This window comes from Pseudopedobacter beijingensis (assembly GCF_042678145.1).
GTDB classification, from domain to species: Bacteria; Bacteroidota; Bacteroidia; order Sphingobacteriales; family Sphingobacteriaceae; genus Pseudopedobacter; species Pseudopedobacter beijingensis.
Map to the genome: position 1 here is coordinate 57,672 of NZ_JBHUDG010000002.1, position 57,671 is coordinate 115,342.

43 protein-coding genes (2 of these 43 cut by a window edge) are annotated in these 57,671 nt (G+C 37.7%); 30 read left to right on the forward strand and 13 right to left on the reverse strand.

The genetic code is table 11. The annotated features are described in order from the left end of the window. From ACFSAH_RS01235 to ACFSAH_RS01250, 4 genes are all read right to left on the reverse strand, one after another. On the reverse strand, nt 1-16 hold the 5' portion of the coding sequence (locus ACFSAH_RS01235) for a cysteine-rich CWC family protein (protein ID WP_379660863.1). It extends 200 nt beyond the left edge of the window; only the first 16 of its 216 coding nucleotides appear in the window; it begins with the start codon at nt 14-16; the stop codon falls past the left edge of the window. Between the two features lie 48 nt (nt 17-64). Further along, nucleotides 65-730 (reverse strand): MCP four helix bundle domain-containing protein, encoded by a 666-nt coding sequence (locus tag ACFSAH_RS01240; protein ID WP_379660864.1) that lies wholly within the window; start codon nt 728-730, stop codon nt 65-67. Between the two features lie 268 nt (nt 731-998). Next, on the reverse strand, nt 999-3,374 hold the full coding sequence (locus ACFSAH_RS01245; RefSeq protein ID WP_379660865.1) for a ribonucleoside-diphosphate reductase subunit alpha: 2,376 nt from the start codon (nt 3,372-3,374) through the stop codon (nt 999-1,001). Between the two features lie 45 nt (nt 3,375-3,419). After that, complete coding sequence (locus ACFSAH_RS01250) at nt 3,420-4,391, reverse strand: ribonucleoside-diphosphate reductase small subunit (RefSeq protein ID WP_379660866.1); 972 nt, start codon at nt 4,389-4,391, stop codon at nt 3,420-3,422. A gap of 486 nt (nt 4,392-4,877) precedes the next feature. On the opposite strand from ACFSAH_RS01250, the gene ACFSAH_RS01255 reads away from it, so the two are divergent. Continuing rightward, on the forward strand, nt 4,878-5,477 hold the full coding sequence (locus ACFSAH_RS01255) for an RNA polymerase sigma factor (protein ID WP_379660867.1): 600 nt from the start codon (nt 4,878-4,880) through the stop codon (nt 5,475-5,477). A 5-nt stretch (nt 5,478-5,482) separates the two neighbouring features. Continuing rightward, nucleotides 5,483-6,616, forward strand: coding sequence for a FecR family protein (locus tag ACFSAH_RS01260; protein ID WP_379660868.1), 1,134 nt, complete (start codon nt 5,483-5,485; stop codon nt 6,614-6,616). Between the two features lie 16 nt (nt 6,617-6,632). On the opposite strand, the gene ACFSAH_RS01265 is transcribed toward ACFSAH_RS01260, so the two are convergent. Next, a complete protein-coding gene (locus ACFSAH_RS01265) occupies nt 6,633-7,544 on the reverse strand; it encodes a hypothetical protein (RefSeq protein WP_379660869.1) in 912 nt (303 codons plus the stop codon). Between the two features lie 483 nt (nt 7,545-8,027). On the opposite strand from ACFSAH_RS01265, the gene ACFSAH_RS01270 reads away from it, so the two are divergent. From ACFSAH_RS01270 to ACFSAH_RS01320, 11 genes are all read left to right on the forward strand, one after another. Beyond that, the gene (locus ACFSAH_RS01270; protein WP_379660870.1) at nt 8,028-8,786 is read left to right on the forward strand and encodes a hypothetical protein; all 759 of its coding nucleotides are present in this window, start codon (nt 8,028-8,030) and stop codon (nt 8,784-8,786) included. 180 nt (nt 8,787-8,966) lie between these two features. Beyond that, nucleotides 8,967-10,322, forward strand: coding sequence for a T9SS type A sorting domain-containing protein (locus tag ACFSAH_RS01275; protein ID WP_379660871.1), 1,356 nt, complete (start codon nt 8,967-8,969; stop codon nt 10,320-10,322). Nucleotides 10,323-10,339: 17 nt separating this feature from the next. Next, nucleotides 10,340-12,760: a sialidase family protein gene (locus ACFSAH_RS01280; protein WP_379660872.1), complete on the forward strand. Its 2,421-nt coding sequence runs from the start codon at nt 10,340-10,342 to the stop codon at nt 12,758-12,760. Between the two features lie 80 nt (nt 12,761-12,840). Further along, the gene (locus ACFSAH_RS01285; protein WP_379660873.1) at nt 12,841-14,154 is read left to right on the forward strand and encodes a sialidase family protein; all 1,314 of its coding nucleotides are present in this window, start codon (nt 12,841-12,843) and stop codon (nt 14,152-14,154) included. A gap of 326 nt (nt 14,155-14,480) precedes the next feature. Then, nucleotides 14,481-17,972: a TonB-dependent receptor gene (locus ACFSAH_RS01290; protein ID WP_379660874.1), complete on the forward strand. Its 3,492-nt coding sequence runs from the start codon at nt 14,481-14,483 to the stop codon at nt 17,970-17,972. A gap of 9 nt (nt 17,973-17,981) precedes the next feature. After that, the gene (locus tag ACFSAH_RS01295) at nt 17,982-19,820 is read left to right on the forward strand and encodes a RagB/SusD family nutrient uptake outer membrane protein (RefSeq protein ID WP_379660875.1); all 1,839 of its coding nucleotides are present in this window, start codon (nt 17,982-17,984) and stop codon (nt 19,818-19,820) included. Between the two features lie 10 nt (nt 19,821-19,830). Then, complete coding sequence (locus tag ACFSAH_RS01300) at nt 19,831-20,772, forward strand: DUF5017 domain-containing protein (protein WP_379660876.1); 942 nt, start codon at nt 19,831-19,833, stop codon at nt 20,770-20,772. Nucleotides 20,773-20,815: 43 nt separating this feature from the next. Beyond that, nucleotides 20,816-22,033: a sialidase family protein gene (locus ACFSAH_RS01305; protein WP_379660877.1), complete on the forward strand. Its 1,218-nt coding sequence runs from the start codon at nt 20,816-20,818 to the stop codon at nt 22,031-22,033. Nucleotides 22,034-22,057: 24 nt separating this feature from the next. Further along, complete coding sequence (locus tag ACFSAH_RS01310; RefSeq protein ID WP_379660878.1) at nt 22,058-24,121, forward strand: beta-N-acetylhexosaminidase; 2,064 nt, start codon at nt 22,058-22,060, stop codon at nt 24,119-24,121. A 75-nt stretch (nt 24,122-24,196) separates the two neighbouring features. Then, on the forward strand, nt 24,197-25,354 hold the full coding sequence (locus ACFSAH_RS01315) for a sialidase family protein (RefSeq protein ID WP_379660879.1): 1,158 nt from the start codon (nt 24,197-24,199) through the stop codon (nt 25,352-25,354). Nucleotide 25,355: 1 nt separating this feature from the next. Next, nucleotides 25,356-27,749 (forward strand): glycoside hydrolase family 32 protein, encoded by a 2,394-nt coding sequence (locus ACFSAH_RS01320; protein WP_379660880.1) that lies wholly within the window; start codon nt 25,356-25,358, stop codon nt 27,747-27,749. A gap of 59 nt (nt 27,750-27,808) precedes the next feature. On the opposite strand, the gene ACFSAH_RS01325 is transcribed toward ACFSAH_RS01320, so the two are convergent. Continuing rightward, complete coding sequence (locus ACFSAH_RS01325) at nt 27,809-28,411, reverse strand: RNA polymerase sigma factor (protein ID WP_379660881.1); 603 nt, start codon at nt 28,409-28,411, stop codon at nt 27,809-27,811. Between the two features lie 255 nt (nt 28,412-28,666). On the opposite strand from ACFSAH_RS01325, the gene ACFSAH_RS01330 reads away from it, so the two are divergent. The 13 genes from ACFSAH_RS01330 (at nt 28,667) to ACFSAH_RS01390 (ending at nt 47,497) form a co-directional block, all read left to right on the forward strand. Next, complete coding sequence (locus tag ACFSAH_RS01330; protein ID WP_379660882.1) at nt 28,667-28,957, forward strand: hypothetical protein; 291 nt, start codon at nt 28,667-28,669, stop codon at nt 28,955-28,957. Next, on the forward strand, nt 28,954-29,334 hold the full coding sequence (locus tag ACFSAH_RS01335) for a type II toxin-antitoxin system VapC family toxin (RefSeq protein WP_379660883.1): 381 nt from the start codon (nt 28,954-28,956) through the stop codon (nt 29,332-29,334). Before ACFSAH_RS01330 ends, ACFSAH_RS01335 begins: the two co-directional genes overlap by 4 nt. A gap of 295 nt (nt 29,335-29,629) precedes the next feature. Next, nucleotides 29,630-30,814 (forward strand): FecR family protein, encoded by a 1,185-nt coding sequence (locus ACFSAH_RS01340; protein WP_379660884.1) that lies wholly within the window; start codon nt 29,630-29,632, stop codon nt 30,812-30,814. 140 nt (nt 30,815-30,954) lie between these two features. After that, complete coding sequence (locus tag ACFSAH_RS01345; RefSeq protein ID WP_379660885.1) at nt 30,955-34,386, forward strand: TonB-dependent receptor; 3,432 nt, start codon at nt 30,955-30,957, stop codon at nt 34,384-34,386. Nucleotides 34,387-34,404: 18 nt separating this feature from the next. Continuing rightward, the gene (locus tag ACFSAH_RS01350) at nt 34,405-36,000 is read left to right on the forward strand and encodes a RagB/SusD family nutrient uptake outer membrane protein (protein ID WP_379660886.1); all 1,596 of its coding nucleotides are present in this window, start codon (nt 34,405-34,407) and stop codon (nt 35,998-36,000) included. Nucleotides 36,001-36,039: 39 nt separating this feature from the next. Further along, a complete protein-coding gene (locus ACFSAH_RS01355; RefSeq protein WP_379660887.1) occupies nt 36,040-37,029 on the forward strand; it encodes a DUF5017 domain-containing protein in 990 nt (329 codons plus the stop codon). A gap of 22 nt (nt 37,030-37,051) precedes the next feature. Further along, a complete protein-coding gene (locus ACFSAH_RS01360) occupies nt 37,052-39,052 on the forward strand; it encodes an FG-GAP repeat domain-containing protein (RefSeq protein ID WP_379660888.1) in 2,001 nt (666 codons plus the stop codon). Between the two features lie 44 nt (nt 39,053-39,096). Then, nucleotides 39,097-40,431 (forward strand): hypothetical protein, encoded by a 1,335-nt coding sequence (locus ACFSAH_RS01365; protein ID WP_379660889.1) that lies wholly within the window; start codon nt 39,097-39,099, stop codon nt 40,429-40,431. 23 nt (nt 40,432-40,454) lie between these two features. Further along, nucleotides 40,455-42,944, forward strand: coding sequence for a hypothetical protein (locus tag ACFSAH_RS01370; RefSeq protein WP_379660890.1), 2,490 nt, complete (start codon nt 40,455-40,457; stop codon nt 42,942-42,944). A 39-nt stretch (nt 42,945-42,983) separates the two neighbouring features. Then, entirely contained in the window at nt 42,984-43,844 is an 861-nt protein-coding gene (locus ACFSAH_RS01375; RefSeq protein ID WP_379660891.1) for a sugar phosphate isomerase/epimerase family protein, read from the forward strand. Nucleotides 43,845-43,879: 35 nt separating this feature from the next. Beyond that, nucleotides 43,880-45,292 carry a sialate O-acetylesterase gene (locus ACFSAH_RS01380; RefSeq protein WP_379660892.1) on the forward strand — a complete coding sequence of 471 codons (1,413 nt, stop codon included), beginning with the start codon at nt 43,880-43,882 and terminating at the stop codon, nt 45,290-45,292. A gap of 3 nt (nt 45,293-45,295) precedes the next feature. Then, on the forward strand, nt 45,296-45,802 hold the full coding sequence (locus ACFSAH_RS01385; RefSeq protein ID WP_379660893.1) for a gluconate 2-dehydrogenase subunit 3 family protein: 507 nt from the start codon (nt 45,296-45,298) through the stop codon (nt 45,800-45,802). Nucleotides 45,803-45,805: 3 nt separating this feature from the next. After that, entirely contained in the window at nt 45,806-47,497 is a 1,692-nt protein-coding gene (locus ACFSAH_RS01390; protein WP_379660894.1) for a GMC oxidoreductase, read from the forward strand. Between the two features lie 55 nt (nt 47,498-47,552). Here ACFSAH_RS01390 and ACFSAH_RS01395 read toward each other — a convergent pair whose 3' ends face one another. The 4 genes from ACFSAH_RS01395 to ACFSAH_RS01410 form a co-directional block, all read right to left on the reverse strand. After that, nucleotides 47,553-48,818, reverse strand: coding sequence for a NupC/NupG family nucleoside CNT transporter (locus ACFSAH_RS01395; RefSeq protein ID WP_379660895.1), 1,266 nt, complete (start codon nt 48,816-48,818; stop codon nt 47,553-47,555). A gap of 120 nt (nt 48,819-48,938) precedes the next feature. Further along, on the reverse strand, nt 48,939-49,556 hold the full coding sequence (locus tag ACFSAH_RS01400) for a bifunctional nuclease family protein (RefSeq protein ID WP_379660896.1): 618 nt from the start codon (nt 49,554-49,556) through the stop codon (nt 48,939-48,941). Nucleotides 49,557-49,581: 25 nt separating this feature from the next. Further along, nucleotides 49,582-50,559, reverse strand: coding sequence for an electron transfer flavoprotein subunit alpha/FixB family protein (locus tag ACFSAH_RS01405; protein WP_379660897.1), 978 nt, complete (start codon nt 50,557-50,559; stop codon nt 49,582-49,584). A gap of 29 nt (nt 50,560-50,588) precedes the next feature. Next, nucleotides 50,589-51,326 (reverse strand): electron transfer flavoprotein subunit beta/FixA family protein, encoded by a 738-nt coding sequence (locus ACFSAH_RS01410; protein ID WP_379660898.1) that lies wholly within the window; start codon nt 51,324-51,326, stop codon nt 50,589-50,591. Between the two features lie 49 nt (nt 51,327-51,375). Here ACFSAH_RS01410 and ACFSAH_RS01415 point away from each other — a divergent pair, with 49 nt between their 5' ends. Both ACFSAH_RS01415 and chrA read left to right on the forward strand, forming a co-directional pair. Further along, complete coding sequence (locus ACFSAH_RS01415) at nt 51,376-51,705, forward strand: tetratricopeptide repeat protein (RefSeq protein WP_379660899.1); 330 nt, start codon at nt 51,376-51,378, stop codon at nt 51,703-51,705. A 5-nt stretch (nt 51,706-51,710) separates the two neighbouring features. Then, nucleotides 51,711-52,916, forward strand: coding sequence for a chromate efflux transporter (gene chrA, locus ACFSAH_RS01420; protein WP_379660900.1), 1,206 nt, complete (start codon nt 51,711-51,713; stop codon nt 52,914-52,916). A 31-nt stretch (nt 52,917-52,947) separates the two neighbouring features. Here chrA and dnaB read toward each other — a convergent pair whose 3' ends face one another. Continuing rightward, nucleotides 52,948-54,510 (reverse strand): replicative DNA helicase, encoded by a 1,563-nt coding sequence (dnaB, locus tag ACFSAH_RS01425; RefSeq protein ID WP_379661036.1) that lies wholly within the window; start codon nt 54,508-54,510, stop codon nt 52,948-52,950. A gap of 263 nt (nt 54,511-54,773) precedes the next feature. Here dnaB and rlmB point away from each other — a divergent pair, with 263 nt between their 5' ends. Together rlmB and ACFSAH_RS01435 are read left to right on the forward strand one after the other, a co-directional pair. Further along, nucleotides 54,774-55,544, forward strand: a complete 771-nt coding sequence (rlmB, locus tag ACFSAH_RS01430; RefSeq protein ID WP_379660901.1) for a 23S rRNA (guanosine(2251)-2'-O)-methyltransferase RlmB — start codon at nt 54,774-54,776, stop codon at nt 55,542-55,544. Nucleotides 55,545-55,690: 146 nt separating this feature from the next. Further along, nucleotides 55,691-55,987, forward strand: coding sequence for a hypothetical protein (locus ACFSAH_RS01435; RefSeq protein ID WP_379660902.1), 297 nt, complete (start codon nt 55,691-55,693; stop codon nt 55,985-55,987). Nucleotides 55,988-56,021: 34 nt separating this feature from the next. Here the strand turns inward: ACFSAH_RS01435 and ACFSAH_RS01440 are convergent, their stop codons facing one another. Continuing rightward, on the reverse strand, nt 56,022-56,429 hold the full coding sequence (locus tag ACFSAH_RS01440) for a hypothetical protein (RefSeq protein WP_379660903.1): 408 nt from the start codon (nt 56,427-56,429) through the stop codon (nt 56,022-56,024). A gap of 174 nt (nt 56,430-56,603) precedes the next feature. Then, nucleotides 56,604-57,671 carry the final stretch of a type I DNA topoisomerase gene (topA, locus tag ACFSAH_RS01445; RefSeq protein ID WP_379660904.1) on the reverse strand. The gene runs 1,473 nt beyond the window's last position, so the window shows 1,068 of its 2,541 coding nt (coding positions 1,474-2,541); its start codon lies beyond the right edge, outside the window; it ends in the stop codon at nt 56,604-56,606.

A 57,671-nucleotide genomic window follows, 5' to 3' on the forward strand; every position in this document is an offset into this window, starting at 1 on the left:
GTACTCCCTTTTCCATCCTTCTGCAAATTTAGCTAAAAAGAGAGGAAGAAATTATTCTAAAAACTCAATTAAGGTGATGATCCTCAATTTTAGAGAGTGTAATCCGTCTGTTTGACAGCATCATGACAATGATAATACCAATGGCTATAGCCAACACAATTTGTACCGAATTGATCATGTTGCTTATCGAAAGATCTCTCATATATTGCGCAAGAATCTCCTGTCCTATTTTACCCTGCATCTTACTCAATTGATACAAATCCTGGTTAATAGCCTCCGCATTTTTATGTACCTCTTGTAATCTTTGGAGAATAATTTGCTTATCATGTACAGCTAAATCATTTGTTAGGCTATTCAGTTTGTCGATATCATCTTTTAATGTAGAAAGAAATTGCTCTTCCTCCGGCACCAGATAGGTTTTTTCGTAATCAGACATTAATTGGTTAAACTCTGTATCTATGTTATGCAGGTCAGATTTTAGTATATCCTGAGAATAAAGCTCGTCAGTAGCGTAACGCTCTAACAGAAAAATACGGTTGGCCATCATTTGGCGCATTTCAAATATAGAAGTAGCTGGTTTTAACCGATCTTCATAAATAGATTCTATTGCTTGTTTATTACTTTTAAGAATTTTGCGTTCAAAAAAGTTGCTGATGATAATACCGGTCATAAGAATGGCCAGAACTATTGCCGCTTTTATTCTGTTAGAAAAAATATGTTGCCAATTCATGCTATAAAGAAGCTGAGTTTATACTGTAATGTTTTCTATAACCAGCATCTTGCCAGATTTTGATAATTAGCTTAAGATAATGAAAAAAACATAAATAAAGAGCCGCTGTACGGATAAAATAAAAGGGGCTGTCCTAAACATTGTTTTGTCATTTAAACCAAGGGGAGGAATCTATGGCAGAATATATTACCATGAAATTCCTCCTATCGGCGAAATGATAAAATGTGAAAGTTCAGCCCCTTCCTTGTATGTTTAAAACTGTTGTTTATTAACCGCTACAAGATAAACAGCCGTCTTCCATGCTACAAACAGCTCCCTGAATTTCTTCTGTTTCCGGAATAGCATTTTTTATAACAACAGGCTCAACTTCTTTACCTGCCTGACTTTCTACCGTGAATTTGACAGCCTGCGCCGCAGCCTGTGTACGTAAATAGTATAGGCCTGTTTTAAGCCCTTTTTTCCAGGCGTAAAAATGCATGGAAGTAAGCTTAGAAGCAGTAGGAGCACTAACAAACAGGTTTAACGATTGAGATTGACAGATATAGGCCCCTCTATCCGCTGCCATGTCTATAATATCACGCATCTTAATTTCCCAAACAGTTTTGTAAAGATCCTTAACACTTTGAGGAATACCCTCAATGTTCTGGATAGAACCGTTTGCCAGAATAATGGCATCCTTCATCTTACCATTCCATAAGTTAAGCTCTACCAAATCTCTTAATAGGTGTTTGTTTACTACAATAAACTCACCACTCAATACCCTTCTGGTGTATATATTGGAAGTGTAAGGTTCAAAACATTCGTTGTTACCCAATATTTGAGAAGTAGAAGCCGTTGGCATAGGAGCCAGTAAAAGAGAGTTTCTTACCCCGTTTTTAATAACCCTTTTCCTAAGTTTATCCCAATCCCATCTTCCACTATCTGGTTTTACATTCCATAAATCAAACTGGAATTTCCCCTGAGACAGGGGAGAGCCCTGGAATGTGTCGTAAGCCCCTTCTTTCAAAGCCAGATCCGCAGAAGCAGTCATTGCCGCAAAGTACAATGTTTCAAAAATATCTGCATTCAGTTTTTTCGCTTCAGCACTATCAAAAGGATGCTTCAGTAAGATAAAAGCATCAGCCAGCCCCTGAACCCCCAAACCTATAGGTCTGTGGCGCATATTGGAATACCGGGCCTCCGGTACCGGATAATAATTGTTATCTATAATCTTGTTCAGGTTTAAAGTAACCTGATAGGTTACATCATACAACTTTTGATGGTCAAATTTGCCGTCAATAACAAAGCGTGGTAAAGATAGTGATGCCAGGTTACATACTGCTACTTCATCAGGTGAAGTGTACTCTATAATCTCGGTACATAAATTAGAGCTTTTTATAGTCCCTAAATTCTGTTGATTAGATTTGGAGTTAGCCGCATCTTTATAGAGTAAATAAGGGTTTCCCGTTTCAATCTGGGCATCTAGAATGGCAAACCAAAGATCCTGTGCCTTTACCGTTTTGCGGGCTCTGCCTTCCTGCTCGTATTTTTCGTATAAAGCCTCAAATTCAGCACCAAAACAGTCCGCTAAGCCTGGTGCCTCATGCGGGCAGAATAAGCTCCAGTTACCGTCAGCCTCTACACGCTTCATAAACAAATCCGAAATCCATAAGGCATAAAACAAATCTCTGGCTCTTAACTCTTCCTTACCGTGATTTTTTCTCAAATCAAGAAATTCGTAAACATCAGCATGCCAAGGTTCCAGATAGATAGCAAAAGCCCCCTTTCTTTTGCCACCACCCTGGTCTACGTACCGGGCAGTATCGTTAAAAACCCTTAACATAGGTACAATACCGTTACTGGTGCCGTTGGTGCCACTGATGTACGAACCTGTTGCTCTCACATCGTGAATGCTTAAACCAATACCACCCGCAGACTGCGATATTTTTGCCGTTTGTCCCAAAGTTTCGTAAATCCCTTCAATGCTGTCGTCCTTCATAGCTACCAGAAAACAACTGGACATCTGAGGTTTAGGAGTAGCCGCATTAAATAGGGTAGGAGTAGCATGTATAAACCATCTTTCGCTCATCAATTCATAAGTTTTGATGGCACTATCAATATCATTTTTATGAATACCAACAGCCACCCTCATAAATAGATGTTGCGGCCTTTCAACTATTTTACCATTTACTCTTAACAGATAAGAACGTTCTAAGGTTTTGAACCCAAAATAGTCAAAACTAAAATCACGGTCGTAAATAATGGTACTGTCCAGAATTTCAGCATTATTTTTAATCACCTCATACACATCATCAGCAATCAAAGACGCATTTTTACCCGTTTTAGGATCAATATACTCATATAAAATACGCATCGTCTCCGAAAACGATTTTACCGTATTCTTGTGCAGGTTAGATACCGCTATCCGGGAAGCTAAAATAGCATAATCAGGATGTCTGGTGGTTAACGAAGCTGCGGTTTCAGCGGCCAGGCTGTCAAGTTCAGAGGTTGTTACGCCATCGTACAAACCATCAATTACCTTTTTAGCAACCTCTACAGCATCAATAAAGTGCGGATTTAAGCTATAGCTTAGTTTCTCTATCCTTGACGTAATTTTGTCAAACTTTACCGACTCTGTTCTTCCATCTCTTTTTATTACAAACATGTTTTAAGGTTTTAGAAGTTATATTTTTGTGAGTGTGTTCCTGTATTAAAAATCTTCATCTAAAGAGAAAGATTGCGAATCTTTATCGCCTATTACCCCGCTCTTTTGATAATCGCCCACTCTTTTTTCAAAGAAGTTGGTTTTACCCTGTAGCGAGATAAGTTCCATAAAGTCAAACGGATTACTGGCATTATAAACTTTAGGATTTCCCAGTTCTACCAGCCACCTGTCAGCAACATACTCAATGTACTGTTGCATTAATCTGGAGTTCATTCCTATCAGATCTACTGGCAGGGCGTCTGTTACAAATTCTTTTTCAATCTCAACAGCCTCTGTAATAATAGCCTGTACTTCTGCTTTAGGCAATTTGTTTTTAAGCATACCATATAATAGGCAGGCAAATTCGCAATGCATCCCCTCATCTCTGGAGATCAGCTCATTAGAAAAAGTTAAGCCCGGCATTAAGCCTCTTTTCTTTAGCCAGAAGATAGAACAAAAACTGCCACTAAAAAATATGCCCTCTACAGCGGCAAAAGCAACCAGTCGTTGAGCAAAAGTGCCTTTTTCAATCCATTTCAAAGCCCATTCCGCTTTTTTCTGAACACATGGAATAGTATCTATAGCTCTAAGCAGATAATCTTTTTCTTTGGCATCTTTAATATAAGTATCAATAAGCAGGGCGTAGGTTTCTGAATGGATGTTTTCCATCATGATCTGAAAACCGTAATAGCAACGGGCCTCAGGCAGCTGCACTTCTCTCATGAAGTTTACGGCCAGATTTTCATTAACAATACCATCGCTTGCAGCAAAAAAAGCCAGTACATGACTGATAAAATGTCTTTCCCCGTCGTTTAGCGAATCCCAGTCTTTTTGATCAGAAGAAAGGTCAATTTCTTCAGCGGTCCAGAAACTGGCTTCGTGTCGCTTGTACATTTCCCAGATATCAGGATAATTGATAGGTAAAATAACAAACCGGTCCTTGTTTTCTCTCAGTAATACTTCTTCTTGCTCTTGCATGGTAGTTAATTAAAAAAATTATTGTTAAACGTCAGTGTATTACATCTGTCAGATGCGTTGTTGATTGCTTTTATTAAATGATAGTAGTTTCTTTATAACCAGGTCCGTGTTTTTATAGATGATGTAATATTAACGCTACTGAATATCGGCTGAATTTGGCTGGTTTTAAAGAACTCATATAAAAGTAAGGGTTATTTAATACACCCAAAAAAGTAGTTTTACACAAACATAAAAGTTATAAACAATGTGCCTTTTATGTTATTTTTGGTACGGAAGTAGATGGATTTAACCACTTTATTTGGTTTGTCTGCGAAAATACCTTCCTGCTAATTATAAAGATAATATATTGGAGTGTTTTGTAAACAATGGTCAGTCTAGTTGTAAAAAAAAAGCAGATATTGTCCTGACTAATTTGCACCTAATTTTTGAATTTTATTCATAAAGAGAGTTGTTTGCTTTTTTAGGTATTCAAGTAATCTGATTGTTATGATCCTAAACTCAGACATAAACCTTTTGGCGCAGTTAAAGCAGGGAGAATCTGCCGCTTTCGATGCCATGTTTAAGAAATACTATAAAGTACTCTGTGTGAATGCCCTTTTTTATCTGAAAAGTGAAGAGGATGCAGAAGACCTGGTACAAACCTTTTTTATAGAGTTTGCAGAAAAACGACTGTATCTGAAATTGGAAGGTGAAATTAAAGGATATTTATTCAGGTCTATACAAAATAGATGTCTAAACCATATCAGGGCAAGCAATAATCTAAAGAGAAAGCAGGAAAGTATTGAGCTGAAGGAAGAAATTGCAGATGATAATGATGCAATGGAGTTAAGGGAAAATATGTATGTGCTGATGGAACAGGCCTTATGCGATATGCCTGCACAGCGCAGACAGGCGTTAACCATGGTTTATCTGGAAAATAAAAAGTATCAGGATGCGGCAGATAAAATGGGAATAAGTATAAACTCGTTAAAAACGCACCTGAAAATTGGACTGAAAAGTTTAAGAGAAAAAATAAAAAACAAAAAAGAATTCACCTGTATTACAATTTTTATTGTATATATAATAAAGTACATCTACAATATATAACATCTATGTCGTCCGATCATGATATTATCAGACAGCTGTTTTCAGAGAAACTTGTAGGAATGATTTCCTATGAAGACGATGTCCTTTTGCAGCAAATAATCGGCAAAACGGCAGACAACAGGGCGTTTTATGAATCGCTTTTGAAAGAAAGGGAGGCATTGGGTGTAGATACCTTTGTAGAAAATCTGGATACCGAAAAAAAACTTATAGAAATAAAGAAATCTATCAATAGCAGAAAAAAAATACGCTATAACTGGATGTACGCTGCTGCAGCAATAATTATATTTTTGGGGTTTGGTGTCAGGTATTGGCTGCAAAAAGCTGAGCAGGAGTCTGTGCTTACCGAACAGGTATTTGCACTAAATAACCATAATGAGGTAAAACTTTTTGTAGAAGGAGGAGAGTCCATTACATTAAATGGTAACACCGATAGTATTATTAATATAGGCGATTTAAAACTAAATGCCTCAGGAAATGCGATCAAATCTATAGAGGGTACATCTTCTTCTAAAATTAATACCCTGGTGGTACCTGCCAAATTAGATTATGAAATAACCCTGGCTGATGGTACCAAAGTATTTTTGAACTCAACTTCAACATTTCGTTTCCCCACAAAATTTTCCGGAGATACCAGAGAGGTGTATTTAGAAGGAGAAGGTTTTTTTGAAGTAGCAAAAAATAAAGACAAACCTTTTATTGTACATACTAAAGATGCTGCCGTTAAAGTATTGGGAACCAGTTTTAATGTCAATACCTATGGCGCAGACATGAAAACCTCACTTGTGGAAGGTTCGGTGTTGTTAACCGCAAAACATCAGCAACAATCGTTAAAACTAACACCGGGTATACAGGCGAATTACAATCTGAATACCGGATTTAAAACCCATTCTTTTGATGCAGAAGAAGTACTGTCATGGCGGGAAGGCATCTATTATTTCCATAATTTACGGATAAAAGACCTGGCTCCTTTAATCAGCAGGTGGTTTGACATGTCCCTGGATTTTCAATCCAATAAATATAATGATTTAGCCATTTCCGGTTTAATAGAAAAGGGACAATTACAGGCCTTTCTGAAAGATCTGGAAGCTTCTGCTGATATTAATTATGAAGTATCGGGTAAAGAAATCCGGTTTAAATAAGCACCTGTAGTTAAGTTCAATTAAATAATATCTTCCCTTTACCGGAAGGAGGCGACATACCACTGCTATTGTTGTTCCTCTTTTTACTTTCTTTCAGTTGCAGGCGTTCCAGTTCACGTAAGATATCTCCGCCCAGATAGCCTGGAAGAGGTAGTCTGTAAGATTTTGTTTCTTTATTTTCTTTACCGTCTGCTGTTTCAGGAGCATGAAAAGCCGCAATGATGGCTGCCGGAAAGAAACTTTTATCGTTAAGAACAATACCATTGTGGCGGATACCGTCAGGGGCATAAAATACAACAGAAAGTGCCACCAGCACTATGCTGCCATTTTCTGCACTTTCGGGGGTAATCCACTCCATTTGTTCCAGACTTTTACCTTTTGTTACTTCTATCTCGTGATGTCCCAGTAGCTGATGGTATTGCTGTTTAAAATCTACCGATATTACCGTAAAACGAAGTGAGCAGCCCTGAGCATTATCCAGCCAGCACAATTCGCTGCTGTCCATGGCAGGTGGCATCACTTTTACCGAACCATCATTGTTGATGACAATATCTGGTGTTATCAGCAGTGTTTCATCCAGAGGAGAATTTTTGTTAAACTGAAAACCTATTAAAGCAGAAAGATCTCCCTGATGTAGGTCACGATGCCCACGGGTAGCACCATCTCCATTCCTGATAGCGTTTAATACCGTATTGTTCAAACGGTTAATCATGCCACCATCAGCATAGTGTGATAAGCCTGCAAACATTTGTCGCAATACTTTAGCAGTACTGCTTGCTAGCCCAAATTCCAGCGCACTTTCTTTGGTCGCTGCTGTTTGGCGTACTTTTCCGGGTCTGCTTTGGATAATATTGGTGTCACCCACTTTTCGGTACACCATATTTCCTATTCTACCACGGATAAACCCTTTTTTGTCAATAATAGCCATCTGTAAACCTCCTTTTTATGTTGGTATAAGTCTGCTTTAATAAAGATAGGAGATAATTGGCAGAAAGACAAAGGATTAGCTGTAAATAAAAATGAAATAAAGCTAAAGACAATCAATAGTAAATCCATGTTTTTATTGAAAAAGGTGGACTTACTCTGGTATAACTTTGTATTTACATCAGATATATAGATATACTGTTTACAATCTGTTTCTAACAAGTCTCCTGTCTTTTTCAGGCGATGGCAGGAGTAAAGATTGGGCCATATAAGCTATCTTTTTTTTTCTTCCTGTATAGATCTTCTGGTTTCTGATGAAAAATAATTGGAGAAATTTTAAAAATCGTTCACCCGAAAGGTTTTGTCCGGTGTAATTAAGGAAACCAATTGCCTGAATTCCCTGAGATGGCATGTGCTATAGATTGATTATGAAGGGTCTATTGGTTGGAGATGTTTATAGAAAACAAAAACAACAAAAAAATAGAATATGAAAAAAGCGTTTCTCTTTATTGCCTTGATTTATTCAAGCTACAGTTACGGGCAGATTTTTAAACAGGACTTTAATGAGTCAGTAAATAAGCGAACTTACATTGGAAGTGGTGCAAACCAATTTGATGTGATTACGGATTTTAGAAATTCAAAAAGTACTATTGAAACCGAAAACGGGAATAAGTTTTTACGTTTTGATAAGATAGGTTCTTCATCGGTAATTATATCCAAAAGCACACCTTTAACAGGTGGTGCATCAAATAACCTGGCCTATGTGCAGTTTAAATTAAGGGTGTCTGGCCCGGATGTAGCCGAAACTCCTGAAAATAAATTGGCTATGTTTTATTTGGGTGCAGGTAATACGGATGCTTTTGAAACTAACAATACAGCAGGTGTACCTAATGATAATCTGTTTAGTGGTTTCGGACTTAGGGTTTTGAAGGGGGATAATGGAGAGTATAGGTTTTATATCAGTCCGGTAGAAAAAAATACTTTTGCTGGTTGGCAAACTATAACCTGTGTAGCTAACAGAACCGGAGAAGCAATTACTTTTAAAGCTCCTAATGGTAAAGATTACACGCTTCAAAATAATAAACAGGCTATCTGGGTGGGGGATGCATTACAGATTGGATCCGGATCTTTAAATGGCGGCCAAACTACATTTGATAAGTTTAAACTCAGGTTTACTCCAGATTACCCCAACTTGAAAATTGATATTGATGATTTGATTATAGGCAATTCAGTATCAGTAAAATAGTATATAAGAGTTGTCCGGGAAGTAGGTGCGCATCTATACTGGAATCAAATTGAGTGCAGGGCATTTTGCAGGAATGTTAATGTTATGTTTTAGAATGCTGAAATAAGTTGAGCATGATAAATCCTGAAACTTCCCGGACAACTTCATCATTCACAGTCATAAACCAATAAATAATAAATTATGAAAAAACTTTTATTTACTCTTATGGTATTGAGTAGCTTAAATGGCTACGGACAAATTTTTGAACAGAATTTTGAGTCGAGTACCGACAAAACAGATTATGTAGGGAGTGGAACTGGGCAATTTGATTGGGTATCTAGTTTTAACAATGCGCCAAGTACAATCGAAACTGAAAACAGTAGTAATTTTTTGAGATTCGATAAGATAGGGTCATCTTCAGGTGTTATTATCAGGAATACTGCATTTAGTAATACTTCCTCTGTGGCAGTGCTGAAATTCAAGTTGAGGATTACGGGATCAAATGTGACAACAGCTCAAAGCGATATACTTGGTTTTTATTTAGGAGACGTTACAACATCATTCCCAACAACTACTTTTGATGAAAATGACACAAGTGTTCCTGCAGCATCCAATGTATTTGGGAGTGTTAATTTAAGAGTTGTGAAATCTGATCCTAGTGGAAAGATTACCTATGATAGTAATAAAGAGGTGACAGGATACCAACCTAATACGAATTATATATTTGTTAGTGCTACCAACAGCTTTTATCCTGCTGCAGATTGGAATGAACTTATATTAATAGTCAATAGAACCTCTTCTGTTTTATCTTACAAAGGGCCTAATGGTACAAACTATAACCTGCCAGCAGGGAAGCAGGCAGTCTATATTAATACAACCCAGGCGACAGCAGCAGGATCTTTGAACGCAAATGCAGAACTAATCACATTCAATAAGTTTAAAATAAGAGCTTCTTCAAGCTTCCCTAACGGAACAATAGATATTGATGATATCAGTATGTATGGTGATGTGTCTGTATTACCCGTAACTTTTACTTCTTTTACTGTGCAACAATCAGGAAATACTGCTGTGTTAAAATGGGCTACGGCAAGTGAGCAAGATAATTCCCGTTTTGAAGTATTGCGATCAACGGGAGAGAGCGATTTCAAGGTAATAGGAACTGTAAAAGGATTGGGAACTACTGCAAAGGAATCTAATTATACTTTTACTGATTTTAATCCGGAAATGGGGAATAATTATTACAAAATCAGACAAATAGATTTAGATGGTGAAATAACAGAATACCCTGTAACTGTCCGTGTTTTTGTTAAAAGTAATGATTATGGGCTACAGGTTATTTCAAACGAAGGGACTGGCTATATAACAGTAAATATTGATAGTGAGGATAGTGGGATAGACGATTTAAGTATCGCTGATGTTAATGGAAGAATATTATACCGCAAACAGATAAAACTACAATCTGGACAGAGCTCTATTCAGATTCCGGATAATTTCAGGTCAGGGGTGTATGTATTGAATCTGGCTGTTAAAAAACAGACTATCAAATTTGTTAAGTAGAAATTAATTCGCCGATTATGAAAACCAAGTTGATCATTACACTGCTTTTGTTAGTTGGTGAGTTGAGCTATGCACAATTATTTCAGCAGGACTTTAGTTCGTCTACATCTGTAAATAGTTATGTGCATGCCACAAGTCCAACAGCAAATCAATTGAATAGCATTAGTAATTTCGGTAATGCTCCGTCTACAATTACCAATAATGCATTGCGTTTTTCAAAAAAAGGGGCATCGTCTGCTTTTTTTGTTCGTACCACGCCCATGGCAGCCGTGGCTCCTGATTTTGTGAAATTTCAGTTTAAAATAAAAATATCGGAACCGGTTACTTTAGATAATTATACGAACTGTAATGCTGCTCTGTATCTTGGCGATGGAACTGATGTGGGTTTCTCTGATCCCACTCAGGTAACTGCCCCTGTAGCGGCAAGTATTCATACCAAGCTGGATATTAAATTGGTAATAGCTGCAGGTTCTGCAAAATTTGCTGTGAACGGGAAGGAATATAGTGGAGAACAAATTATCACTTTATTTATTAACAATACGGGCGATACAATTCCAAAACATTATACGACACCAGGAGGATATAAAGCCACAGTGGCTAAGGATAAATTTGATATTTGGATAGGGAATGATCTGGTCATTAATGAAGGGAGCGCAACTACAGCCACAGCGAATATTAACAAGTTTAAATTTATTTTACCTTCCTGTGCTCCGAATGCGATTATAGATATTGATAACATTGAAATCAGAGAAGATGCCGCCGAATCTTCTGCACTATGGCTGAGTACGGTAAAATATCAGGTTCCTTCTTCAGAAATATATTTGGGCAGCCCAAGTATCCTGAAACTTACTAATGGTGATATTTTGGTTACCCATGATTATTTTGGGGCAAAGGGATATCGGGATGCGCAGGGACGGTCTAACCGGACCAGTGTTTACAAATCTGCAGATAATGGGCAAACTTGGTCGCATCTGACTGATCTATCAGATGCTTATTGGGCAAATTTATTTGAGCATAAAGGGGCGGTTTATCTTTTGGGAACAACTTCTGCCAATGGAAGTATAGCTATACGGAAAAGTACGGACGGGGGACTTACCTGGACTCAGCCAATAAGTGCTACTACGGGTTTGTTGTTTAATGAAGGAACTTCTGGTGCTGCACCAAGATATCATGGTGCACCTACACCTATTGCCAAAGCAGGAGGACGGTTATACAGGGCATTTGAGAATGTGGAAGATCTTACTGCCGCGGGATTTCGGGGCTACAGAACTTTTGTGATTTCTATTGATGAAAATGATGATCTGTTAGATGCTACAAAATGGACTAAAAGTAACGAGCTTACATTTAATGGCACATGGGATCCACCAGGTTCTGCGGGTACTACAGGTTGGATAGAAGGAAATGCTGTAGTGGGAACTGATGGCAATATTCTGAATATGCTACGCGTAAACTCTACTCCTTTTTTTGGCAGATCTGCCTTGCAGGCAGTTAGTAACAATGGGCAAACAATAGGTTTTAACGCTTCTTCGGATTTTATAAATTTTCCGGGAGGCTCCTGTAAGTTTGTTGTCCGGAAAGATCCTGTAACCCATATTTATTGGGCTATGCTGAATGACAATACTAATGGGGTAGAGTCTAACCAGCGGAATGTACTGGCTCTTTATGCTTCTTCGGATTTAAGGAATTGGTATCATGCTAAACGATTGATAGAGGATAATCAAGGCTATACTGCCACAGAATCTATTGCATTAACTGGTTTTCAGTACCCCGATTGGCAGTTTGATGGTAATGATATTATTTATCTGTCGAGAACAGCTTACGGAGACGGAGTTCCAAGGGCGCATGACTCAAATTATATCACTTTCGGAAGAGTAGAAAACTATATGGATTACATACCTGATATACTTTTGGAGACATTGCCTTTGAAAGGACTGGAGTTTTCGGGTAAAAGATCTCAGAATATCATAGAATTAAAATGGAAGAATAATTTAAAACAGGTAAGTTCCTTTAATGTGTATAAGCTGGATCAGAACCAGTCCTTTAAACTTTTGAAAACAATAGAAGCAGGTGCAGAGGAGGATTATAGGTTTATTGATTATTATCCAATAGCTGATACCAATATCTATAAACTGGGATCTATAGATAAAAACGGTAAACTAACTGAAGAAATAACCAGTGTTGATTTTAGAAAAAGTCCGGTTGGTTTAAGGGCCGTAAAATTGACAGATGGGAAAACAATTAGTGTGTTTATGGATGCCAGCGAAGCTTATAGCGGAACACTGATGGTTTCTGATATGCAAGGAAGGTTGCTCTATAAAAAACAAATGAATATACAGCAGGGATCTAACACTTTAGATGTTTCTGCTTTTCCTGTAAACAGTTTGTTATTAGTAACCTGGATAGGGCAAGAAGGAAGAAAAAGTATTATATTACCATGATAAATTAAAAGACATTCTTCACCCGATTGCCATCATCGGGTGTTGTTTGTTTTAAAAGATACACACCATTAAATTTTATTATGAAGAAGGAGATGTCGAAGTGCGACTACTTAAATTTATTCGTTTTATACGGTAGAAAATTGGGCAGTGGGGTAGAGCGGTCATTATGGTTAATGATCGGATTTCTGATGTTATTTTTTGATCAGCCTGGTGCCATTGCTCAGGATAAAAAAGACGCATCTAAAAATAAGTTGTGGATAAGCGAGGTAAAATATCAGGATCCTGCTACAAAAATTTATCTGGGTAGCCCGTCTATTTTAAGATTAAACAAAAAAGAAATATTAGTGACATTGGACTATTTTGGAGCCAACAGGCCAAAGGATAATCTGGGACGTTCTAATAAAACCAGTGTTTACAAGTCTGTTAATGAAGGCAAGAGCTGGAAGCATATTTCTGATATTGACGGAATGTATTGGGCTAATTTGTTTGAACATAAAGGAAAAATTTATTTATTGGGTACAACTTCTGCTAATGGGAGTATTGCTATCAGACGTACAGACGATGGTGGAAAAAGCTGGACAAGCCCAATTAATGAATCAACCGGACTGTTGTTTAAAGAAGGGATTAATGGTGCAGCTCCAAGATATCATGGTGCGCCTACTCCTGTGGTTAAGCATAAAGGGCGTTTGTACCGCGCTTTTGAAAATGTAGAAGATAATACGGTAAGAGGAATGAGAGGGTACAGGGTTTTGGTGGTGTCTATTGACGAGAATGACGATTTATTAGATGCTTCAAAATGGACTATGAGTAATCAATTAAGTTTTGATGCTGCTGCATGGGATCCACCCAAATCTTTCTCTACAACTGGTTGGTTGGAAGGGAATATGGTGGAAGGTACGGATGGGAGATTGTGGAATATATTAAGGGTTAATTCTACGCCATTTTATGATAGGGCTGCCATGGTGGAAATTGTAGATGAGGGTAAAAAGGTTGTTTTTACGCCTGATAATTTTATCAAATTCCCGGGGGCACAAAGTAAATTTGTTATTCGTAAAGATGATAAAACAGGCGTTTATTGGGCAATGGTAAATAATAATACCAACGGAAAAGAAGCTAATCAACGTAATGTTTTATCACTCTATGCTTCTAAAGATCTAAGAAATTGGTACCCTGCCAAAACATTGATGGAAGATAATCAGGGTTTTTCTGAGAAAGAATCTATTGCATTAACCGGATTTCAGTACCCTGATTGGCAATTTGATGGTAAAAATATTATTTATCTATCCAGAACTGCTTATGGTGAAGGTGTGCCGAGGGCGCATGACTCTAATCGGATAACTTTTGGCAGGATAGAGGATTTTAGGAAGTTGACACCAGAAGATCTTAAAAAGTAGCAGATGCAGAGAGGAAGGTGTCCGGAAAGATCTTAAGTTGGTTATTCTGAATTTGATTCAGCCCTGACATTTTAATTTTTCAGACATCTTCTCTCTTACACCTAAGGAGATATTCATTGGTTTGTACTACCAGTAAAAGTGTATGCTTGTGTGCAGAAGCTTAGAGAAAGATAATGTCTGATGGTTCTTGTTGTCAGGCTACTTTATACTGGTTGTTTATCCCCAAAATATTTTATAATAGAAAATTTTACTAGTCATCTTCACCCCTTTTAATTATATCCGTGTAGTTGGGGTAGAACTTTTAACCAGGTAACCTAATAGAATTAATGCAAAAATCAGATGAAATAAGAATGGGAAACTATCGTTCTTTTCAAAAATTAGTAAAGAGGGTAACAATTATGGTTTCTGTCCTCTTTACCCTTCAGGTGGTAGCTCAGGAAAGAAGCGACCAAATAAGATTAAGTATAGCCGGGAATAATATTACCCTTGCACAGGCATTTCAGCAAATTAAAAAAAATACGGGCTTAACCGTGTTTTATAACAGTCAGCTGTTAAATGATGCAGACAGAGTAAGCCTAAATTTTAAAGATGCCAGATTGAATGATGTACTGGATCATATTTTAAAAGGAAGAAACATAGGTTATGAATTACGTCGGGATAAAGTTATTGTCCTGAACAAAAAGACAGTTACTAGTACAACCCCCTCCAAACAGGAGGAAACCTATATTTTAAAAGGGAAGGTTTTAGATGAGGGTACCGGCGAAACTTTAATTGGTGTGGCGGTTTCTCTTAAAGGAACTACAAACAGGGCTACATTGACAGATAAGGACGGTAATTATGCTATCCGAGTGTCAAAATCAGATGCGCTTACCTTTTCTTATCTGGGTTACAATTCTATCAGTCTTGTGGCAGGAACCCTCAAAGATGGAACTGTAAAACTAAAGAGCAGACCCAGTGCTCTAAATGAGGTTGTAGTTATTGGCTATGGGGAAGTTAAAAGAGGAGATTTAACCGGGTCGGTAGGGGAAGTGAAGATGGAAGATATCCAAAAAGCTCCTGTAGCTACTATAGACCAGGCATTGGCCGGGCGTATAGCTGGGGTACAGGTAAGTAGTAATGAGGGACAGCCGGGAGGAGGAATGGATATTGTGATCAGAGGTGGTAATTCATTAACGCAAAGCAATTCCCCGCTTTATGTTATAGATGGGTTTCCGATGGAAGATCCCAGTCTGGCATCTATCAACCCTCAGGATATCAAGTCTATGAGTGTGTTAAAAGATGCATCGGCTACTGCTATCTATGGATCACGCGGAGCTAATGGTGTTATTGTTATCGAAACTAAAGATGGTAAGGTAGGCAAGACAACCTTTGCATACGATACGCATTACGGCGTACAACAGGTAACCAAAACAATGGATTTGATGAATCCTTATGAATTTGTAAAGTATCAGAACGAATTTGATCCTGTATATGCAGAAGAGGCTTATTTAAGAAATGGTGTTACTCTTGATTATTATAAAGATGTACCCGGTATAGACTGGCAGGATAAGCTTTTTAGGAATGGCAATGTCCAAAACCATAGTTTGTCTATTAATGGAGGAAATACTTCAACCAAGTTTTCTATATCTGGAAATGCGGTAAACCAGGAAGGGGCAATTATCAATTCGGGTTTTAGCAGGTATCAGGGCAGAGCTTTTTTTGACCATAAAGCTAATAAAAAATTGTCCTTTAATATGTCTATCAATTACGCCAGGGATAAAAGTTATGGAGATCTGGCTTCTACAGGTACTTCTGGTGTGCAACCTTATGCCAGTTTTTTACTATACAGAGTATGGGGATATAGACCATTAAACCGATATGGCAGTACAGTAGATATTGAAGAATCTTTTATAGATAATGATGGAAACGATGCTCGTTTTAATCCAATTATTGATTACAGCAATTCGCAAAATAATCGGATGAATGAGAGCTTTAATTTTAATGGAAATGCCTGGTACAAAATACTGGATAACCTGACTTTTAAAATCAAAGCAGGGATTAACAGAAGGACTTTAGAGCAAAATAGTTTCTATAATTCCATGACTTCACGGGGATCGTCCCTTTCAACTGCAAACACAAAAGGAATTAACGGAGGGATTACTTTCTCTCAATATCAATCATGGGTTAATGAAAATACACTTACCTATAGACCGAAACTTAAAAACAGACAAACATTAACAGCTTTATTAGGTTGGACATTACAGGGCGATCAGATTAGGAGATTTGGACTGACCGGTGAACAGGTTCCTAATGAGTTTTTGGGAATATATGGTTTGGAAGAAGGGACACCCGGTGCTAATGCAGCGTTTCATACCCAGAATGTATTGATGTCTTATTTGGGTAGGGTAGACTACAATTTGAGAGATAAATATTTGTTTACAGCTTCCATGCGGGCAGATGGGTCGAGCAAGTTTATTCAGGAAAACAGATGGAGTTATTTCCCTTCAGCAGCCTTTGCATGGAAAGTTAAGAACGAATCTTTCGTAAAATCTATCAATGCCATTAGTGATGCTAAATTAAGAATGAGCTGGGGACTTACGGGAAATAACAGGATAAATGATTTTGCAACTTATTCACAGATGGAATTGCCTTATGGTGCTTATTATTCTTTTGGTAATACGGTAAGTCAGGGTATCCAGCTTAAGACGTTTGGTAATAAAACACTGAAATGGGAAACCACCCAGCAGACCGATTTAGGATTGGATATTTCTTTTCTTAAAAACAGGATAACGACTACCATAGATGTTTACAGAAAAGTAACTTCTGATTTGTTATTGGAGGCAAATGTTCCTTATACCACCGGGTATACCCGTATCTATAAAAATGTCGGAAAAGTAAGCAATCAGGGTTTAGAGATTTCTTTGTCTACTGTAAATATCAAAGGTAAATCGTTTGGTTGGGAGTCTGATTTTAACATCAGTTTCAACAAGAATAAGATATTGGCACTGGCAGAAGATCAGACCAGACTGTTACGCCCTGTGGGCTGGGGTAATTACGGAAGTACAAACCTGTTTATTGCGGAGATAGGAGGCCCTGTGGCACAATTTTATGGTTTGTTGTTTGATGGCTTATATCAAATTAATGATTTTACCTGGCAAAATAATAGTGATCCTTCTATTGCTCACGAAAACAGGAATTATGTACTTAAAAAGGAGGTACCATCTAATACACATGGTTCAAAGAGAGAGCTTGTTCAGCCCGGAGATATTAAATATGTGGATGTTAATGGTGATGGTATTGTAAATGCAGAGGACAATGTGATTATAGGGCGGGGATTACCTATTCATTCGGGCGGTTTTAATAATAATTTCACGTACAAAGGTTTCAGTTTGAATGTGTTTTTTCAGTGGTCTTATGGTAATGACATCATGAATGCCAACCGTATTTATCTGGAAGGGAATGATGCTAACAGATCAGCATTGAATCAATTTGCATCTTATGCTGATCGCTGGACTTACGAAAATCAGGACAGTAATATTCCCAAAACCAAAGGACAAGGGGCAAGCAATTATTACAGTACCAGAACCCTTGAAGATGGTTCCTATTTAAGGCTAAAGACAGTTGCTTTGTCTTACGCATTACCTAAAAAAATAACTGATAGAATTAAAGTGAACAGTCTGAGTTTTTACGCATCGGGACAAAACCTGTATACCTGGACAAACTATTCGGGTATGGACCCTGAGGTTTCAACCAGAAACAGTGCGTTAACTCCAGGCTTAGATTATTCATCTTATCCCAGAATGAGGATGTTTACTTTCGGATTAAAGACTTCTTTTTAATTGACCATTATGAAAGCTTTAAAATATTTAGTGCTTGTACTTTTTACCACATTAAGTTCATGCAATATATTGGATGTAGAACCTAAAGATTTTCTATCTCCTGAACAATATTATAATACAGAAAAGGAATTAAATACAGCCTTGACAGGCGTATATTCTACCTTTATCAAGGGTGGTACTTTTCTTAATAATTTAGGTAGGGTGGGTTTAGATGCTGATGAGGTTTATAATTACCGGGATCAGAATTCTGTATCAAATTACCTGACGGGGCCTAATGACGAAAAGATTCTTAACTTCTGGAGAGATTATTATGCGGGTATAACCCGGGCAAATATGTTGCTTAAAAACATAGATAAAGCAGTTGATGTAAGTAAGGAGAAAAGAGCTGTTATTAAAGGAGAGACTTTGTTTTTACGCGGTTTTTTCTATTTCATGCTGGTACAGAATTTTGGTGATGTGCCATTGATTTTACAACCCATAGAAACATCTGGTGTAGATGATATTCAGGTACCCAGAACTCCTGCTGTACAGGTGTATGGACAAATTATAAGCGACATGGAACAGGCTGCTGAACTGGTAGAAGACATTACTAAAGTTGGTAATGGCGGGCGAGCGAATAAATCTGCTGTCTACGGAATGCTGGCAAGAGTTTGTTTGTATATGGCGGGCAAGCCCATCAATGCTGGCAGACCTATGTATGAAGAGGCGAAGAAATGGGCAAAAAAGGTAATGGACAATCCAACACATAAACTTAATAATAGCTATGAAGATGTTTTTGTGAAATTGGCTACTGATAAATATGATATTGGAGAGAGCCTTTTTGAGATTGAATTTTTTGGAAATGGGCTGGGAATATATGCCAATTTAGGTGGTTTTGTTGGGTACCATAATGGTATCATGAATAATAATGTTACCAATACGGAAACCAATGTAGGACAGGCGTTTGCTTACCTGCAAACCACAGCCTATGTATATAATACTTTTGGCAATGGCGACCAGAGAAGAGATTGGGCTATTGCTCCTTTTACCTATACCGGCGGTACAGATAATGAAGTTTATTATGCTCAGGGAGCGTATTTGTTTAACCGGTTTATAGGGAAGTTCAGAAGAGCCTCAGAAACATTAAGGCCAAAACATGCCAGTCGTACTCCACAAAATTATCCTATTCTGCGTTTTTCTGATGTGCTTTTAATGTTTGCCGAAGCAGAAAATGAACTCAATGGGCCAACACAGGATGCTATAGATGCAGTTAATCTGGTGAGAAGGAGAGGTTATGGTAAGTTTTTAAACGGCGCAGGTGCTGTTTCTGAAAGCGTGAAACAAATTAATGTAACCAATGGAGGTAGTGGTTATACTTCTGCTCCTACAGTAACTATTAGTGGAGGAGACGGTGTGGGCGCTACGGCTACAGCGGTTATAGCCAGTGGTAAAGTAAGTGCAATAAACATAACCAATGCCGGCAGGAAATTTAAAACTGCACCTGTAATAACCATAACAGGAGGCGCAGGTACAGGGGCAACTGCAACTGCTGTATTAACCCAGATAACTGATGCGGATTTAACACCAGTACAAACAGCTGATGAGGTGTCGTTCAGGGAAATGCTTTATACAGAAAGAACAAGAGAGTTGGCTTTTGAAAATATGAGGAAGGCTGATTTGGTAAGATGGGGTGTTTTTGTGACTAAGATGAAGCAAAGTTTGGCAGATGCAAATTCGGCTGTCGCTTATTCCAGTATTACCAATGCCAAGGCCTATTTTGGAAATGCATCGGAAAGGGATGTTTTATGGCCAATACCCGGTTCTGAAATTGGGGTAAACGCTAAACTGACTCAAAATCCAGGATATTAAATTTATAGCAATGAGAACGATATTATTAGTATTAATAGTTTTTACATGTTTTTCATGTCAGAAATTAGAAAAGATAACCATGCCGGACTTTGAGGTAGAGCTATCTAAGCAAAACTATCATGTGGGCGATACGGTCTTGTTTAATTTTAAAGGAGACGCAGATGTTATTTCTGTTTATACGGGAGAAGTAGGACATAATTACGATTCTATTAATGGTAGAATGATGTCTTCTAAATTTAACGTCATCTTTGAGTCTCACGCTTTAGACGGGACACAGCGGGATCAGATTTATATTTACCTGCTTAAAGAGTTTAACGGCGATTACAGTATGGCAGGTGTAGATGCAGCCAGACCTTCTATGATTGAGCTTAATGATAGGTTAAGAACGGCTACTCCCGATGATAACAGGCAATGGATAAGTAGTGGTTATGGAGATATTACTGAATATTTAGATATGTCGGAGCCGAGTACTATTTATTTTGCCGTAAGGCATCTGGTTCGTAACCAGAATGTTTATGGCACTGGTAACCTGAACAGGGTGCGGAATTTTAAATTGTTCGCTATTAATGAACTGGATAAGGAAGAAACGGTATTCTCACAGGCAGTAGATAACTGGACTTTATTCTCATCAGCGAATAAAATGCCTGGAAGAGCTTCGCTGGATGCAACTAACCCTCCGCAAATGACCCTGAGAAATAGTACGGGAGCTTCTTATGTGACAGAAACTACTGAGGATTGGGTGATAAGTAACCCCATTCAGATAACCCCAGTTGTTGATGCCGGACCGGACCGGGCTATTGGCGTTAAAAGTATGGCTAATGCTATGCCGAAGACTTATACAAAGATTTACAATAAGGCCGGAGATTATAAGGTGGTTTTTAAGGCAATTAATCAGAGTGCAGCGGGTAGAAAAGAGGTGCTGAGAGAGGTAAACATACATGTTGCTCCATAAGTGAAGTATCGGGATTAGATTTTATTAAATCATTTCATTAATCATGTTTAATATTTTTAAGACAACGAAAAATTGTCTGAAGGGAATTCTTTTTGCCCTGTCCTTACTGGTATATTTTAATGCCTATGCGCAAAAAAAACATAAAAAGGTACCGGGAAGAGTGGTGGCTTATAGTCCTGCAAGTTCAGGGAGGTATATAGGTTCTCCCGGTATGTGTATTTTACCCAATGGAAACTATATTGCGACTCATGATCTATTTGGTCCCAATTCCAATGAATTTGTACAAGCTATTACATCTGTTTACAGTTCAAAAGATAAAGGGAAAAACTGGGAAAGAATAGCGGTTATAAATGGGCAGTTTTGGTCGAAGCCCTTTCTATATCAAAACCAGCTTTATCTTATAGGGACAGATAAACACCATGGAAATGTTATCATCAGAAGATCTGTTGACGGAGGAAAGAGCTGGACAAGTCCTGAGGATTCCAGATCCGGGTTACTGATGGAGGGAGAGTTTCATTGTGCTCCTACTCCTGTAATTTCTCATGAAGGATATTTGTGGAGAGCCATGGAAAGGGCTGATGGCCCTATCAAAAAATGGGGTAAAAGGTATGGGACTTTCATGATGTCTGTTAAAGAAGGTTCAGATTTGCTTGACGCTTCTAACTGGCGACATACCAATACGTTGGTGTATGATTCAACCTATTTAAATGGAAATTTTGGGGCATGGATAGAAGGAAATGCGGTTGTTTCTCCAGGTAACAACATTTTAAATGTGTTAAGGGTACATCATCCTAAAGATAAATTGAGTGAAAAAGGAGCTCTGGTTAAAATAACAGCAGATGGAAGTAAGAGTCAGTTTGACCCGAATACAGGATTTATCGATTTCCCCGGAGGAGGCAAAAAGTTTAGCATTAAATACGACCCTGTTTCTAAAAGCTATATTTCGATAGCTAATTATGTTCCCGCAAAATACAGAGGTGGCGCAACACAACTAGACAAAATACGGAATACTCAGGCGCTGATATCTTCTACAGATCTTATCAACTGGAAAGTGCATAAGGTATTATTGCATCATGAAGACCCTGTTAAGCATGGTTTTAATTATGTGGATTGGGAGTTTGAAGGAAAGCACCTGGTGTTCTTATCAAGAACAGCTTATCATGATGGAAAAGAAAGCGCTAAAAATTATCATGACGCTAATTTTTTGACTTTTCATACCCTCAGAAATTTCAGGAAATATTTAACAAAAACAATTCATTAAGAAAAATTTATAAGAAGATACGTTATGAAGAGATTTTTTGGGTTATTGCTTTTATTCATATTTACAAATGTAGCTTATTCGCAAGAGCTTCTGGATTTAATGCCCATGCCTCAAAAGGTAGAAAGAAAAGAGGGGAAGTTATATCTTGACAGTAATTTCCGACTTTCTATAAACGGGAATCCAGATGTTAGGTTATATAAAGCAACAACAAGATTTCTAAGAAGGCTGGATGAACAGACCATTGTATGGTTTAAGCAAGATCAGATTACCTCTACGGTAACAGATGCGCGAGCAATATTAAACATAGAAGTCAGTCGTCCGGCTAAAGTTGTTTTGAAAGAAGATGAATCATACAGTATTGCTATCAGCGGAGGGAAAATAAAGGTTAAAGCAACAACAGATTTAGGAGCCATGTATGCATTGGAAACATTGCTGCAATTAGTGCAGGCCGATGAAAAAGGTTTTTACTTCCCTAACATAGAAATAACCGATGCTCCCCGTTTTCCCTGGAGAGGTTTGATGATAGATGTAGTAAGGCATTTTATCCCTTATGAAGTTATCATCAGAAATATTGATGCTATGGCTGCGGTAAAAATGAATGTTCTTCATTTGCACTTGACCGATGACCAGGGGTTTAGAATAGAAAGTAAGAGCTTTCCGAAACTGCATGAAAAAGGTTCGAACGGGAAATACCTGACTCAGGAACAGATCAAAGATATTATAAATTATGCATCAGACAGAGGCATAAGAGTAGTGCCAGAATTTGATATGCCGGGACATGCGTCCAGTTGGTTTCCTGGTTATCCGGAATATGCCAGTGCACAACGGATTTATGAAATAGAAACAAAGTACAGTCATTTTGAGCCGGCACCGACTATGGATCCTACGAATGAAAACCTATACCCTTTCTTAGATCAATTTTTTAAAGAAATGACGGCATTGTTTCCTGATGAATATATTCATATAGGAGGCGATGAAAATAGTGGAAAGCAGTGGGATGCTAATCCAAAAATTCAGGAATACAAACAGCGTCATAACCTGAAGAGTAATACGGAGCTTCAAACTCAGTTTAATCATCGCCTTCAGGATATATTATCCAGGTATAAAAAGAAAATGATGGGCTGGGATGAAATTTTGGAACCGGGTATCTCTAAAGATATTATGATTCATTCGTGGAGAGGCAAAAAATCTCTTAATGAGGCAGCAAAAAAAGGTTATCCTGTAATTCTTTCTCATGGTTTTTATATTGATTTATTACATAGTGCTCAGGATTATTATCTGAACGATCCTTTGTCGGAAAGTAAAGACCTAGCTGCAAATGAGCTGTCTAATATTTATGGAGGCGAAGCTGCGATGTGGACTGAATTGGCAACGGCAGAAACCATAGATTCCAGAATATGGCCTTCTGCGGCTGCAATAGCAGAAAGGCTATGGTCTGCTCAAGAAATAAGGGATGTCAGAGATATGTACAGAAGGCTGGATAAACTCAACAACAAACTAGAGTTCTTAGGAATAGCCCATAAAAAGAATTATGAGGTTATGTTAAAACGATTGGCAAACGGAACAGATATTGTAGCTCTTAAAACTTTGGTGGATGTGGTTGAACCTATGAAAGGCCTTTCGAGAAGAAAGCAGGGCATAACTTATTATACCTATACGCCACTAATGATGGCAGCAGATGCAGCTCGTCCAGATAGTAAGGTTGCCAGAGAATTTTCTTATCTGATAGATGACTTTGTAGCAACATCTGCATCTCATTTAGCAGATAGCATAAAAAGACAGTACCAGATATGGATAGCTAATCACGAAAACCTGAAAAACACCATGCGTCTTGCTCCGGCGACCAGGGAACTGGAGCCCGTATCGGAAAACTTGAAAAGGTTATCTGAGATAGGATCCGGACTTGTGAGCTATTTACAGAAAAAATCAAAGGGTAAGCTCAAAGAAAAAGAGAAGATATCGGAAACACAGCTTAAAGAGTATGGTGCATTTTTTAAAGAGGCGGCTAAACCACGAGCCAATGTTGAATTTGTAGTGCTGATTAAAGCAACAGAAAAATTATTGGATTTAGTGCAAAAGGATAACTAAAAAGCCTTTTTACCCCTAACGGATATTTTAAATGCCCTTTTTGAAGTGATGATAATGTGTTATTTGTTAAAATATATGAAAAATTTAAGTGCTTTTTGTTTTTACTTATTTGTGCTTGCGGGTACATCTGCTTTTGCGAAAAAAACGGAAACTCCACCAGGTACTGTTGTCGCCTATAACCCTGCTTCAACTGGGAAATACCTTGGTTCGCCCAGTATTTGTATACTGCCTGATGGCAGCTATTTGGCAGCACATGATTTCTTTGGAAAAAAGACCTCGGAAGATGAATCTGTTATCTATAAATCTACAGATAAGGGAAAGAGCTGGAAAGAAATTGCCAGATTAAGACAGTTTTGGTCGGCCCTGTTTTTACATAAAGGCAGTATCTATTTTATTGGAACTATACAGGCGCATAACAATTATGTAATCAGGAAATCGACAGATGGTGGTTATACCTGGACAGAACCAAGTACTATTGTGCAAGGTAAATTCCATTGTGCACCAACACCAATTGTAGAACATAACGGACGTTTGTGGCGGGCTTTGGAAGATGCGGAAGGTGGTACAGAATGGCCTAAAAGATATGGCGCTTTTTTAATATCGGCTTCTGTTGACAGTGATTTATTGAAGGCAGAAAGCTGGAAAAGAACACAAACGGCCTGGTATAATGAAAGCTATCTGAATCATGAGTTTAAAGGTTGGCTGGAAGGGAATGCGGTTATAGATAAAAATGGAGAGATGGCAAACCTGATACGGGTACATACTTTAAGTAAAGATAAAGAGTACGCAGCCATTATACATGCTAAAGCCGATGGAAGCATAGCATTTGATGCCTCTAAAGATTTTATTGACCTGCCGGGTGGAAGTAAAAAATTTACGGTCAGATACGATAGTCAGACAAAAAGGTATTGGACATTGGTCAATTACGTACCGGTAGCATATAGAGGAAAAGAACAAATGGATAGGATACGAAATACATTGGTTCTGTGTTCTTCTGCTGATTTAAAGAAATGGGATATGCACAAGGAATTGTTATTTCACCCCGACTATAAAAAACATGGTTTTCAATATGCAGACTGGGTGTTTGATGGAAAAGATATCATCTTTCTTTCTCGTACTGCTTACGATGATCTGAAAGGAGGGGCGCGGAACTTCCATAACACTAATTATATCACCTTTCATCGTATAGACAATTTTAAAAAATATCAAAGAAAGCGCTTAAAGCAATTATAAAATGAAGAATACGTGTTTTTTTATAGTCATGTTTATGATCATGACACAGGGGAGTTATGGCCAAATATTTGAGCAAAAATTTGAATTTTTTAACTACGGAGATAGAATATCCAAATATATCAAGGCTGATGATCCGGGGAACAGTAAATTTACTTATATCAGTAGTAATGGAACCCAGAGGTCTGGAATAATTAATGGGGGATTGTTAAGGTTTGTAAAAACGGGACCAGCTTCGGCTCAACTGGTAAAATCTGGCAAATTCAACGCTAATTCAGATTTTCTATATATTAGCTTCAGTTACCGTATATCGGAAAATGAATCCGTTCACCCGAATGACAAGCAGGCATTTTTTTTCGTAGGGGATGGTTTTTCTAATGATGCAAAGCTACCTGACGACGCTAAAAATGTACATAGTAAATTCTCGTTTCATTATACGGGATCCGGAAAATTTAAGGTGTCTGATAACCAAAATAATTTAAGTGACGAGTTTTCTGGAGAACAGCAAATTACGTTTGTGATAAATAATACGGGTAAGGATCAGTTTTATACAGCCCCAAATAAAAGCAAAGAAAAGTTAGCCAACGATAAATGGGATTTATGGATCGGCGAAAATAAGGTGTTTGATGAAAGAGAGGTGGTGTCGCCAGATGTACCCTTGTCAGGATTTAAGTTTCATGTTCAGGCTCATGCTATTAATGGCATGACAGATTTAGGAAATTTTGTTGTGCACAATTTAGAAACCTTATCTAAGTCTCAACGGAAAAGAGAGATTATAGAAAATTCACAATATGTAGCTTATCGGAAAAGCTTTGTTGCTACCAAAAGATGGTTACAAATTCCGGTGAAAAATAAGGCTACAAAAAGAGGGGTAAGGATAGATGTTGATGGAAAGTGGTTTAGGAATTTTTCTGTAGAGTTGGCCAATGAAACTCCCGACTGGTATGCTTATGTGGATATCAATGAAATTAAGGGGAAAGCTTTTACGATGTCTGTAGATTCGCTGCCGTTTAATTCGTCTGCTTTTGCCAATATTAAACAGCTGGATGAAAAACCTAAGGATGAATTGTTGTACCACGAAAAATATAGAGGTCAGATACATTATTCTGTGAAAAATGGGTGCAGTACAGATGCTAATGGAATGACTTTTTATAATGGAGAATATCATTTGTTCTATCAGCATAATCCTTATGGTACCAGATGGGGAAATATGCACTGGGGACATGCGGTATCTAAAGATCTGGTACATTGGAAAGAGTTGGATATAGCTATTTATCCTGATGAGTTGGGGGACCCGTTTAGCGGAGGAGGAGTGGTAGATGTGGGAAATACCAGCGGACTTTCTAAAACAGGAAAGGATCCAATGATACTTTATTACACGGCAACGGGCATTCCGCGTACCCAGACTTTAGCATATTCTACTGATGGAAGAACATTTGAAAAATTGGGACGTTCGGTATTAAAGGGGGTAAGTCCTTTTAATAGAGATCCAAAAGTGTTGTGGCACGAACCAAGCAAAAAATGGATAATGGTATTATATGTGGAAGAAAAAGGTGAATTGCATACTATGCGTTTTTTTAACTCTACCAATATGATTGATTGGGAAGAAACTAGCGTTTATGTAGGTGGGAAAGGACAAGACCGTTATATGTATGAATGCCCTGAATTTTATGAATTACCAGTAGAGGGCAATCCAAATGAAAGAAAATGGATACTTGTTTGTGCAGACGGACAGTATGCTATTGGTACATTTAACGGAAGAGAATTTAAAGCGGAACAGGAGCGACTGCAGAGCGTAATAGGAAAAGGCTATTATGCCAGCCAGCAGTTTAGTAATGAACCGAAGGGAAGAAAGGTAGAAATGGGCTGGTTCCGTACCAATACCGATCAGGTGAATATGAACTTTAGCCAGTCATTTAGTATTCCAATGGAAATAAAATTGGTGCGTACCTCTCAGGGACTAAGGATTGTTAGAATACCTGTAGAAGAGTTTAAATCCTTGAGAAAGGAACATTCTACTTATAAGAATGAGGTTATTTCCAGGTCTTTAACTAAGGATATCCGATCTGAGGTTTATGAGCTGGAGGCAATTATACAACCACAACAGGCAAGTCAGCTGACGATTAACATCAGAGGGGTGATTTTTACTTATATGCCATCTTCCGGGAAGCTTGTCTATAAGGATCAGACGATAGACCTGCCACTAGAAAATGGAAAGTTGAAGATTCATGCTTTTGTAGATAAAGCAAGTGTGGAATTATTTGTAAATGATGGTTTGGTATTTATCCCCGTGAATGCAAATCTGGATGCTAGAAATACCAGGCTGGTATTTAACACTACAGGTTCAGAGGCTTTAGTAGAGCAATTGGATGTTTATAAATTAGAGAGTATCTGGTAAGTAAGATAATTAAGTTTAGGGTCTGTGAAAGATCTGTTTTAGAAAAGGTTTTGCTGTTTTTAATGTAATAACACTGAAGCTACTACAATAGTCATCAATATATCTGCGTCCAGGTTTCTGTAAAGATATTCCTTAACAAAACGGCTTGATTTTACCATGTGACTGTTTACCGTAGCAACAGTTATGCCCATTAAACGGCTTACTTCTTCGTAGCTCTTCCCTTCCAGTTTACACAAGGTAAATACTTGTTTACCCTGGGGGGGAAGTTTCTCAATAGCTTCTGTCAATATTTTTTGAGTTTCCCGGGCTTGAAAAACTTCTTCGGTATGTAAATAATAGTCAACAGCATTTACCATTAAACTGTTAAGTAATTGCTTGTCTCTTGCAACTTTACGTAAATAATCATATACCAGATTATGGGCTATGGTATATAAGAAAGATTTAAAGGATTTTTCAGGATCGATCTCTTTTCTTTTTTGCCATATTTTTATAAAAAGATCCTGTGAAAGCTCTTCTGCGATTTCTTCTTCCTTAACAATAAACAAGATTTTTTTGTAGACAGGTTTGATATAGATTTTATAAAGTTCGTTAAAAGCAGTTTCGTTACCAAGGTTTAATAACCTGATAAGCTCTTTCTGGCGAACTTCTTCTAAAACTGTCATGTTTTGTTTTTACTTAATTTAATAATGGCAGCATAAATTTATAAATATTCTTTTCAAATATCCTAAATGTAGGTTTTAATAGTAAAGACGGTTGGTGAAAAATGAAAGTTTGTATCGACGAAAAATCTGATTATATTATTTAATATTCATGTTTCAACCCTGTCTCTTGAAATGAATAATTGAGTAGCAGGGCAATTTATCTTACTAAATATAAATCATTATATTTGAGTAAGTGTTGATACAAACTCGAAAAATATGCTTACGGTAAACATAAACGACAGTCATTTGGAAAAGCGTATTGCAGAAAAAGCTCGTTTGATAGGTAAGAGCACACAAGAGCTGGTAAAAGATCTGCTTGCCGATGCTTTACTTGCAGGTAATGAGGGGTTGGATTATCAAAAGCTAAATCCTAAAGAACATGGCTATCTGATTGATACAAATGGAGAGGAAGATATCGTTGCAGAAGAAACAGTTTTGTTTTCACATGTAGAAGATACGGCTGCATTCGTCGATAATCTCCGTAAAAATACCTGGCGAAAATCATGATATTGATTGATACATCTGTTTTAATAGATTTTCTAAAAAGAAAAACAGATGCAGTTACTTTTATAGAAAGAGAGGGAAAGCAGAATCTTGCAATAAATACTGTAATCGCTATGGAGCTTTATCAGGGAGTGCTTAATAAGGCTGAGCTTCTGATGATCAAAAAAGAATTGCAGGGATTTTTTATGCTGCCCATCAATGAGAAGATAGCAAATCTGGCTTTGCAGCTATCACAAAAATATGCACTCTCTCATCATATAGGTTTATCTGATACCTTTATTGCAGCTACAGCTTTAATTTATGATATTGAACTAAAGACCTATAACCTTAAAGATTTTCAATTTATTCCAAATATTAACGTATCAAATTTTTTGGTATAGGTTATATAGGACCCTGTCTAAGGTTTATCTAATAATTTGCCTATGCTTTTGAGAGTTCTGATTTTCCGGATCTCGGGATAAGTTGTTATGTTTTCTTGAGGCAGACGTGGTGTTATCTTTTAAAACGAGGTTATAAATATTCTTATAACATAAATTCAAGCAGATTTTACAATTATTTATAAAATATCTTATTGATTATCAGTTGTATGTGTTTTATTTTGATTTTTTTTAAAATAAGACTCAATGTAAATTCTGTCCCAAGCGTATCAGTTATAGAAAGGCATATTATAAACCAATGATCAGGCTAAAAGAACTTTTTAATAAATATTTGATGGATGAGTGTACAGCAGAAGAAATAGGTCTGCTGTTCGGGCATTTTAGTGAAGCGAAGGACGAGAGTATGCTGAAAAAGCTTATCGCCGATGCACTTGATCAGATTCCTTACAATGGAGAAGAGGAAATTTTGTCGGATCAGAAGGTTCTTGATATGTATCAAAATATCCAACGGCAAATAAAAGAGGGTAATAAAGTGTCGCATTTATGGCGTAAAATAGCGGTAGCGGCTTCTGTTTTGGTGTTTATGTCATTGGGTATATATCTCTTTTTAGCCAGTCAGCAATCAGTACCACAAACAGAGAACCTGGTTAGTCAGGACGTATTATCTGACGGAAATAATAAAGCGGTGTTAACACTGGCAGACGGAAGTAAGATCATACTTGAAGATATCGAAAATGGAGTAATAGCCAATGAAGGTGCTTCAGAAATAAGCAAAACCAGCGAAGGACAATTGGTGTATAACACAGACCGCTTAGCAAAAGATAACAACATAAAGTATAATGAAATAGCTGTGCCAAGAGGAGGAGAGTATCGTATTGTGCTGCCTGATGGTACAAAGGTTTGGCTTAATTCATCTTCTGCCTTAAAATATCCTGCTCAATTTATAGGTCAGGAAAGAAGTGTAGAATTAATAGGTGAAGGTTATTTTGAAGTCGCTAAAAATACGAAGCAACCTTTCAAAGTAAAAGTGAAAGATATGGAAGTACAGGTTTTAGGAACACATTTTAATGTTTCAGCCTATCAGGATGATACTTCTATTATTACCACACTTTTGGAAGGTTCGGTTAATATATCAGGCAAAACAAGTCACGCAAAGTTAAAACCGGGAGAGCAATCAGTTTATGCTAACCATAATATTGAAGTGTCTGCAGCGAATATAGAAGAAGCGATAGCCTGGAAAAATGGTTATTTCAGATTCAATAACGAAGATATAGAAAGTATTATGAAAAAAGTATCTCGTTGGTACGATGTGGAAGTAGAATACAGGGGAGATGTCAAGGGGAAAACGTTCTGGGGAACATTCTCTCGTACAAAGAGTATATCTGAACTGCTTGCCAATCTTGAATTAACAGAATCTATAAAATTTAAAATAGTTCCGGGGGATGCCTCTGGTAAAGGAAGGAGGGTAATTGTTATGCAATAGCAGCTATTGTAGCTATAACAGTTAACCAAAATAAACCGGGAGCGTTAGCTCCGCCCCTGGTTTAACAGTTTGTAACTGTGACGTCTGGTTAACAAATCAAATTGTTTCGACACAATCATTTTTATTAAACCAACATTCAAATGTATAAAAAAAACACGGCATTTATATGCGGGGTATTTTCCTCTGTGCCCTATAAACTATTGCTGATTATGAAGCTTACTTTTATATTATGGATGATAGCCTTTATGCAGGTTAGTGCTGCAGGTTACTCACAAAAAGTTAATATAAAATTAAAGAATGCTTCTTTGGAAGAGGTCATTAACCAGCTGCGGAAACAGACTGACTATGACTTTCTATGTAATTCCGAGGTGTTTGCAGGACTTAAACCCGTTACACTTAATGCCATCAATAAGGATGTTCAGCAGGTTTTAGACGAATGCTTTATCAGTCTTCCCCTTAAATATAAAATCAATAACAGGACCATAGTTATAATACGTAAAGAAGAACCTGTAAAATCTCAGCAACCTCCTGTAATTAAGGTAAGTGGTAGGATAACCGACGAGAAAGGTGAACCCCTTCCGGGTGTAAGTGTAAGGGTAAAAGGCACTGCTACCGGAACAGTATCTAATGCAGAGGGGAATTATGCTATTTCTGTAAAAGATGATGCCGTACTTACTTTTTCTTTTATTGGATTTGTTCTTCAGGAAGTGAAAGTCACCCAAAGAAAGGTCATCAATGTTGCCATGAAATTGCAAAATACAGGTCTTGATGAAATTGTGGTGATTGGTTATGGAGAGGTTAAAAGAGGAGATATGACCGGATCTGTAGGGGAAGTTAAGGTAACGGATTTACAAAAAGCTCCTGTACCTACTTTTGAACAAGCCCTGGCCGGACGTATTGCCGGGGTCCAGGTAATGTCTAATGAAGGACAACCGGGGGCAGGAATAGATATTGTGATTAGAGGAGGAAACTCATTGACACAAAGCAATTCTCCTTTGTATGTGGTGGATGGTTTCCCGATAGAAGATTTTTCCAGTTCATCACTAAATCCCGAAGATATTGAAACCATTTCTGTATTAAAAGACGCATCGGCGACAGCTATTTATGGTTCAAGGGGGGCAAATGGTGTGGTAATTATAGAAACCAAGAAGGGTAAGATAGGACCGCCGCAAATAGCTTATCATGGATATTTTGGCATTCAGGAACCTACTAAAAGAATGAAGATGATGAACCCTTATGAGTTTGTCAAATACCAGTATGAATTGAGTCCCGAAGGTACAGAAAAGCTTTATTTCCAAAAACCAGGAAAGGCTCTTGACGACTATAAAAATTCAGAAAGTATAGATTGGCAATCACTGTTATTCAGAACAGCAGCTATGCATAATCATAATATTTCTGTCAGAGGTGCAACAGATTTTACAAAGTATTCTTTCTCCGGGTCGTTAGTGGATCAGGATGGAATTGTTATTAATTCGGGTTTTAATCGGGTACAAACCAGAGCTATTGTAGAGCAAACAATTAGTAAAAAGCTAAAGGCCAATATAAATATTAACTATGCTAAAGATAAGAATTATGGTTCTCTGGCTTCTGAAATGAAATCGAGTTCAAATTCTTATGCTTCTTATCTGATGTACCGTATTTTGGGGTATAGACCTGTGGCTAATGAAACAGATATTATTAACGAGTTGATTGACCCTGAAGATGAAAATGCGCTGTTTTTGATGAATCCGCTTATTTCAACTAAAAATGAAATCCGTCAGGAAACAAGATCAGACCTGTCTATCAATTCGGGATTAAATTATAATATTACCAATGACCTTACATTTAATGTAAGAGGCGGGTATAATCAAAGATTTACCAAAAGTCAAGTACTCAATAATTCACAAACGTATAAAGGCTTCAAATCAAATTGGAATCCAAATGGAGCTAATGGTACTTATGGAGACATAGAATTAAATACCTGGGTAAATGAAAACAGGCTTACTTATAAAAAGAGATTAAATAAGGATCATTATTTTGATGTTACTGCTGCTTTTACATTGCAAGGTACTACTCTGGAAAACTTTGGTTTTGAAACAGATAGGATAGTTAACGAGGAATTGGGAGTGAGAGCTTTAGATTTTGGTACTCCTAAAAGTGTAAAGTCTGTATTATCTAAAAATACATTAATGTCCTATTTAGGAAGAGTTAACTATAATCTAAAGTCCAAGTACTTATTTACAGCCTCATTAAGGGCAGATGGTTCGTCTAAATTTGCACCAGCTAATAGATGGGGTTTCTTTCCTTCAGGAGCTTTTGCCTGGCAAATGGGCAGGGAAGACTTTTTGAAAAGTTCACGACTGATTAATGACGCAAAACTACGCGTAAGTTATGGTATTACCGGTAATAATAGGATAGGTGATTTTGGTCGTTTTCAGACATTAAATATTGCAGATTATTATTCTTTTGGTAACGAAGAACCATATTATGCAGCAGCGGTTAGCAGTATGGGGAATCCAAACTTGAAATGGGAAAAAACAGCTCAGTTAGATATAGGTTATGACATTTCGCTGTTAAAGAACCGATTGAATTTTACAGTGGATTTTTATAACAAAAATACCAGCGATTTATTGCTGAATGCGAATGTTCCGTTAGCTACAGGGTTTAATGCGGTATTTAAAAACGTAGGGAAGGTTAGAAACTCGGGATTGGAATTTTCTGTAAATACCATCAATATCCAGAAAAAAGACTTTTCTTGGGAATCTTCATTTAATATCAGTTTTAACCAAAATAAGATACTGAAACTTTCAGAAGGTCAGTCTCATATGTTATCCTGGGTGCCTTTTACCGGGGACTACAATGGTTCTTTCTCTTATATAGCACAAGTAGGCGGACCAGCGTCAGCATTATATGGTTATGTGTGGGATGGAAATTATCAATACGAAGATTTTGATTTAATAGGTACATCTTATGTTTTGAAAAAGGGTGTCTCTACAAATGGTAATACCAATGTACAACCCGGTGATATTAAATATGTGGATTTTAATAGGGATGGTACGGTAAACGAAAAAGATATGGTGATAATAGGAAGGGCCTTACCTATACATTTTGGAGGGTTTAACAATAATTTTACTTACAAAGGATTTAGCTTAAACGTGTTTTTTCAGTGGAATTACGGTAATGATATTATCAATGCTAACCGATTGGCCTTTGAAGGAAATATGGCGAATAGGGTAAATCTAAATCAATTTGCATCTTACGAAAACCACTGGACTCCAGATAATCCGACAAACGAAAATTTTAGAGTAGGTGGTTTTGGACCAAAAGGAAGGTATTCTACCAAAATTATAGAAGACGGTTCGTTCCTAAGGTTAAAAACAGTACAGTTGGGTTATGCATTTCCTAAGAAAATGAGAGGGAAACTAAAATCACTGGAAATATATGGTGCCGCCCAGAATATATATACATGGACAAATTACACCGGATATGATCCGGAGGTATCTGTAAGGCATTCGACGTTAACACCAGGTTTTGATTATTCTTCCTATCCCCGAAATCTGACGGTAACAGCGGGTGTAAAAGCTAATTTTTAATAAAAAATCATTAAAGAAATGATAAAGAAGATATTGTTTATTCCACTTTTTGCATGGGTGCTGATAAGTATCTCATCCTGTACCGGTTTTCTGGATGTAAAACCAGATAATTACGTGGCATCTACGGAGAACTATTATAAAAACAAACAGCAGTTAGATATTGCGCTTAGAGGTGTGTACGCCATTCTTGCCGAAACTTTTACTTATGGAAATACGATGCTGGGTCGCATGGGCTTAGAAGCTGATGAGGGATTTATGCATTTTCCAACAGATAATGGAACCATGGGGTACTATGTTGTAAATACTACTGACGACAAAATACTTAATCATTGGAGAGCATTGTACAGAGGTATAAGCAGGGCAAATCTGTTACTTAAAAATATTGATAATCCAGAAATTGATATTGAGGCCACAGAAAGAAGTAATATCAAAGGACAAGCACTTTTTTTAAGAGGTTATTACTTTTTTATGCTGGTAAGCAGGTTTGGCGGAGTTCCATTGGTTTTAGATCCACCGGTTTCCAGTGAAGACGAATATACTCAATTACCCCGTTCTACAGCACAGGAGGTTTATCAGCAGGTACTTTCTGACATGGAGCAGGCGGCAGATTTAGTTGAAGATATCAAAATAGTAAAATCGGCAGGAAGGGTGAGTAAATCAACTGTATGGGGAATACTATCAAGGGTTAACCTGTATATGGCCGGATATCCGTTAAATGAAACAGCTCGATATCAGGAAGCCGCTAAATGGGCTAAAAAGGTTATTGATCTCGATTTTCATCAACTTAATCCATCTTATGAACGCGTATTTATCAATTATTCTGCAGATGAATATGATAAAGAAGAAAGTATATGGGAAGTTGAATTTTGGGGAAATGGAACTGGTATTTATAGTACAGCAGGAGGTGCTGTAGGAATTATTAATGGCATTGCTTATTCGGCGACCGGAACTGCAAGTTGGGGATTTTCGCAAGGAATGGTAAGACCACACCCCTGGCTTTATAGATTATATGATGCCAATGATTTAAGACGTGATTGTGCCATAGCTCCATATAAATATACAGACGCAGGAAAAGAAGCTTTTTCGCCAACAAGTTTGATTATAGAAAGGTTTTGCGGGAAATTCAGAAGAGAATATGAAAAGGTATTTCCAAAAACGACTACACAAACTCCACAGAATTTTCCTTTACTGCGTTATGCAGATGTGTTGCTGATGTATGCAGAGGCCATTAATGAATCGGAAGGAAACCCTGAAAACGCATTGAAATTTATCAATCAGGTGCGAAGAAGAGCAAAAGGTATTGATGTTAAAGGCAATAATACGTCTGCAGATTTACCAACAGGTACATCTTATACCGTATTTAAGGCAGAGCTAAAAAATGAAAGAGCGAGGGAGTTGTGTTTTGAATCCTTAAGAAAGAATGACCTTGTACGCTGGGGAGACTTTTATACCAACATGAAGCAGAGGTTAACAGAGGCTCCTGCCGGGACCAATACGCTTTATGTTTCTATGCGTAATTATTATACTAACGTGACACCAAGAGATGTAATATGGCCAATTCCTTCGTATGAAATGGGAGTCAATCCTAACCTGGTTCAAAATGAGGGATGGTAATGTCTATTCAGGAAAATCATAAACTTAAATGAAGTTATCATGTATAAAAAGATAAAGTGTTTCATAGGGGCTTTAGCAATTCTTGGAGTTATAGCTTCATGTTCTAAAGACTTAAAAATAGATTCACCGGATTTTAGTGTGTCTGTTCTGAATAAAACAGTGAAACAAGGTGACACTGTGAGTTTTAATTTAATGGGAAATCCCAACATCATTACTTTTTATTCGGGCGAATTTGGTAATGATTATGCCTATATAAATCGTGATAGTATAATTGATATCAGAGAACTTAATCTTTCTTTTCAGAATCAGGTTCGTGGGCAAGGAGGTACAGAACCATTATGCCAGGATGATCAGTTTCATGTACTGGTTACTAATGATCTTGATTTGGCAGGAGCAACCAAAGAAGATTCTGTACAGCGAATAAAAAATGCTGTTTGGAAAGATTTAACGAATAAATTTACATGGAGTCCATTAAACTGTTTAAGTACCAATCCGTATATTTCATCGGGTACAGTTAATATTGTGGATTCTATTGTGAAGAATAAAACCACTTATTTTGCATTCAGGTATACCAACAGACCAAATAATAATCAAACAGGAAAATCGGCAATCTGGAGATTTCAGGCTTTAAACCTTACATCGGTTACAACATCTGGGAACACTACGTTGATGACTCAGGGAAATGCCGGATGGAAACCTGTTTATGAGGGTGGTATAGCGGCATGGGGAACAAATCCTGTCCCATTTGAAATCTCGACAACTTCTTACGCAGTAACTATGAGGGGATTAAGAACTGCGACAGAAACTAATCAAATGTGGTGTTTAAGCAACTCCTTTATTATTACAGATAAGAATGTGGGTAGAAACCCCGGTGTAGGTATCAAATCTCTTACAGATGTACCTCTTACTTCATACAAATATATCTATAAAAAAGCCGGAACCTATAATGTGGTCTTTATTGCTACCAATGCAAATAAAGATGGAATGAAAGAAAATATACAACGATTACAAATTATAGTAGAGCCATAATCATATAAATAAAATATTTAAGATGAGAAAGTTGAGGAATACAATTATAGTGTTCTTAAGCTATTTTATTGCCCAAGGGAAAATAACAATAGCACAATTTAGTTTACCTAAACCATTGAAATATGAAGAGTCTACCATTTCGGATTTTGGTTTTGGATTAGACTTAAAACCTACTGTTTTGCCCAATGGAGATTTACTGGTAAGTATCTCTCTGCTTGGTGGTGGATTTTATACCTGTAAATTTTTAGGGAAAACAGAAGATGGCTCTTTATTGTACGACAGGCCTGTAAAGCAGGAGAGTTTTAGTAAGGAGTATGGATTAAGCAGAGCAATTTATGTAGATGGAAATCAGCCTGAATATTTCTTTACGGAGAAAAAAACAAAACGTTGGGTACATGTACAATTTGCGAAAGAAGATAACCTGACGGTAATGAAAACAACACCTGTGACCGTGGGAGGTAATCCTTTGATTGGTGATTTTACGATTATTAAAAATCGGGAAGGGACGTTTTTGGTGAAGTATTCTTATGTAAACGAAGGCAAATCTTATTGGCCGGGAGGTAAAAATCCATGGGTATATCCATCAAATCCGGAAATTGGATTTAATAAAGGGTTTGATGCAAAGGGAAACTGGAAAGGAGAAAAGACAAAAGCGCAGTTTAGTTATGCCGAGATTGTTAGCAAAGATAACTGGGAGTTTGGAGCCTATCAGAAAGTACTATCTAATAATCAACCTCTAACATTGGAGTTTTACCAAAGTCCCTCAAGAATATTCGAAGTAGAAGTATTGGGTAAAAAAGAACAGCAGATTTTACTTACATGGGATGTAGATAAGGTTACATTGTACGAAACGGCTTTATTAAAGGGGACTTTAAATTTCTTCGAAAAAAAACTACCTAAAGGGATTTCTGAGAGAACAAAGGAGCTTTATAGCGGTGCAGATATAAGTTCTACACAACCTGTTTATAAAGATTTAGCTGCAAGGCCTGGATTTATAATGGGGGGAAATCCCGGAATTTTAATCGAATACTACTTTGATAAAAAAGCATCCGAATGGAAACAAAGGCCCGTGAAAATGAAAGGAGGAGATTTGCATATCCAGACACTGGCAGCTCCGCAATGGATTGATTGGGATGGAGATGGTATAGCCGATATTATTGGTGGCGACTCATCGGGCTTTATATGGTTCTTTAAAAATACAGGGACAGATGAAACGCCTGTATGGAAACCAGGAGTAAAGTTAGAAGCAAAGGGTAAAGTCATTCAGCATCAGGCAGGATTAACAGGATCAATACAAGGTCCTAACGAAAAACGATGGGGTTATGTGCAACCATTTGTTGTGAATTGGGATAATGATGGTTTATTGGATATTCTTTGTAATGATGTAAAAGGCGAGTATACAGTCTATAAAAATATAGGAAGCAAGCAAAGCCCGAAATTAGCAGAGGCAATAGCATTGGAATATACTGGTAAACCTTTTAGAGCTGCATGGAGAAGCAAACCCGGCGTAATCCCTTCTCATTATCTTTCCTCGAATTTCCAATCAGAACAAATGCTCGCTATTAACGGTTCGGGGATATTGTGTCGTTATGCTAGGGAGAGAACCAATGCCGATAAATTGACAGAAGAAATTCCATTAAAATGGGAAAATGGAGAAAATATACGCATAGTAGGTTTTGCCGGACATGAAGGCAGAGCTACATTAAGTGTATGCGATTATAACCGTGATGGAAAATGGGATATTCTGTTTGGGCAGGGTATTCACATGTTCCAATCCAAAGAAGTAGAAGAAGCCAAACCTTATGCAACAGCTTATGTGCTTATAAATAAAGGGACCAATGAAAAACCTGTTTTTGAAAGGCCAAAAGTAATTTGTCAGGAAAATGGAGAGCTTATAAATATGGACAGACATGGTTGTTGGGTAAGTCCTGTATTAACAAAAGAGGGATTTGTGAAAGATATTCTTGCGGGTGGTGAGGATGGAAGATTTTACTTGTTTAAAAATCCAAAAACCTGCGAGTGATCATAAAATCTCATTCGATTATAAACTTAAAAAATAAATTAAAGATGAAAAAAAACAGACTAAAACAAATTGGTGTAATAATATTGGCTTCTGTCGGTATTGTAAAAGTTTCGTTGGCGCAGTCGCTAGCGGAAACATCACCCGGTTCAACACCGGGAAATACAGGTACTGTGAAATTTATGTACGGGGGAAATGAGGTAACTTATAGTACTGTAAGGGCAAAGGATGGTAATATATGGTTACAGCAGAATTTAGGATCCTCTAAAGTGGCAATCAGTCAAAATGGAGATGTTAATGCCGAGGGAGATTTATTCCAATGGGGACGTTGGGATGACGGACACCAAACAGGAGCAACGCAGGCAGAAAATATAACAGCAAATCTTAATCCTAATAATCCAGCAGGATTAAATAAGACAGGAAACAATCCCTTTTACTATAAAGGCTCCTCTGGCAATTTGTGGTGGGTAAGTGGTGTTGTCACGGACAAGGCAGAAGCAGGTAGTCCTGATGATGTAACCGCAACAAATGGTTGTGACCCATGTAAAAAACTAATGGGAGGAGATTGGAGGTTACCCACACAAGCAGAGTGGGATGCGGCAATAATAGCAGAAAATATAACCAATGCAAATACGGCATTTACCTCCAGTCTGGTAATACCTGCAATAAAACCACGAGATGCAACTACAGGAAATCGTCTGACTAATTATAATACAGTAAGGTATTGGTCTGGTACAGCAGGTAGTGGAGGCGGAGCTTTTGTTCTTAATCTTGGTTCATCAGTAGCCAATACAACCAATATTTCGAGAGCACAGGGGTATGCTGTTCGTTGCATTAACAAACCAGTGACCACTCCCGTCGGCTTTATAAACTTTAAGGGTAAAGGCGGTACGTTGGGTATAAATCTAGAATGGACAATAGCCTCAGAATATAATAATGCTTATTATACAGTTGCACATTCCGGTGATGGGGTGTTTTTTAAAAACCTGACAGATGTAACAGGAAAAGGAAATTCATCAGTAAAGCAAATCTATACGTATGTACACCGCAACCCTGTTTCTGGAGTGAATTATTATAAATTATCTCAAACGGATTTAGACGGAACATACAGAGAACTTTCAACTATTCTGGTTGCAGATAAAGGGCCAGGAGAAGAAGTAATCATGGTCAAGGCCACGGATCAGTTTGTTAATGTATTGTTGACAGGTTTTGAGTTTAAGCCCAGAAAAATTACTGTTTCTTCTATTACCGGTCAAAATATATATGCAGGCAAAATCAATGATGATAATATAACATTTCCATTAGTCCTTAAAAAGGGTGGATACGTTATCAGGGTAGATTTTGAAGATAATACGTTTAAAATGGTGAAATTTATCAAATAAACAGACTTTAAGTATATCATGTTATGAAACTCATTAAGATAAGTCTGATTGCAATTTCGGTATGGATAACGATACATTCGTCCAGGGTATATGCCATAGGGAAAGTAATGGATGGTCAGGTGTTGGCAGGTCCTCCCTGGCTAAGCGAAGTAAAGTATCAGGATGCGGCAACAGGTGTTTTTCTAGGAAGTCCCAGTTTACTTAAATTATCCAATGGTGATATTCTGGCGTCTCATGACTATAATGGGACAACTTCAAATACTACAGGAGTTTACCGTTCGCAGGATAATGGAGCTACCTGGACTCATATCACGGATATTACAGGGCTATTTTGGGCAAACCTTTTCGAGCATCAGGGGAATATATATTTTTTAGGAACGAATGCCGGTACTGGTGTTACCTCGCGTACCATTGTTATTTGCCGTTCTACGGATAATGGTGCTACCTGGTCTGTTCCGGTAACACTTTTTGACGAAGATATACCCAATCAGCCAGTTAGGTATCACGGCGCTCCCACACCTGTGGTAAAGCATAACGGTCGGTTATTTAGAGCTTTTGAAGCATTGGATACACAATTTCAATGGGCAAGAGGATACAGAGCTTTTGTAATATCTGTAGCAGAAAATGCAGATCTGATGGTTCCTGCCAATTGGACAATGAGTACAAAAGTTGCTTATAATGCGGGATGGGATCCCTCCGGATCGGATCCGACAACAACAGGGTGGATAGAGGGAAATACAGTCGTAGATCCATTAGGGAAACTGTTGAATATAATAAGGGTTAATTCTGTTCCCTACATAGATAAAGCGGCGATTATTAGAATTAGTGACGATGGAAATTCCGCCACTTTTACTCCTGACGATTTTATAGATTTTCCTGGCGGTCTGCATAAATTTGTTATCCGTCCCGATACGGTTACCGGCATTTATCTGGCAATGGTTAACAATAATACAAATACCGCCTATCCGCAACAGCGAAATATATTGTCTTTGTATGGTTCTACAAATTTGCGCAATTGGCATTATATAAAAACGCTGATGGAAGATGATCAAGGGTTGCCATTTTCTGTTTCTGTTGCAAAAACTGGCTTTCAATATCCAGATTGGCATTTTGATGGAGACGATTTGATTTATCTGGTACGAACATCTTACGATGGAGCTTATAATTACCATAATGCCAATAGGGTTACTTTTGGAAGGTTAGAAAATTTTAGAAATTACCTGACGGCATTCCCTTCAGATCCACCCGTGACACCACCTCCCTTAGAAAAAGTTCCTGATTCTGTTGAGGGAAGTACAGGTTATGTTCGCCTGGTATATCATAACAATGAAGTGGTATACACCACCGTAAGGGCAAAAGATGGTAAGGTGTGGTTACAACAAAATTTAGGTTCGTCAAATGTGGCTACTGATCGGGTCACAGATCAGGCTTCGTGGGGGGATCTGTTTCAATGGGGACGTTGGGACGACGGACATCAATATAGATCGGGAGCAACAACATCAAGCATACCTCCATCCCCAAATAATCCCTCAGGTTTAGGAATTACAGGTTTAACCCCGTTTTATTTTAACTCAACAGCCACGAATAGATGGTGGGGTGGAGGAATGGCTACAGATAAAGTTGAAGCGGCATCCCCAAGTGATATTTCGGCAACAAATGGCTGTGATCCTTGTAAAAAGCTATTGGGTGAACAGTGGAGATTACCCACTATACTTGAATGGGAAAACCTAAGGGATACAGAGGGAATCACCAATAATACAACGGCATTTAATTCTAATCTTAAAATTCCTTCAACCACTTTTCGTGATGGCTCAACAGGGGTGTTGAACACCAATACCAATACAACCAGATTTTGGTCATCTACCGCAGGAGCGTCGGGAGGGGCTTATTTGCTTAACCTGGTTAGCACTGGTGCAACCACTCTTAATGTTAGCCGGAGCAATGGGTATGCTGTAAGGTGTATCAGGATAGTAGAAAGTACCACTCCTGTTGGTTTGATAAATTTTAAAGGAAATAACAGTACGTCTGGCATCGAATTAGAATGGGCTGTGGCTCCTGAAATTAATAATGCTTATTATACGATTAAACACTCCAGAGATGGTGTGTTTTTTTATAACCTGACAAATATATCAGGAAGGGGGAACTCTCTGGTTCGGCAAACTTATGCATACTTACATGGCAACCCTGGTTTAGGTACTAATTACTATAGATTATCTCAAACGGATTTAGATGGAAAAACTAAAGAGCTCTCCACTATTTTGGTTACGGGTAAAGTTCTGGAAAAACAAGAAGTTGTTATCCGTACTACAGATCAGTTTGTTCATGTGCTGTTGGTTGGTTTTGCATCCAAACCAAAGAAAATAGCCATTTCTTCCATTTCCGGTCAAAATATTTATACCGGTAGAATGGAAGATAAAAGTGTCATGCTTCCCGTGTCTCTGAAAAAAGGAGGATACGTTGCCAGAATAGATTTTGACGATGATACATTTAAAATAGTGAAATTTCTAAGATAGGTATTAACCCGTTTTATGTTAAAACTTGTAATATAATTAATGAAAGCAAACAAAATTATGATGATTATGCTGGCTGTATTGGTACAACTGGCATGTAAAGCCCAAAATAATAAGCCTGGTAATCATCCGGAAGGAAAATTAGGCTGGCAGTTAGGGGCGCAGGCGTATACCTTTAACCGGTTTACATTTACTGAGGCATTGGATAAAATAGCAAGTTGCGGATTAAATTATGTTGAGGCTTATCCGCAACAGGAGATAGGTGGTGGTATAACAGAGAAAATGGATTACCGCATGTCTGAAAGCAGTAAGAAATACTTGAAAAATCTTCTGAAGAAGAAAAATATAAAATTGGTGTCTTACGGAGTAATAAAAACCAAAGATGATAGTGATTGGCGCAAAATATTTGCTTTTGCAAAATCTATGGGTATCAAAACAATCACTTGTGAACCTGAAGAACGCTTGTTACCTGAAATATCTAAGCTATGCGACGAGTTTAAGATAAATGCAGCTATTCACAATCATCCGGATCCTTCTTTTTATTGGAAACCAGAAACAGTACTGAAAGCTATTGATGGAAAGAGCAAAAGGTTGGGAGCCTGTGCCGATATAGGACATTGGGTACGGTCGGGTTTAGATCCTGTGGAAAGTCTTAAAAAACTAGAAGGTAAAATATACCAGCTACATTTTAAAGATTTAAACGAGAAAGGGAATAAGAAAGCTCACGATGTACATTGGGGAACGGGAGTTAACAACATAGCAGGCGTAATTGCAGAACTGAAACGTCAGGGATTTAAAGGGATGCTATCAGCAGAATACGAATATAATTGGGAAAACAATGCTCCAGATGTAAAGGCTAGTGTTGATAACTTTAGAAAAATAGTTGCGGAAACAAAAAAATAGATTGTCCAGACAGAGACAAACTTATATTAAGAAATATGAAAGGAATATTTTTAGTAGTACTCAGTTGTATTTATGCTATCAATCTGGAAGCAAAGGTAAAGTTACCTTCGTTTATTTCCTCGGGAATGGTTTTACAGCAAAAATCAAAAGTAGCTATCTGGGGAGTATCAGAAAAAAATAAATCCATAACATTGAAGACCAGTTGGAATGGAAAAACATACTCTGTAAATAGTAGTGAAGCCGGTGATTGGTCTATCCATATCCAAACGCCTAAAGCGGGTGGGCCTTATCGTTTAACAGTAAATGATGGAGATGAGACTGTTATTGAAGATGTTTTGATAGGTGAAGTCTGGATAGCTTCGGGGCAATCTAATATGGAAATGCCTTTGCGTGGTTTCTCTAATCAGAAAATACAGGGTGGTGATGAGTTGATCAAAAATGCTGCAAATAATAATATCAGGTTATTTAAAGGCAGTACAAATTCAAAAGGACTTCTTCAGAAAGATCTAATGGGAAAATGGGAATCTGCTTCCCCTGAATCTGTAACTAATTTTAGTGCTGTAGCCTATTATTTTGCCAATCAATTAGAAAAAGAACTAAAAGTTCCGGTAGGAATTATTCAGTCGGCATGGGGTGGTACTGCTATACAGGGATGGATGAGTCGTGAAAGTTTACAGCCATTTACGAGTGTAAAACCTCCACTAGAGGAAGATAAAACTTTTAGTAATAAAAATACGCCGGTAGGGTTGTTTAATGCCATGATTAATCCATTGATTCCGTATAGTGCCCGGGGATTTATCTGGTACCAGGGAGAACATAATGTTAAAGAACCTGATTTATATGCCCAACTTTTTCCGGCAATGGTAAAAGATTGGAGAAGCAGGTGGCAAAATGATAATATGACTTTTATATATGCGCAGATTGCCCCCTGGGATTATAAAAGTGCAAATTGGAAAGCTCCTTATTTAAGAGAGGCGCAGCTGAAAGCATTAAAAGAAATTCCTCATTCGGGTATGGCGGTATTATTGGATATTGGGGAGGAAAAAGATATCCATCCGGCAGCTAAAATACCAGTGGCAGAAAGATTTTTTAAGCTGGCCATGGCAAAAGCTTATGGTCAAAAGACTCCTTCTTCTGGACCTGTTTATAACAAAATTGAAGTGCAGGCTGATAAGATTAAGTTATACTTTGACCATGCAGAAGGACTTTATTTTAAAAATGGTACTTCAGTAAATTTTGAGATAGCGGGTAAGGATAAGGTGTTCTTTCCGGCTAAGGCAAAAATTCAGAAAGATCACATTATAGTGCAGGCAGTTGATGTAAAGCAGCCAGTGGCTGTCAGATACGCTTTTAAAGGATGGACCGCTGGAGATTTGTTTAATAAATACGGTTTGCCTGCATCGTCATTTAGAACAGATGTCTGGGAAATGGTAAACGACAATAAATAGGAGATGATGAAGCGCAGGGTATTAATTAAAAGAATGTTTTTTCTGAGTACAGGAACTATATTATTGCCATCGCTGTTTTCTTCATGTGCAGAAGATCCTCAATTTAATCTTGATAGGTTAAAGCTTAGTCGAAAGCAAGAGCAATTATTGGAAATACTTACAGAAACTATTATTCCAAAAACGGACACACCGGGAGCTATAGATTTAGGCTTGCCTGTATTTGTTGCTAAAATGGTTAACGATTGCAGTAGCCGGGAAGAGCTTACTTCTTTCAAAAATGGCATGCAGCATTTTCAAGACTTAAAAATTGGAAGTATGCATTTCGAGCATTTATCAGCAAAGGAAAGGTTGGGTGTATTAAGTGGAAATCATCCTGATGAACTGAATGATTTCTTAAAAATAATAAGAGAGCGTACTATAGAAGCATATACTTGTTCGGAATATGTAATGACCGAATTAGTGCCTTACAAATTAGTTCCGGGACCTTTCAGAGGAATAATTAAAATTTAGAAAATGGAGCGGGAAATATACGAATACGATGCTATAGTGATTGGTTCCGGTATATCGGGAGGTTGGGCAGCGAAAGAGTTATGTGAAAATGGATTACAAACTTTGTTACTGGAAAGGGGGAGAAATGTTGAACACCTCAAAGATTATCCTACAACCAGCAATATGCCTTTTGAGTTTGCCCATTTAGGACAATTGACCGATGCGGTGAAACAGGAGAATCCAATTGCCAGTAAATGTTATGCTTTTAAGGAAGATGCCATTCATTTCTTTGTGAAAGATAAGCAACATCCCTATACGCAGACAAAGCCTTTTGATTGGATCAGGAGTTATCAGTTAGGCGGAAAGTCCATAACATGGGGGAGGCAGACCCAACGTTGGAGTGATTTTGATTTTGAAGGACCTTTACGGGACGGATTTGCAGTAGATTGGCCTATTCGTTATAAAGATTTAGCTTCCTGGTATAGCTATGTCGAAAAATTTGTAGGCATATCGGGAAATAAGGATGGTTTGGCAGAACTTCCGGACGGAGAGTTTCTTCCTCCGATGGAAATGACAGCTGTAGAGCAGTATTTTAAAAATAAAATGTCTGTACTTTATGCTGATAGAAAAGTGATTATGGGTAGGTGCGCTCATTTGACCAAGCCTCAGCCAGTTCATCTGGAACAAGGACGAGGTACTTGTCAGACACGTAACCTATGTCAGAGAGGGTGTCCGTTTGGAGGGTATTTTAACAGTAATTCTACAACAATCCCTTATGCACAAAAGACTGGTAAGCTTACGTTAAAGACAGAGTCTGTGGTGCATTCAATATTATATGATGAACATAAAGGAAAAGCTACCGGTGTAAGAGTAATTGATACACTTACTAAGGAAGAGAAAGTCTATTATGCGAAAGTGATATTTGTTAATGCTGGTACCCTTAATACAAATCTTATATTATTAAACTCTACCTCAAATCGTTTTCCTAATGGATTGGGCAACGATAATGATATACTTGGCCAGTATGTAGCTTTTCATAATTACAGGGGAAGGATTACCGCAGAATTTGATGGAATGCTGGATAGCTATTCTGAAGGGAGGAGACCTACGAGTCTTTATATTCCAAGATTCAGGAATTTACATAGACAGGAAACTAACTTCCTCCGTGGATATGCTGCAGGTTTTAAGGCACTACGTATGCAAGAGGCGTTGAAAGGTTTTGGAGAAGATCTTAAAAGTCAGATTCTTGATCGGAAGTATGGTAATTGGGCTATACAGTCTCACATGATGGGAGAAACTATTCCTAGAGAATTTAATAGGGTGAAACTGAACAGAGAAAATACGGATCAGTGGGGAGTGCCTTTGTTAGATTTTGATATTCAATATACTGATAATGAAGAAAAGATGCTCAAAGATTATTTTGAACAGATAGCAGATATGTTTGATAAAGCAGGATTTAAAAATATACAAACTCAGGATGCCCAATGGAATCCAGGATTGGATATCCATGAGATGGGTGGGGTAAGGATGGGAAAAGATGCTAATACATCATTGTTAAACGAATGGAACCAATTGCACCATTGCAAAAATGTATTTGTAACTGACGGAGCTTGTATGACTTCTACGGGAACGCAAAATCCATCATTAACCTATATGGCCTTAACAGCAAGAGCATGTCATTATGCTATTGGTGAGCTTAGGAAAAATAATATTTAATACTCTACCCTGTTGATGTGGGAGGTGTCATACCTCCCGCTATTGACAATAGAAGCTATAGCAGAATACCTGCAATGGAAGCGGAAAGATAAGAAGCCAGGGTGCCACAAATCAGGGCTTTCATGCCTAATCTGGCCAAATCGGCTCTTCTTTCCGGAGCTAATGTACCAATACCGCCAATCAGCATTCCTACACTGCTAAAATTAGCAAAACCACAGATAGCAATACTGACTATTAAAAGACCTTTTTCAGTAATAATGGGAACTTGTTGCGAGGTTAGGTTTTTAAAGGCTATAAATTCATTTATTGTGAGTTTTTGACCTAATAGTGTTGCCGTACTGTTTAAGTCTTCAGAAGGCACTCCCATAGCCCAGGCAAAGGGATAAAATATTTTTCCAAATATCCAGTCTAATGTAATGTTCAGGTCCGGGTTGAAGAGGTGAAAAAAGTTCAACAGACACCAATCTATAAGGGCAATTAAGGCAATAAATCCGATAATCATGGCAATAACATTCATGGCAATCTTAAAGCCATCACCGGCACCATGTGTAATGGCATCTATAAGGTTGGTGTATTCGCTTTTTACTTCCAGCTTTACTTTACCCATGGTTTGTGACTCTTCTGTTTCCGGAAATACAATTTTTGCTATGATAAGTGCTCCCGGGGCGGCCATTAAACTTGCCATAATGAGTTTAGGAGCTAAGTCCATACCTGCTTGTGCACCCATATTAGCATACACAATTAAAATTCCTCCGGCAATGCAGGCTAAACTGCCACTCATAGAAGCTAGTAACTCGCTTTTTGTCATGCCTTTCAGGTAAGGTCTAACCATTACCTGAGCTTCCACCTGTCCTACAAATGCGCTGGCTACATTACTCAGAGCTTCGGCTCCGCTAACTTTCATGAGAACGTTCATTCCTCTGGCTATGAGAGAGACAAGACGTTGCATAATTCCCAAATAATAAAAAATGGCCACCAGGATACAGACTAGAATAATGGTCGCGGTTACGTTAAACGCAAATACAAAAGTATGGGCAATTTCATAGCGTTGAGGCTGTCCATCTGTACCCAGGGTGGCAATTCCTCCGTAAACAAAACCAGCACCAGCTTTGGCAAACTGTTCTATCTTTTGCATGCCTTTTCCCATATTCTGAAAAAAGAATTGTATAGGTTGTACTTTTAGTATAGCAATAGCAATTAGCAATTGCAGTACGAGTCCACTGAAAACCAATCTGTAATTTATTTTCTTCTTGTTATTGGATAATAAGTAGGCGATACCTAAAATGAAGATAATTCCAATAATGCCGTGAAAACGCTGCATATATTTTATGTTCTATAGTTATAGGATAAATATCCCCAAAAAAGACATCCTGAAAATGAATTTTTGGTTAGCTTTATTTAAACTACAAAATTTCGTTCAAAAAAAGAAAAACGGAATATTTTACTCGCTTCGCTTATTTAGCTCATCTCTAATGATAGCCGCTTTTTCGTAAGCTTCAGAAGCAAGGGCTTTTTGTAGCCTTTCCTGTAATTCTTCAGTAGAAACACTATCGAGATTTTCTTTTGATGAAGTGGTAGAGGAAGACGAAGGACTAACTGTCGCACTTTCTTCTATAGAATCTATATTGTCTAGAAAAAGGAAATCGTTACCTTCTATAATAATCCCCGCTGTAGAGAGGATAAACTCGTAAGTATATATGGGTGAGTTAAAACGTACTGCCAATGCAATAGCATCGGAGGTACGGGCATCAATTTCAAGAGTTTTCTCGCCATTGTTACAAATTAACTTGGCAAAGAAAACTCCTTCAATAAGATTGTAAATAATAACTTCTTGGATATTAATGTGGTAGGCATCTGCAAAAGATTTGAAGAGGTCGTGCGTAAGTGGACGGCTTGGCGTCATTTTCTCAATTTCTATAGCAATAGCCTGAGCTTCAAATCCACCAATAATAATTGGTAATCTTCTTCTTCCATTAACTTCGCCTAACACTAATGCATAAGCTCCGGATTGAGTTTGACTATAAGATAAGCCTATGATGTCTAATTTTAATTTCTTCATTTAATCTTTTATCCCCAACACAAAATTAGCTATTCGCTTTCAAAGATTTAACTTCTTCTATAATTTTAGGTACTATTTCAAAAGCATCGCCTACAATTCCGTAATCTGCTACTTTAAAAAATGGTGCTTCAGGATCTTTATTAATTACAACTATTACTTTAGAAGAGGATACTCCCGCAAGGTGTTGTATGGCTCCTGATATGCCTATGGCAATATATAAATTAGGACTAATGGCCAAACCTGTTTGTCCTACGTGTTCAGAATGGGGTCTCCATCCTGCATCGGATACAGGTTTAGAACAGGCTGTTGCAGCTCCTAATAAATTAGCCAGTTCTTCTACCATTCCCCAGTTTTCAGGACCTTTTAAACCTCTGCCCGCGGAAACAACTATTTCTGCATCAGGTAATGAAACTTTATTGGTAGCTCTTACTATTTCTTTGATTATGGTTTTAAGGTCAGAATCTTTTATAGCTGCAGAAAAGTCCTCCACAGTAACAGATTCTGGTTTTTCTACAATCTTGTAAGAATTTGGTGTAAGCGAAATAATTTTGTTGGAGGATTCCAGCTCTACATACGCATAGGCCTTGTTAGAGAAAGCAGTTTTCTTAACCACAAATTTTCCGCCAGTAGTGTCTGGTAAATCTACAGCACCATCTGCAATCCCAGCGTTTAATTTAATAGCTATACGTGGAGTAAGTCCTTTGCCTGCGAAAGAATTGCTGAGTATAACTACATCTGCATTTTCTTGTTTTGCTGCTTGGGCAATAACAGAAGCATAAGCCTGGTTAATAAAGCTTTTTAGTTTCTCGTTATTTGTATTCAATACTTTAGATACCCCGTATTTGCCCAGGCTCTCCAATTCAGCAGATGCTACATTGCCAATTGACAATGCTACCAGATTGGTGTTCAGCATTTCGGCAACAGCTTTTGCATAAGAAACGGTCTCTAACGCTGACTTTTTGAGTTTATTATCGGTATTTTCAATATATACTAGAACTGCCATGTTTGTCTTTTTTATAGGTTAGCGTAATTTTAGATAACTTTTGCTTCGGTATGTAAAATATCTACCAGTTTAGTGGCTTCTTCTGCCGGAATCATTTTTACATTTCCCCGAGGTGCCGGTGTATCGTATTTTTTGATAGCCACGTGTTTATCTACAGCAATGGGTTCTACTACCTCCAAAGGTTTTGTTCTTGCAGACATAATGCCGCGCATATTAGGGATTTTCGGTTCAGCTACTCCTTCAGCTGTACCTGCAACAATAGGCAGTGGAATAGATAAAATCTCTTTACCTCCTTCTATTTCACGTTCAACCGTAGCGTTGCTACCCTCAATATCGATTTTTTTTATAGTTGAAACAGAAGGGATATCTAAAATTTCACCAACCATTCCGGCTATTAAAGAACCATTATAATCAATAGATTCTTTTCCCGTAAGTATAAGGTCAAACTGTTTGTCCTTTGCATAATTGGCAATTTGGGCAGCAACAAAGTTTGTATCAACCGCTGCTGCATTCACTCTAACGGAATTATGTGCGCCAATAGCCAATGCTTTACGTATGGTAGGTTCGGCAGTAGCTTCGCCAACGTGTATTACTGTAACTTCACCATTATTAGCTTCGGTCAGCTCTATAGCTCTGGCTAAAGCAATTTCGTCATAAGGGTTAATGATGAATTGCACTCCATTATCATTAAATTTAGTGTTGTCATCAGTAAAAGTTATTTTTGTTGTCGTATCTGGTACGTTACTTATACAAACTAGTATTTTCATAAGATTTATCGAGTTGTTTACAAATTTAATTATTTAACCCACTTTTGCAATGTCTATAAACAGATTAGAGAAGCTACAGGAATTTTTAAAAGCAGAACCTAATGATCCTTTTTTAAAGTATGCTCTCGCTACCGAATATCTACGATTAAATAACGAAGAAGAGGCCTTAAAGTTTTATCATGATTTGGTAAAAAATCATGAAGATTATGTGGGTACCTATTATCATCTAGGGAAACTGTATGAGAGTCAGGGCAAACAGGAAGATGCTTTGAAAACCTATGAAAAGGGAATAGAGGTGGCTAAAAAAATAAAGGATAATCACGCATTGAGTGAATTGCTTGGTGTGTACAACAATTTGCAGGATGAATTGTATGATTAATACAGATGAATAAAAGGCACATAATTTTTCTGAGAGATGTTTTATGGTTTATGATGAGTTCTTTTGGGGGCCCCCAGGCTCATTTGGCTATACTTTTGAATGATTTTGTACTTAAAAGACGCTACCTGACCGAAGAGGAGTTGTTAGAGCTTAATTCTTTAACACAAATATTGCCGGGGCCTGCATCTACACAAACCTTAATTGGTATTGCTTATAAAGTGGGCGGTTTGTATCTGGCTATATTGACTTTTCTGCTGTGGATATTGCCTTCGGCCGCTTTAATGTGTTTTATTGCCATAACTTACAAGGAGTTTTCCTTAAAACAGGAGTTTACAAAGGTAAACCGATTGATAGAGCCAATTGCTTTAGGAATTGTAGCTTATGGGGCCTATTCTTTGGGGAAAAAGATTCTTAATTCGAATGTAACGGTATGTTTAGCGGCTATTGCCGTAGTATGTTCTCTTATTCTCAGAAATGCCTATGTTTTTCCACTCATGATTCTGGTGGGAGGCATAGTTACTTCGGCAACAGAAAGCAGACAGGGTGAGGCTGAAATCAGAATAAATCTTTTCGCCAGTATCAATCGAAAAAAAGTAATGTACTTTTTGGGAGTGTTATTATTGTTTGGGTTACTGGGAACTATTATTAACAGAACTTCGCCCTTTAGTTTGCCTGTCAGAACTTTTGAGAACTTTTATAGAAATGGTTTACTAATATTTGGAGGGGGTAATGTATTGGTCCCTTTAATGTATACCGAATTTGTGGAAATGAAACATTACCTGACGGAAACTGAGTTCCTGACCGGTTATGCGATGCAGCAGGCTATTCCCGGACCTACCTTTTCTTTTACTTCTTATGTTGGGGCCATGACTTTCTCTAATCAGGGCTACGGTATTTCGGGACAAATATGGGGAGCTTTAATTGCGGTTCTGGGTATTAACCTGCCAGGGCTTATCCTGATGTTATTTATTGTTCCTTTCTGGGACGATTTAAAAAAGATAACCATGATCCGAAAGTCACTTTCCGGTGTAAATGCGGTGGCTGTAGGTTTTATGATTGCCGCTTTTTTTATGTTACTGGCACCGGTGGGTATTAATGTGGTTTCTATGGGGATTATGGTAGTAACTTTCCTGATCTTGAACTTTACAAAAGTAAAAACTCCATACCTGATATTGGCTGGAGTTTTGGTGGGTTATTTCTTAAGTTCGTGATTAATCTCTGTTTTATAGTTCCTTTTGATTTCTAAAAAGGAGCATCATCATCCATATCCCAATTCTTTGGTTTCAGGGTAATGGTATCAAACTGTGCCGATGGAGACATGTTAGAAAACGGATCTGTGTTGGCTGCTGAATCTAATGCTGGTGTACCCAAAGAGTTGTAGCCATCTTCCAGATCAGCAAATTTTACGTATTGGCCAATAAACCTTAAAGGAACGGTTGTTGTTTCGCCGTGTCTGTTTTTTGCGATGATAACTTCACCAACACCAGCCGTTGAATTTCCGTTTTCGTCCTGATCCAACCCGTAGTATTCCGGGCGGTACAAGAAAAGTACCATGTCGGCATCCTGCTCAATCGCTCCGGATTCACGTAAATCCGATAGCATTGGTCGTTTAGCACCTCCTGGTCGGCTTTCAACAGCCCGGCTTAACTGAGATAGTGCAATAACCGGAATTTCCAACTCTTTAGCTACCTGCTTTAATGCCCTTGAAATACTTGAAATCTCCTGCTCACGGTTTCCTCCGCCTTTTCCGTCAGCTTTCCCACTCATCAATTGTAGATAGTCAATAATCACCATCTGGATGTCGTACTGAGATTTCAGACGGCGGCATTTGGCTCTAAACTCAAATATATTTAAAGCAGGAGTATCGTCCAGAATAAGAGGTGCTTCACTCAAATTTCCTATTTTTGAAGTCAATTGGTGCCATTCCCAATCCAGCAAATTCCCTTTTCGTATTTTATTCTGCTCAATTTCTGCCTCTCCAGAAATTAAACGGTTGGTTAACTGTACAGAGGACATCTCTAAAGAGAAAACAACCACTGGTTTTTTAAATTGTACGGCAGCATTTCTGGCACAGCTTAAAACAAACGCTGTTTTTCCCATCGCGGGCCTTGCTGCAATAATCACCAAATCTGATTTCTGCCAGCCGTTAGTTATTCTGTCTAAAGCAGTAAAACCAGATGGTACACCTGTCAAAGAATCATCTTTGTCTTTTAGTGATTCTAATAATTTTACCGATTCTTTTACAACATCATCCATTTTTCTGGAATCTCTTCTCAGGTTGTTTTGGGCTATGTCAAAAAGGTTTTTTTCGGCATAATCTAACAGCTCGAAAACGTCGCTGGTGTCTTCATACGATTGATTGATGATATCTGTAGAGATCCTGATAAGTTCTCTTTGGATGAATTTCTGAGAGATGATACGCGCATGATATTCAATATTTGCTGCGGAAGCTACCCTGTTGGTTAATTCGGTGATGTAAAATGCTCCACCCACTATTTCCAAATCACCTTGTTTTCTTAATTGAGCAGCTACCGTTAAAATATCAACCGGAGATGATTGGGTAAATAAAGTCTGTATTGCTTCAAATATTTTCTGGTGTGCTTCTTTGTAGAATACATTGGGTTTTAAGATGTCTATTACAGTAGATAGCGCATCTTTTTCCAACATTAAGGCACCCAAAACAGCCTCTTCCAGATCTAGTGCTTGTGGAGGTAATTTTCCAAAAGCAGGAACTGTAGGGGCATTCAATCTGGATCTTCTATCTCTTGAAACAGGTAAATTATTGGATTCGGCATCAAAACTCATGTTACAAAAGTAGCCATTTTTTCGACTCAGAATAACTACTCTTGAGTGCTTATCTGTAATTAGCTGTGGATTAATCAATAAATTATGCATTTGCGCATTAACTTATTAACACAAGCTGTTTATAACTTGTTAGAAAGTTTCATTAAACCTCATTGTTTCGGTGAATAAACAGGTTGTTGATAAAAAAAGCAATTGTTTATTAACATCTATTTGAATCCTGCTTTTCTGCGGAAATCGATACCCTTTTTTTATCTTTGCGGACTATGCAGGATAGGAATTTTAAAAGACAGCAGGCTCCTAAAGAACAAAACCAGATGGTATTTGGTATAAGGGCAGTAATTGAGGCTATAAAAGCAGGCAAAGATATCGAATCGTTGTTTATTCAGCGGGGTCTTACCGGAGGCCTTTATGCCGAATTAAAAACGCTTTTGAGGGAGTATGATATTCCTTCGCAACAGGTGCCTATTGAAAAGCTGAATAGGATAACTGCTAAAAACCATCAGGGAGTGATTGCTTTTATTTCTCCTATTTCTTATCAAAAGATAGAAGATATTATTCCTCTGGTTTATGAGCAAGGAAAAACACCTCTGGTATTAATTCTGGATAGGGTAACAGATGTGCGTAATTTTGGTGCTATTGCCCGTACTGCGGAGTGTACAGGTGTTGATGCTATTGTAATTCCTAAAAAAGGCGCTGCCCAGATTAATCCTGATGCTGTTAAAACTTCTGCTGGGGCTTTGTATAAAGTTCCTATATGCCGTCATGATAGTTTATTAAGTGTATTAAGGTTTCTTAAAGACTCGGGTTTACAAATTGTTTCCTGTACCGAAAAAACAGATGATTTTATATATAAACCTGATTTTACTGCGCCAACAGCAGTAATTATGGGTTCTGAGGATGAAGGTATTGCTTTTGAGCTGATTAGAAACTCTGATTATTTGACTAAAATTCCGATGGCAGGTGAAATAGAATCGTTGAATGTATCGGTTTCTGCCGGTATTATTTTATATGAAGCGGTAAGACAGCGCTTGTAGAAAGCATGTTTTAACGTTCTATGAATTAGTGTGTTAAAGTTTTGTTAAAAATATTTTGTCTCTTGTAGATTGAAAATCCAACTTTTAAATTTATACTACTTCAATCAAACAAAAATTGGGGCAAAGTTCATTTAATTAAAACGGACATGAAAAAACTAATGAGTTTAATTGCAATGGCTGCTTTCGGATTAAGCATCGCATTTGCACAAGCACCTGCTACAGCTACTAAAGCTGAAAAAACTGTTAAAAAAGAAACAAAAACAGTTGCTGCCCCGGCTAAAGCCGATGAAAAAAAAGAAGTAACCAAATCCGAAAAACATTTAAAAGCTGACGGAACGCCTGACAAGCGTTACAAAGAAAACAAGGCTAAGGAGGCCCCTAAAAAGAAAGATGGCACTCCAGATATGCGCTACAAAGAAAATAAAGAAAAAGCTAAAAAATAGATTAGCAAAAAAGGGAGTATTTATACTCCCTTTTTTATTGTCCTACCATTACACCTGCTTTGTTAATGAGCGGAACCTTAATAAAATTAGATTCTACGATGCTTTCCGGGAGGAATATGAATTTTTTATCGTAAATATTCTTATCTATGTAGTACGATATCCAATACTCGTTGTTTAAGCCAAAAACCTGTTCATCAATAACTTCAATTTTTGTATAAGTATGTGCTGTAATAACCGGAATCATGTGTCTGAGTACACTGGTTTTTACCTCGGTTCCATTTTTTGTACCGTATCCTTTAGAGGTAATCAAAACATTATGAAGATCCTGACTTTTGAGATTGATGATATAAACTCCCCAATTTTTGTTCTCAGGCGTTTCAGATTCGAGTACTACCGCTACAGATATATCTTCTACAATATTTTGGGGTAAATCTTTTTTCATAATGCTGTATGATCCGGAATTGTTTTTGTGTTATACGCCAGGATGTTTAAAAACTTACGAAGTTTATTTTGTATAGCTTATAAACTTCGTAAGTTTTGTTATAGTTCTCTTTTGCGTAAGGTCAGAGACTTATAAATGGGTGCCTTAAGCACATTATTTTTTAACGTTATACCTCTACTTTTTACGGGAAACGGCTTTCTTTTTAGCCTTGGCATCAAAAGCATCTGGCATTTGTTCGGTAATTAGTTTTTTAACATCATCCAAACTTAATACAGCCAGTTCCTCGGCGGTATATTTTTGGTTGGTAGCGGGGTTTTTGCTCAGTTTTACCATCGCTTTTCCGAAACGGATAAAAGGTCCCCATCTGCCATTTTCTATAGCTATTTTTTCAGATTCCCATTGCTGGATATATCTGTTGGCTTCTTTATCTATTTTATTGCTGATCAGTTCGTTAATTTCTGCTGGGGTCAGATTATCGAAATTATACCTTACGGGAACATTAATGAAGAGGTCTTTCCATTTTAAGAATGGTCCAAATCTTCCTTTTCCTTTGGATACAGGATGTCCCTGGTATTCAGCTATTGGAGCGTCAGCATCTAGCTTTTGTTTTATAATTTCGATAGCACGTTCGTTATCTACACTTAAAGGCTCTTCGTTTTTTGGTAAGGATATATAGGTATCTCCCCATTTTACATAAGGCCCAAATCTGCCTACACCTACCGAAACTTCTTTGTCTTTATAATTATTGAGCTGAAAAGGTAGCTGGAATAAATTTAAGGCATCTTCCAAAGTGATGGTGCTTACTGATTGAGTCTTTAATAAGCTGGCATACTTTGGTTTTTCCTCATCGTCCAGTTCACCAATCTGAACCATAGGCCCAAATTTTCCAACTTTAGTGTATACATTTTTTCCTGATTCAGGGTCTGTACCTAATAAACGTTCGCCGGTTGCCCGATCTGCATTTTTTAAAGTATCTTCTACCTCGGAATGGAACGGATGATAGAATTTGTTCAGCATATCTGTCCATTCTTTCAAGCCGTTGGCTATTTCATCAAATTGTTTCTCTACCGTGGCAGTAAAGTTAAAATCAACAATACCTTTAAAGTGTTCTACTAAAAAGTCGTTAACTACTGCACCAATATCGGTAGGGAATAGTTTTCCTTTTTCTGTACCGCTTATTTCTGTTTTAACCTGATTGAGTATGTCTCCGTCTTTTAACGTCAGGGTTCTGTATTTTCTTTC

Bases quoted from the DNA above. Each gene is read 5' to 3' on its own strand.
- ACFSAH_RS01290 (WP_379660874.1), top strand. From the start codon at position 14,481: ATGCAAAAATCAGATGAAATAAGAATGGGAAACTATCGTTCTTTTCAA.
- ACFSAH_RS01320 (WP_379660880.1), top strand. From the start codon at position 25,356: ATGAAGAATACGTGTTTTTTTATAGTCATGTTTATGATCATGACACAG.
- ACFSAH_RS01345 (WP_379660885.1), top strand. From the start codon at position 30,955: ATGTATAAAAAAAACACGGCATTTATATGCGGGGTATTTTCCTCTGTG.
- ACFSAH_RS01300 (WP_379660876.1), top strand. From the start codon at position 19,831: ATGAGAACGATATTATTAGTATTAATAGTTTTTACATGTTTTTCATGT.
- ACFSAH_RS01330 (WP_379660882.1), top strand. From the start codon at position 28,667: ATGCTTACGGTAAACATAAACGACAGTCATTTGGAAAAGCGTATTGCA.
- ACFSAH_RS01375 (WP_379660891.1), top strand. From the start codon at position 42,984: ATGAAAGCAAACAAAATTATGATGATTATGCTGGCTGTATTGGTACAA.
- ACFSAH_RS01275 (WP_379660871.1), top strand. From the start codon at position 8,967: ATGAAAAAACTTTTATTTACTCTTATGGTATTGAGTAGCTTAAATGGC.
- ACFSAH_RS01415 (WP_379660899.1), top strand. From the start codon at position 51,376: ATGTCTATAAACAGATTAGAGAAGCTACAGGAATTTTTAAAAGCAGAA.
- ACFSAH_RS01370 (WP_379660890.1), top strand. From the start codon at position 40,455: ATGAAACTCATTAAGATAAGTCTGATTGCAATTTCGGTATGGATAACG.
- dnaB (WP_379661036.1), bottom strand. From the start codon at position 54,510: ATGAGTTTTGATGCCGAATCCAATAATTTACCTGTTTCAAGAGATAGA.
- ACFSAH_RS01285 (WP_379660873.1), top strand. From the start codon at position 12,841: ATGAAGAAGGAGATGTCGAAGTGCGACTACTTAAATTTATTCGTTTTA.
- ACFSAH_RS01305 (WP_379660877.1), top strand. From the start codon at position 20,816: ATGTTTAATATTTTTAAGACAACGAAAAATTGTCTGAAGGGAATTCTT.
- ACFSAH_RS01340 (WP_379660884.1), top strand. From the start codon at position 29,630: ATGATCAGGCTAAAAGAACTTTTTAATAAATATTTGATGGATGAGTGT.
- ACFSAH_RS01240 (WP_379660864.1), bottom strand. From the start codon at position 730: ATGAATTGGCAACATATTTTTTCTAACAGAATAAAAGCGGCAATAGTT.
- ACFSAH_RS01255 (WP_379660867.1), top strand. From the start codon at position 4,878: ATGATCCTAAACTCAGACATAAACCTTTTGGCGCAGTTAAAGCAGGGA.
- ACFSAH_RS01250 (WP_379660866.1), bottom strand. From the start codon at position 4,391: ATGCAAGAGCAAGAAGAAGTATTACTGAGAGAAAACAAGGACCGGTTT.
- ACFSAH_RS01335 (WP_379660883.1), top strand. From the start codon at position 28,954: ATGATATTGATTGATACATCTGTTTTAATAGATTTTCTAAAAAGAAAA.
- ACFSAH_RS01440 (WP_379660903.1), bottom strand. From the start codon at position 56,429: ATGAAAAAAGATTTACCCCAAAATATTGTAGAAGATATATCTGTAGCG.
- chrA (WP_379660900.1), top strand. From the start codon at position 51,711: ATGAATAAAAGGCACATAATTTTTCTGAGAGATGTTTTATGGTTTATG.
- ACFSAH_RS01405 (WP_379660897.1), bottom strand. From the start codon at position 50,559: ATGGCAGTTCTAGTATATATTGAAAATACCGATAATAAACTCAAAAAG.
- ACFSAH_RS01325 (WP_379660881.1), bottom strand. From the start codon at position 28,411: ATGACAGTTTTAGAAGAAGTTCGCCAGAAAGAGCTTATCAGGTTATTA.
- ACFSAH_RS01400 (WP_379660896.1), bottom strand. From the start codon at position 49,556: ATGAAGAAATTAAAATTAGACATCATAGGCTTATCTTATAGTCAAACT.
- ACFSAH_RS01260 (WP_379660868.1), top strand. From the start codon at position 5,483: ATGTCGTCCGATCATGATATTATCAGACAGCTGTTTTCAGAGAAACTT.
- ACFSAH_RS01365 (WP_379660889.1), top strand. From the start codon at position 39,097: ATGAAAAAAAACAGACTAAAACAAATTGGTGTAATAATATTGGCTTCT.
- ACFSAH_RS01385 (WP_379660893.1), top strand. From the start codon at position 45,296: ATGATGAAGCGCAGGGTATTAATTAAAAGAATGTTTTTTCTGAGTACA.
- ACFSAH_RS01295 (WP_379660875.1), top strand. From the start codon at position 17,982: ATGAAAGCTTTAAAATATTTAGTGCTTGTACTTTTTACCACATTAAGT.
- ACFSAH_RS01395 (WP_379660895.1), bottom strand. From the start codon at position 48,818: ATGCAGCGTTTTCACGGCATTATTGGAATTATCTTCATTTTAGGTATC.
- ACFSAH_RS01435 (WP_379660902.1), top strand. From the start codon at position 55,691: ATGAAAAAACTAATGAGTTTAATTGCAATGGCTGCTTTCGGATTAAGC.
- ACFSAH_RS01270 (WP_379660870.1), top strand. From the start codon at position 8,028: ATGAAAAAAGCGTTTCTCTTTATTGCCTTGATTTATTCAAGCTACAGT.
- ACFSAH_RS01350 (WP_379660886.1), top strand. From the start codon at position 34,405: ATGATAAAGAAGATATTGTTTATTCCACTTTTTGCATGGGTGCTGATA.
- ACFSAH_RS01315 (WP_379660879.1), top strand. From the start codon at position 24,197: ATGAAAAATTTAAGTGCTTTTTGTTTTTACTTATTTGTGCTTGCGGGT.
- ACFSAH_RS01410 (WP_379660898.1), bottom strand. From the start codon at position 51,326: ATGAAAATACTAGTTTGTATAAGTAACGTACCAGATACGACAACAAAA.
- ACFSAH_RS01245 (WP_379660865.1), bottom strand. From the start codon at position 3,374: ATGTTTGTAATAAAAAGAGATGGAAGAACAGAGTCGGTAAAGTTTGAC.
- ACFSAH_RS01360 (WP_379660888.1), top strand. From the start codon at position 37,052: ATGAGAAAGTTGAGGAATACAATTATAGTGTTCTTAAGCTATTTTATT.
- ACFSAH_RS01265 (WP_379660869.1), bottom strand. From the start codon at position 7,544: ATGGCTATTATTGACAAAAAAGGGTTTATCCGTGGTAGAATAGGAAAT.
- ACFSAH_RS01390 (WP_379660894.1), top strand. From the start codon at position 45,806: ATGGAGCGGGAAATATACGAATACGATGCTATAGTGATTGGTTCCGGT.
- ACFSAH_RS01310 (WP_379660878.1), top strand. From the start codon at position 22,058: ATGAAGAGATTTTTTGGGTTATTGCTTTTATTCATATTTACAAATGTA.
- ACFSAH_RS01380 (WP_379660892.1), top strand. From the start codon at position 43,880: ATGAAAGGAATATTTTTAGTAGTACTCAGTTGTATTTATGCTATCAAT.
- ACFSAH_RS01280 (WP_379660872.1), top strand. From the start codon at position 10,340: ATGAAAACCAAGTTGATCATTACACTGCTTTTGTTAGTTGGTGAGTTG.
- rlmB (WP_379660901.1), top strand. From the start codon at position 54,774: ATGCAGGATAGGAATTTTAAAAGACAGCAGGCTCCTAAAGAACAAAAC.
- ACFSAH_RS01355 (WP_379660887.1), top strand. From the start codon at position 36,040: ATGTATAAAAAGATAAAGTGTTTCATAGGGGCTTTAGCAATTCTTGGA.